Consider the following 55922-nt stretch of genomic DNA (forward strand, 5'->3'; position numbering starts at 1 on the left):
TATTCGAACAACTGCAGGATGTCTTCGCGGCGTTCGCGCAAGGGCGGCAGTTCGAGTGTCACCACGTTCAGGCGGTAATACAGGTCGCTGCGAAACTGGCTGGCCTTGCTCAGTTGATCAAGGTCGGACTTGGTGGCCGCGATGACCCGGCAATCAACGTCGATGCTCTGGTTGGAACCCAGGCGCTCCAGGGTGCGCTCCTGCAATACCCGCAGCAGTTTTATTTGCAGGTTGATCGGCATGCTCTCGACTTCGTCCAGAAACAGCGTGCCGCCATGGGCGTGTTCGATTTTACCGATGCGTCGTTTGCCTGCACCGGTGAAGGCGTTGGCTTCGTGGCCGAAAATCTCGCTTTCAAACAGGTTTTCCGGCAGGCCACCGCAGTTGAGGGCTACAAACTGCTGGGGATGGCGCCGGCTGAAGTCGTGCAGGCATCGGGCGACCAGCTCTTTGCCTGTGCCTGTCTCGCCTTCAATCAACACGTTCGCAGAGGTATCGGCGACGTTGGCGATCAATTCTCGCAAGTGCTGCATGGCCGGGGAACGCCCGATGATTCGTCCTTCGAGCGAGTCGCGTTCTGCCAACTGGCGACGCAGCGACCAGACTTCTCGGGCCAGGCTGCGTTGTTCCAGCGCACGGCGGGCCACATCCACCAGGCGCTCCGGGGAAAAGGGTTTTTCCATAAAGTCATAGGCGCCGTCACGCATGGCCCCCACCGCCATGGAAATATCGCCATGCCCGGTGATCAGCACCACCGGCAGGCTGCGGTCGCGGGCCTTGAGGCGCTTGAGCAACTCCAGGCCATCGATTCCGGGCAGGCGAATGTCACTGATGACGATGCCCGGGAAATTGTCGCCCACCAACGCCAGTGCCTGTTCGGCACTGCTTACGCCTTCGCTGCGAATGTCTTCAAGTGCCAGCGCCTGCTGGCATCCGAGCAGGACATGGGGGTCGTCTTCAACAATCAGGACGGTCAGGTCGTTATTCATAGGGGCTCGGTCTTGGCGGGTTGCACCAGCGGTAAAAGAAGGACAAATGCGACACCACCACTGGCCGGGAACTCGGCGCTGAGGCTTCCGCCAGCGGCGGCTGCCAGGCTGGCTGACAGGGTCAAGCCCAGGCCCAGGCCCTGTTCGCCGGGTTTGGTGGTGAAGAACGGTTCGAAGAGATGCTTGCGGGCTTCGGGGTCGATGCCGGGGCCGTTGTCGCGCACCAGCAGGCGGTATTTGCTTTCGCTGACCTCGCCCTCCAGCCAAAGCTGTGGCGGTGTTGACTGGCCCTGCATGGCGTCCAGCGCGTTGCCGATCAGGTTGACCAGGATTTGTTCCAGTCGGGTCTGATCAATCTTGAGCGCTACATCGCCGAGTGCTCGATGAAGTTGCACCCCGGACTCCTCCATGCGGCTGGCGAGCAATTGCAGGGCCGCATCGACGGCTTTGCCCAGGCTGGCCTGGCCCTGATCATCTCCACGGCGGGCAAACGAGCGCAGGTTGGCGGTGATGCGGCCCATGCGGTCGACCAGGTTGTTGATGGTACTGAGATTGTCGGCGGCGACCTTGAGGTCTCCGCGCTCAAGAAAACGCACGGTATTGCCCGACAGGGTGCGCAATGCGGCCAAGGGCTGATTCAGTTCATGGGCAATGCTGGTGGACATCTGCCCGATGGCGGCCAGTTTGCCCGCCTGTACCAGTTCATCCTGGGCACGGCGCAAGGTGTCTTCAGCCTGGCGTCGTTCACGGATCTGGCCTTTGAGTCGTTCGTTACTGGCCCGCAAGTGAGTAGTGCGCTCGGTGATCTTGCGCTCCAGCTGATTGTTGGCTTCTTGCAGGGCTTCGCGTGCCGCCAGCCGGGTGGCGATCACTTTGCGCCGTTCATTCCAGGCAATCAGCAGAAAGGCCAGCAAGGCAAATGCAACGGCGACCAGCGTCCCCTGATTCGCCGCTTCACGGCGCAGGTCCTGCAGTGGCGTGAGGAGGGTGATGTCCCAGGGTGTGTCATTGAGCTTGCGGGTTTGCGCCAGATAGCTGACTTCCTGCTGGTCGGTAACGATCTGGTTGTTATTGGCAAAGGTGACTTTTTCTACGCCGTCAGCCAGGTTTTCCCGTTCCAGCGGTACGAGTTCATTGAGCGGCCACCAGTAGTATTGAAGGCTGCGTGCCAGCCGCTCTTTGGTTTCGGCGCTGAGCGGGCGGATTGACTTCAGGCGTCTGGTGGGATCGCTGGACAGGATGATGATGCCGTTCTCGTCGCTCACATAGGCTTCGAGGCGAGCGCGCTGCCAGCGTTCTTCAAGGGCTTCGAGCCGGACCTTGATCACCGCTACGCCAATGATCTTGCCTTGTTCTTCGAGGCCGTGAGCCAGGTAATAGCCGGGTTCACCCGACGTGCTGCCGATCCCGTAGAAGCGCCCCGGTTGACCGCGCACGGCGTCCTGGAAGTAGGCGCGAAATGACAGGTCCTCACCCAGATAGCTGTCGGTATCCCGCCAGTTACTGGTGGCCATCACGCGGCCAGTGGTGTCGAGCACATAAATGGCCCGGCTGCGGCTGCGACGGTTAAGGCCTTCCAGGTACTGGTTGACGGTGACCCGGTTCTGCACGCTTGGGTCGGCCAGCAACCTGGAAACACTGGACTCCAGTTCCAGCAGGCTGGGCAGGTAAGTGTATTTGCCCAGTTCGCTTTCGACGGTACGGGCGTGGAGTTCGAGCTGGCGTTCGCCGGTTTCGCTCAGGGTGCGAATACCGAAGTGTTCACTGATGCGATAGCCCGCGTAGCCCAGGCCGATCGTCAACAGGATGATCAGCAGCGGTAGCAGGAAGTGGCGCAGTAGACGAGGTTTCACGGCAAGTGAGGGCGGAGCACCGCGATAGAGAGTGGGGTCGCATTTCATCACAGATGCCTTGGGTCAACCACACAAACCGGGATGAGCGCAGGTCTGGAGTGGGAGCGGGCTTGCTCGCGATGGCATCACCCTCATCGTTCAGATAAACCGCGCCGTTTGCATCGCGAGCAAGCCCGCTCCCACAGGGAGTCGCCTCTCCCTGCGGGCGGTGCGGATTTTTAGTGCTGCAGGATCTTGGCGAGGAAGTGCTGCGCACGCTCGGAGCGGGCTGATACGTCACCGAAGAACTCTTCTTTCTCGCAGTCTTCGACGATTTTGCCCTGGTCCATAAAGATCACACGGTCGGCCACCTTGCGTGCAAAACCCATTTCGTGGGTTACGCACATCATGGTCATGCCCTCGTTGGCCAGTTGCACCATCACGTCGAGTACTTCGTTAACCATTTCCGGGTCGAGCGCCGAGGTCGGTTCGTCAAACAGCATGACGATCGGGTCCATGGCCAGGGCGCGGGCAATCGCCACACGCTGTTGCTGACCACCGGACAACTGGCCAGGGTGCTTGTGGGCATGGGCCGACAGACCGACGCGCTCCAGCAGTTCAAGGCCTTTTTTAGTGGCTTCGGCCTTGCTGCGACCCAATACCTTGACCTGCGCAATCGTCAGGTTTTCAGTGATGGTCATGTGCGGGAACAGTTCGAAATGCTGGAACACCATGCCAACCCGCGAACGCAGTTTTGGCAGGTTGGTCTTCGGGTCGGCAATGGAAGTGCCGTCAACCGTAATGTCACCTTTCTGGAACGGTTCAAGGGCGTTGACGCACTTGATCAGGGTCGACTTGCCCGAGCCGGACGGGCCGCATACTACGACCACTTCGCCCTTTTTGACTTCAGTACTGCAATCGGTCAGTACCTGGAAGTCCCCGTACCACTTGTTGATGTTCTTGATCGAGATCATACGGCAAACCTTTTTTGCAGACGCTTGACCAGCAGCGAGGCGGAAAAGCTGATGATGAAATACACCAGACCGGCGAAGATCAGGAACTCATTGGAGCGGCCGATGATGTCGCCACTGGAGCGCGAGGCATTGAGGAAGTCAACCAGGCCTACGGTGTAAACCAGCGACGTGTCCTGGAACAGGATAATGCTCTGTTGCAGCAGCAAGGGGGTCATTTTGCGAAAGGCCTGGGGCAGGATGATCAGACGCATGGCCTGGCCGTAACTCATGCCCAGTGCTTTGGCTGCACCCATCTGGCCTTTGGGAATGGCCTGCACGCCAGCTCGCACGATTTCGCAGAAGTAGGCGGCTTCAAACATCACGAAGGCCACCAGGCACGACTCGAAAGCGCCGATCGGGGTGTCTTTGCCGGTGATCCAGCGCAGCACGAAAGGTACGGCCAGATAGAACCAGGTAATGACCAGCAGGAGCGGGATCGAGCGGAAGTAGTTCACGTAAGCGCCGGCCAGATTGGCCATCCACTTGCTTGACGACAAACGCATCAATGCCAGCACTGTGCCCAGGGCCACGCCACCCACGACGCCCATGACCATGAGCTTCAAGGTCATGACCATGCCGTTCCACAGGCCTGGCAGGGCAGGGACGATGCCGCTGAAATCGAAGAAGTCCATTATTTACCCCCCAGAGACATCAGGCCGGGCACTGCTACTTTTTTCTCGATCAGGCGCATCAGCAACATCAGGCTCATGTTCAAGGTGAAGTAGATCAGGGTGGCCAGGGTGAAGGCTTCAAACAGGTTGGCGGAAAATTCGGCGGTCTGTTTGGTTTGTGCCAGCAGTTCCATCAAGCCGATCAACGAGGCCACGGAGGAGTTCTTGAACACGTTCAGGAACTCGGAGGTGAGCGGTGGAATGATGATCCGGTAGGCTTGCGGCAGCAGCACGTTCCAGTAGATCTGCGACATGCTGAAGCCCATGGCGCGGGCGGCAGCTTCCTGGCCTCGTGGCAGTGCCTCGATACCGGTACGAACCTGTTCGCAAACCCGTGCAGCGGTAAACAGGCCCAGGCACACGACAACGCTCAGGTAAGCCGAGGTCGTCGGATTGAGGTCTTGCTTGTACCACTCCTGCAAATCAGGCGGCAGCAGGTCGGGTACCAGGAAGTACCAGATAAACAGCTGCACCAGCAGCGGCACGTTACGGAAGATTTCAACGTAAATCGTGGCGATGCCCGCGATGAAACGGTTCGGCAGTGTGCGCATGACACCCAGCAGCGAACCCAGGATCAAGGCGACAATCCAGGCGACAACAGCGATAGCGATGGTCCAGCCCAATCCGGAAATAAACCAGTCGAGATACGTCTCGCTGCCTACGCCGGTGGACTTGAAGAACACGCTCCAGTCCCAGTTGTAATTCATGCAGGGTCTCCCCTCAGATGGGTCTATAAACAAGCACTTGCTTCAGGGAATCCGTTCTCACCCGACAGGGTCGTCGGGCACACAAAACCCGCTCGATAACCAGCGGTTCGAGTGTTCTCTAATGCAATAAGAAGCTTAGTACAAAGGTGCTCGACAACTCCTCGAGCGTGATGACCCACGCTCGGGAGTATCAAAGGTCAGAAATCAGGATTTCTTTTCTTCTGCTGGCTTGTCGTCTGCTGCTTTGTCGGTCGGGTTGGCGATCAGTGCCTTGAGCTCATCGCTCATCGGGAACATCAGGTTCAGGCCTTTTGGTGGAATAGGCGATTGGAACCAGGTGTTGTAGGTGTCGTTGATTTTGCCCGACTTGTAGTAGGCAACGATGGCGTCATCCACTGCTTTTTTGAACTCAGGGTCGCCTTTACGAACCATGCAGCCGTAAATTTCGTACGACTGTGGAGTACCGGTAACAGCCCAGTCAGTTGGCTTCTTGGCTTTAGCCATTTCGCCGGCCAGCAGGGCGTCGTCCATCATGAAAGCAACAGCACGGCCCGACTCAAGCATGTTGAAAGCTTCGCCGTGGTCTTTTGCCGAGATCACGTTCATGCCCATCTGCTTGTCAGCGTTCATCGCCTTGAGGATGCGCTCGGAGGTGGTGCCAGCCGTGGTTACGACGTTCTTGCCTTTCAGGTCAGCGAAGTCCTTGTAAGGCGAGTCTTTTTTGGACAGCAGGCGGGTACCGATTTCGAAGATGCCGACCGAGAAGTCGACTTGTTGCTGGCGTTCCACGTTGTTGGTGGTGGAGCCGCACTCAACGTCAACGGTGCCGTTCTGCACCAGCGGGATACGGGTCTGGGAAGTAACCAGGTTGTATTTGATCTTGAGGTCCGGCATGTCGAGCTGTTTTTTCAGCCCTTCAACGATTGCCAGCTGTACATCGTGGGAGTAACCAACCGGTTTGCCGGAAGCGTCCGCGATGTAGGAGAACGGAATGGAGGAGTCACGATGCCCAAGGGTGATGGTGCCGGATTCTTTGATTTTCTTCAGTGTGCCGGTCAATTCGGCTGCAAAAACTGGAGTGCTAATCAGAGCTGCAGCAATTGCTGCGCCCAAAAGTTGCGGAACGATGCGCATCGGTGTTTCCTCGACATTGTTTTTTTTATTGAGCCCGTTTGTGGGCCCTTTTGTACTTCGAATGTCTCAACAGACTAAACGCTCTGTTAAAGCATTCGGTCCAGAGTGTAGAGCATGAGTCGTGCCAGACATTGAATATATGTCTAATACTTTGATTTATAAGGGGTTTATGTTGATTGATGGCGGACTTTAAAAGCGGTCGCGCCCGGAAAGCCGAATGATGCAGGGGTGCGTGTTCGGAAAACCGAATGAAAGATGGCGCAGGCAGTTCGCGATTCAGGTAGTCAGTGTTTTCTGGCAAGCCGTTCCGATTTCATCGCGAGCAAGCAGGATCGTCACGCCCTCACCCCACAAGCAATTGAGACCTGTGGGGCGGGGGAGCAGGTTTAAGCCGCTTCTACCTTGCGGTTTTTCAGATTGAGGGTGGCCATGTACTGGGACAGATGCGCCTGCTCCTCAGCGGTGGTAAACAGGCCCAGCTTGGTCCGGCGCCACAGAATGTCCTGTGCATCCAGTGCCCATTCCTGGCTGCACAGGTAATCGACTTCACGGCTGTAGAGGCCACTGCCGATATGCTCGCCCATGTCGCTCAGGCCTTGTACGCCGTCCAGCAAGCGCCACGAGCGGTTGCCATAGGTGATTGCCCAGCGCTTGGCAATCGCAGCATCCAGCCAGCTGTGTTTGCTGATCAGGGCGGCGCTCAGGGCTTTTGGCGTGGTCATGTCTTCGCCGCCCGGCAATGTCGCTGTGGCGGTCCAGCTCGGCTTGATCTGGGTGAAGTAGGGCGTCAATTGGGCCATGGCCGACTCGGCCAGCTTGCGGTAAGTGGTCAGTTTGCCGCCGAACACTGACAGCAGCGGGGCTTCGCCCGGTGCGCCGGACAATGCCAGGGTGTAATCCCGTGTCACTGCTGAAGGGTTGTCGGACTCGTCGTTACACAGCGGGCGCACGCCGGAGTAAGTGCGCAGGATGTCGCTGCGGGTTACTTGTTGCTTGAAGTGGGCATTGACTACATTCAGCAGGTAGTCGGTTTCTTCTTCCGTGATGCTTACTTTGGCCGGATCGCCTGTGTATTCACGGTCGGTGGTGCCGATGATAGTGAACTGATCCATGTAGGGAATGGTGAACACAATCCGCTGATCTTCGTTTTGCAGAATGAACGCATTGGGCGCGTCATACAGCTTGGGAACGATGAGGTGGCTGCCCTGGATCAGGCGGATGCCGTAAGGCGAATCCAGCTTCAAGTCGTCTTTGATGAATTTGGCTACCCAAGGGCCAGCGGCATTGACCAAGGCTTTGCTGCGAATCGAAAACAGGCTGCCGTCAGCACGTTCCAGGTTCAATTCCCACAGCCCTTTGTTACGGCGCGCGCCCACGCAGCGAGTCTGGGTATGGACATGTGCGCCTTTTTCCCGCGCGGCCATGGCGTTAAGTACTACCAGGCGAGCGTCATCGACCCAGCAGTCGGAGTACTCGAAGCCTTTGGTGATTTCTGCTTTCAACGGGCTGTCTGCACCAAACTTGAGGCTGGTGGAGCCCGCGAGTTTTTCGCGCTTGCCCAGATGGTCATACAGGAACAGCCCGGCACGGATCATCCACGCCGGGCGCAGGTGCGGGCGATGGGGCAAGACAAAACGCATGGGTTTGACGATATGCGGCGCTTTGGACAGCAGCACCTCACGCTCAGCCAGTGCTTCTCGTACCAGGCGGAACTCGTAATGTTCGAGGTAGCGCAAGCCGCCGTGGATCAGCTTGCTGCTGGCGGATGAAGTGTGGCTGGCCAGATCGTCTTTTTCGCAAAGGAACACAGACAAGCCGCGACCGGCTGCGTCTGCCGCAATCCCGACGCCATTGATCCCGCCGCCAATCACAGCAACGTCGTAAACCTCAGCGAGAGGGGTGGCAGGCAAGGTGGTCAGGGACATAAATGGGCCTCGCGTTCTTTACGCATATTTGAATGTGAACACTAATGTTCATTTTCGAAAATATTAGCGGATAAAGGCGAGCGTAGCCAGCACCCTTCGATTGAAAAAACTCATCGAAGGGGGGTTAAAAGAAGAATATCGAACATTTTGGATGGGCAGATGAACCTGCGGGCCGGTTACACCACTTCCAGGCGGATCTTGTTTTGAGCCAGGAGTTGCGCGAGTTCGGGCACGGGCGGCTGGTCGGTGACCAGGCAATCAATCAGGGTGATCGGGCCCAGTCGTACCATCGCATTGCGGCCGAACTTGCTGGAGTCGGCTGCCAGGATGGTTTGTCTGGCGTTGGCGATAATCGCCTGAGAGACGCGAACTTCCTGATAGTCGAAGTCCAGCAGGCTACCGTCGGAGTCGATGCCGCTGATACCGACCAGTGCAAAGTCGAACTTGAACTGGTTGATGAAATCGACACTGGCCTGGCCAACGATACCGCCATCGCGGCGTACATTGCCGCCAGCGATCAGGACTTCAAAGTCATCCTTGGCACTCAGGATTGAAGCCACGTGCAGGTTGTTGGTGATGATCTTCAGGTGGTTGTGATTGAGCAGCGCCCGTGCAATCGACTCGGTGGTGGTGCCGATATTGATGAAAATCGAGGCGTGATCAGGGATCTGGGCGGCAATGGCTTCGCCAATGCGGCGCTTTTCGTCGCGCATCTGGTCTGCGCGCATGGCGTAGGCAGTGTTTTCAACGCTGGAGTCATAGGCGGCTCCACCGTGGTAACGGCGTAGCAGATCGGCTTCTGCCAGTTGATTGATGTCGCGGCGAATGGTCTGCGGTGTAACGATGAACAGCTGAGCCATTTCCTCGATGCTGACATAACCGCGCTCGCGTACGAGTTCGAGGATCTGCTGCTGGCGTGGAGGCAGATTCATTGATTTTCCTTTGGGCGGCGAAGCAAATTCGCCCATGATGCCGCAGGAAAGCGCCGCCTGCTACTCGCAGGTGCCATCAAATATTGAAGCGACTGCGGGCGCCAATGGCGCCCGCAGCAGTTATTGCCCGGTAGGCTTAGTTGCTTTCTTCGTGGGGTTCCCAGTCGCGAGTGCGGCTGACGGCTTTTTTCCAGCCGGCATAGAGCTTCTCTTTGCTGGCTTCGTCCAGCGCAGGTTCGAATTCGCGCTCGATCACGGCCTTGCCGCGCAATTCATCCAGGCTGCCCCAGAAACCGCAGGCCAGACCCGCCAGGTAGGCCGCGCCCAATGCAGTGGTTTCGCGCATTTGCGGGCGTTCAACCTGGGTGCCGAGAATGTCGGCCTGGAATTGCATCAGGAAATTGTTGGCTACGGCGCCACCGTCCACACGCAGGGCTTTGAGGCGTTCGCCAGAGTCCTGCTGCATGGCATCCAGTACGTCGCGTGTCTGGTAGGCGATCGACTCAAGTGCTGCACGAATAATGTGATCAACGCGTACGCCGCGAGTCAGGCCGAACAATGCGCCACGGGCGTACGGGTCCCAGTAAGGGGCGCCCAGGCCAGTGAAGGCAGGCACCAGGTAGACGCCATTACTGTCCTTGACCTTGTTGGCGAAGTATTCGGTGTCGTGTGCGTCGTTGATGATCTTCAGTTCGTCACGCAGCCATTGAACGGTGGAACCACCATTGAAGACGGCGCCTTCCAATGCGTAGGCAACTTCGCCACGTGGGCCGCAGGCGATGGTAGTCAGCATGCCGTGGGTCGATTTGACGGCGTTTGCGCCGGTGTTCATCAGCAGGAAGCAGCCGGTGCCGTAAGTATTCTTGGCCTGCCCCGGCTCGACACACATCTGGCCAAACAGTGCGGCCTGTTGGTCGCCTGCAATGCCGCCAATGGCGATACCGCTTTTGGTGCGGCCGTAGATTTCTGAAGATGACTTCACTTCTGGCAGCATTTCGCGCGGGATATCCAGTACCTCCAGCATCTTGGCATCCCACTCCAGAGTGTGGATGTTGAAGAGCATGGTGCGAGAGGCATTGGTGTAGTCGGTGACGTGGGTTTTGCCGCCGGTAAATTTCCAGATCAGCCAGCTGTCGACGGTGCCGAACAACAGTTCGCCATTGCGTGCGCGCTCACGGCTGCCTTCGACGTTATCGAGGATCCACTTCAGTTTGGTACCCGAGAAGTACGGGTCGGTCACCAGGCCAGTGGTGTCGCTGATGTATTGCTCGTAGCCATCGCGCTTGAGCTGCTCGCAGATTTCGGTGCTGCGGCGGCACTGCCAGACGATGGCATTGTAGATTGGACGACCGCTGACCTTGTCCCACACAACGGTGGTTTCACGCTGGTTGGTGATGCCGATGGCGGCCACCTGATCGTGATGCAGGCCGGCTTGTGCAAGGGCCTCGACCATCACGGCGCTTTGGGTAGCGAAAATTTCCATCGGGTCGTGTTCAACCCAGCCCGGTTGCGGGTAGTGCTGTTGAAACTCACGTTGCGCCGTGCATACCACGTTGGCGTCACGATCGAAGATGATCGCTCGCGAACTGGTTGTGCCTTGGTCCAGCGCAATGATGTAGTTCTTATTCTGAATGTCGGTCATTTGAAAGTGCCTTGCAGAATGAGGGAGGTTGGGGGCGCGAGAAAGGTAACGGGCAGTAGGTCTCGTGCGCCCCGTTTCATAAGTCGATATCAGGAAGCTTGGGTTTTCACTTGCGCTGCAGCCTGGGTGTCGGCGGCTACAGGGGCAGCGTCAGGCAGGTGGCGGGCAATCAGGCCGCGATAAATGGCTGCGCCCAGGCAAGCGCCCACGATCGGTGCAAATATTGGAATCAGGAAGTAAGGGATGTCGCGTCCACCAGTGAACGAAATTTCACCCCAACCCGCCAAGAATGTCATCAGTTTAGGCCCGAAATCACGCGCGGGGTTCATCGCAAAGCCGGTTAGCGGCCCCATCGAGCTGCCGATGACAGCAATCAGCAAGCCGATCAGCAGGGGGGCCAGTGCGCCACGTGGCAGACCGTTCTTGTCGTCGGTAAGCGCCATGATCACGCCCATCAGGATAGCGGTAATCACCACTTCGACGAGGAAGGCTTGCAGCGTTGTAAGCGAGGGGTGCGGGTAGGTCGAGAAGACCGATGCCAACTCCAGGCTGGCCTGGCTGCCTCGAACCATTTGATGTGCTTGTTCGTAATCGAAGAAGAGATTGCTGTAGAGCGTGTAAACCAACGCTGCAGCGCAGAAGGCGCCTGCAACTTGGGCAAGGATGTAAAAGGGCAGCTTACGTTTTTCGAAATCGGTGAACAGGCACAGCGCGATGCTGACTGCCGGGTTCAGGTGTGCGCCTGAAACGCCTGCTGTCAGGTAAATCGCCATGCTGACGCCAATGCCCCAGATGATGCTGATTTCCCATAATCCAAAACTGGCACCCGCGACTTTGAGAGCCGCAACGCAGCCGGTACCGAAAAATATCAACAGTGCGGTACCGAGAAACTCGGCCAGGCATTGGCCTGAAAGTGTGGGGTGTTGCGATGCAGTCGTCATCTGAAGCCTCGTTATTGTTGTTTTTAGACGTTATCAATCAGGGTGGCGGCGCGCCTTGGTCTGATCGGGTAATTGCGTACCATTGATTTCAGCATGTAGGTAAAGTCGTACAAAAGTTGAATGCTAATATTCAGATTCGAAAAAATATAGACAAGAAACGCTGCTGTCAAAGGTCGAAAGTGAACGGGTATTCACATTCTGACTTTAGAGCGGGGTGGTGGTACTGGTTTTTCTGTAAGAAAACACTACGAATTGGTAGGTTGGCGTGTAACGTTTCAGCAAAATGCATGGCGCAAAGCCCCGTGCCAGCGCGTTTTATACGGGCCAATAGCCTAAAATCGGCCATCAGTTTTCTTTTCCTCATTCAAGACTGGAGCTGTCATGACGCCTGCACTGGACCTGCTGAAAAAAGTTCGCGCCGAACATCGTGTGCATAGCTATGAACATGATCCCAAAGCGGCATCCTACGGGTTGGAGGCCGCAGAAAAGCTTGGCCTGGAACCTGCTCAGGTGTTCAAGACGTTGTTGGCCAGCAGTGAGAAGGGGGAGTTATTGGTCGCTGTGGTACCGGTCGTCGGAAGCCTCGATTTAAAAGCCCTCGCACACGCTGCCGGAGTCAAAAAAGTCGAAATGGCGGACCCGGCGGCAGCTCAACGTTCAACAGGGTATTTGTTGGGAGGCATCAGTCCGCTGGGGCAGAAGAAGCGACTGCGCACCTTTATCGATAAAAGTGCTGAAGGTTTTGCGACTATTTTTGTCAGCGCCGGACGACGCGGGCTGGAAGTGGAACTGGCGCCTGGGGTGCTGGCAGAGCATACGCAGGCGCAGTTTGCAGAGGTCGGTCGGGTGTAAGCGCGAATTGTTGTGGTAAGGGATTACTGAGCGGTGCTGAAACGCCTTACACCTGATTCGGAGTGCGGGATTTGCGCAGCAACGCTGCCGCTGGTTTGAAACATCACCAGATGCTCGGCTGCTACGCGAATGCCCACTTGCGCCCCAGGCAAGTGATCGGCGTGGCTCGGGAAAATCGATTCCAGCTGGCTCCCTGTAGGCAGTTGCAGGCGGTACAGGGTGGAGGCACCGAGGAATGTCTTGCCAATAATCCGGGCTTTCAAATCGCTGTCCGGCGCGTAGACGATATCGTCCGGACGCAGCAACACATCAACTGCGCCGCCAGTCGGCCAGGTGTATGCGCGGTTGCCGCGTAAAACCCCCAGCTCGGTTTGCACCGACTCAGGGCTTAGTAACTGGCCCCGAATGAAGTAGCCCTGACCGATAAAACTCGCCACAAAAGGTGTCTGAGGTTCGTGGTACAGGTTGTAGGGCGTATCCCACTGTTCAAGACGGCCTTCTTTGAAGACACCGACATGGTCGCTGACAGCGAAGGCTTCTTCCTGGTCATGTGTCACCAAAATCGCACTGGTGCCCCGTGCTTTCAGGATATCTCGCACTTCATGGCTGAGTTTGCGTCGCAACTCGCCATCGAGGTTGGAAAACGGCTCATCCAGCAGGAGTAATTGAGGTTCGGGTGCCAATGCACGTGCAAGGGCGACACGTTGCTGCTGGCCGCCGGAAAGCTCGTGGGGGAAGCGTTTGCCAAGTTGCTTGAGATTGACCAGTTCAAGCAGCTCTTCGGTCACGCGCTCCTTGTTCGGATGTTTGCGAATCCCGAACGCAATGTTGTCGGCCACGCTCAGGTGCGGAAACAGGGCGTAGTCCTGAAACACCATGCCAATACGACGTTTCTCAGGGGCCAAGGTAAAGCCAGCACTTGAAATGACCTCCCCAGCCAGTCTGATCTCACCCTGATGCACCGGCTCAAAACCGGCAATAGCGCGCAGGGTGGTGGTTTTGCCACAGCCCGATGAGCCCAGCAAGCAGCCAATATCGCCAGCATTGAGGTGCAGGTTGAGGTTTTGAACGACGCTCTGGCCCTGATACCCACAGGCCAGATCGCTAAGGTTGAGCAATAACGGCTGGCTCATGCGGGTTGGTACGCCGGTTGGACAAGGAATTCGAGCAGCGCTTTTTGCGCATGCAGGCGGTTTTCAGCTTGATCCCATGCCACGGAGCGAGGGTCATCCAGCAAATCGAGGCTGATCTCTTCGCCACGGTGAGCGGGAAGGCAGTGCATGAACAGCACGTCGTCGGCAGCCAGGTCGAGCAGGGCGCGATTGACCTGGTATGGAGCAAACAGCTGCAGGCGCTTGGCGGTTTCTTCTTCCTGGCCCATGGAGGTCCACACGTCAGTGCTAACCAGATGGGCGCCAATCACGGCATCACGAGGATCGCGAACGATAGTCACGCGATCACCGGCTTGAGCCACGAACTGCGGGTTGGGCTCATAGCCTTCAGGGCAGGCAACACGCAGCTTGAAGTCAAACTGGATGGCCGCTTCTATATAGCTGTTGCACATGTTGTTGCCATCACCGATCCAGGCCACGGTTTTGCCTTTGATCGAACCGCGATGTTCCTGAAACGTTTGCATGTCGGCCAGCAACTGGCAAGGGTGCAGATCGTCTGACAGACCATTGATAACAGGTACGCGGGAATTGGCCGAAAACTCGGTCAGGGTACTGTGAGCGAAGGTGCGGATCATGACGGCGTCAAGCATGCGCGACATTACGATGGCGCAGTCACCAATTGGCTCGCCACGGCCCAGCTGGGTGTCGCGAGGGGACAGAAAAATAGCCTGGCCACCCAGCTGGATCATGCCTGCTTCAAATGACAGACGGGTACGGGTCGATGACTTCTCGAAAATCATGCCCAGCACGCGACCTTTCAGAGGTTCGAAGAGAACGCCGCGTTGACGCAGGTCCTTCAGCTCGATACCGCGACGAATCACGCTGACTAGCTCTTCGGGCGTGCAATCCATCAGGGAGAGAAAGTGCCTTGCGCTCATCATTAACTACCTTTTTTGCAACGACCGCAGATGCTCAAAGCCGGGGTTTTCGGAAAAACGGGCGAGACCTGCGGCGAAAGCCGCACGGGGCGACGAAATAGGGGAAGGCGCGATCTTATAAGGAAATGTCGCGTCTTGCCAATAAGGGTCACGTGTATAGAGGTTTGAGCGAGTCTTGCGCTGCACGAGCCACTCAGGTGGTATGCCTCACCTCAGCTGTCCATTTGTACACTGCCGTGGCGTTGCTTGGCAATTGCGCGGGGCATTTGGAGAGGCGTGAGGGGCCTGCTATTGTCTGTCGGGGAGACCGAGCGTCACGCTCGGCTTTCCGTTACAATGCGCCACCGTGCCGACATCTGAGTCGGAAAGTTCAGCCGAGGTGCTCCATGGATATCATCGAAACTATTAAAGACCAGATTGCGAACAACACCATTCTGCTCTACATGAAAGGCTCCCCGAATGCCCCGCAGTGCGGCTTTTCGGCCAAGGCTGCCCAGGCAGTCATGGGTTGTGGCGAGAAGTTCGCTTACGTGGACATCCTTCAGAACCCGGAAATCCGCGCCAATCTGCCGAAGTATGCTAACTGGCCAACTTTCCCGCAACTGTGGGTCGGTGGTGAGTTGGTGGGCGGTAGCGACATCATGGCTGAAATGGCCGCCGATGGTTCTTTGCAGGCTTTGATCAAAGAAGCTGTCGAGAAAGCTGCTGCAAACAAGACTGAAGCCTGATGTCAGTCGCGTAGTTACAGTTGTTATGTAACACGCATAAAAAAGCCCCGCCCCGTGATAAACAGGGCGGGGCTTTTTAATGGCTGTTAGTTACTCACCCATTTGAGATTGCAGGTAATTCTCAATCCCTACTTTATCGATCAGGCCCAGTTGAGTTTCCAACCAGTCGATATGTTCTTCTTCGGATTCCAGGATATCTTCCAGCATTTCGCGGCTGCCAAAGTCACCGACAACTTCACAGTGGGCGATAGCAGCTTTGAGGTCGGCGTGGCCGGTCTTCTCAATACGCAGGTCGCACTCGAGCATTTCCTTGGTGTGTTCGCCGATGTGCAGCTTGCCCAGATCTTGTACGTTCGGCAGGCCTTCCAGGAACAGGATGCGCTTGATCAGCTTGTCCGCGTGCTTCATCTCGTCGATGGACTCGTGGTACTCGTGAGCACCCAACTTTTCCAGGCCCCAATCCTGATACATACGTGCATGCAGGAAGTATTGGTTGATAGCGACCAGTTCGTTGCCGAGAATTTTGTTGAGATGCTGGATAACTGAAATGTCGCCTTTCATGGCTGGGGCCTGCCTTAATTAACTGTATATACGGCAGAGTTTGATCCGCACATTGCAGACTGTCAAACCTAAGTATTTGAATAATATATGAAAATTAATCGGAATAAGAATGTTTGTGTTCCGCGTCTCGGGGCTAACCACTTGAATTCTAGGCATAAAAAAACCGGACACTAAGTCCGGTTCTTTGAAATCTGTACATTACGCAGCTGAAAATTCAACCGGGAAACTCATTGCGGCCTGACTGGTTTGCAGCGAAGCCAGGGTTTCGCGAACCACTTGCTTGGCCAGGCATGCACATTTACCGCATTGGCTAGCGACACCTGTTGCTTCGCGCACTTCGCGGTAGCTGCAGCAACCCTCGTAGATTGCGTCGCGAATTTTTCCATCGGTGACGCCAGTGCAAAGGCAAACGTACATAAATAAGAACCATCGCTGGTTGGGATTCAATTCAAGGATCTTAATGTTAACGAGAATGATTGTCAAAGTACCTTGAGTCGCAATTGAGCCTTGTGGGTGCTGTGCTGACGAACGGTCTCGACGATTCTGCTTTCAGGGCCTGAAAAAGGGTTAAGGCCCGTCCAGACGGGCGGTGTATGATGACCGGTCATTTTCACGCAGGAGCGGGTCGGCTGAGTACCATTAACCGATGGTGGCACCGACCGGATCCTGTTTTTCACGCAGCACACCAGGAGATATCCAATGAGCGTACTCGTAGGCAAACAAGCCCCTGACTTCACCGTCGCAGCCGTACTTGGCAATGGCGAAATCGTTGACAGCTTCACACTGTCCACCGCCATCAAAGGTAAATATGGCCTGGTGTTCTTCTACCCGCTGGACTTCACTTTCGTTTGCCCGTCCGAGCTGATCGCTCTGGACCATCGCATCCCTGAGTTCCAGGCGCGTAACGTTGAAGTGGTTGCCGTGTCGATCGACTCCCATTTCACCCACAACGCATGGCGCAACACTCCAGTGAACAATGGCGGCATCGGCCAGGTGAAATACACCATGGCTGCCGACATCAATCACGCAATCTGCAAGGCCTATGACGTTGAAAACGAAGGCGGCGTGGCACTGCGCGGCGCGTTCCTGATCGACGACAAGGGTGTTGTACGCTCCCAGATCGTCAACGACCTGCCACTGGGCCGTAACATGGACGAGCTGCTGCGTCTGGTTGACGCTCTGCAATTCCACGAAGAGCACGGCGAAGTTTGCCCTGCCAACTGGAAAAAAGGCGACAAAGGCATGACCGCTTCGACCGCAGGTGTTGCAGCGTACCTGACCGAGAATGCTGACCAGCTGTAAGCGTCAGTTTCAGGCATAAAAAAACCGGACCCAGTGTCCGGTTTTTTTTAGGGTGCGATGAAAGCCTGAACGACAGGATCAGTCGTTGAAGTCTTTCCAGCCGCCCATTTGCTTCCAGCGGTTAACGATGCCACAGAACAGCTCAGCGGTTTTCTCGGTGTCATAACGAGCCGAGTGCGCTTCACGCCCATCAAAATCGATATCAGCCGTCTGGCAGGCTTTGGCCAATACTGTCTGACCATACGCCAGGCCAGCGAGGGTAGCGGTGTCAAAGCTTGAGAACGGGTGAAACGGGTTGCGTTTCATGTCCAGGCGAGCGACAGCGGCGTTGAGGAAACCCAGGTCAAAGCTGCTGTTATGGCCCACCAGGATGGCACGCTTGCAACCGTTGGCTTTCAAGGCCTTGCGCACGCCACGAAAGATGTCGGTCAGGGCCGTCTCTTCGCTGACAGCCATGCGCAGTGGATGGTCGAGCTTGATGCCTGTGAATTCCAGCGCTGCAGCTTCGATGTTGGCGCCTTCAAACGGCTCAACACGGTGGAAGTAGGTGTGCTCCGGGAACACAAAGCCTCTTTCGTCCATGCCGATCGTGACAGCTGCGATTTCCAGCAAGGCATCAGTAGCGCTATTAAAGCCACCGGTTTCAACATCGATTACGACCGGTAGATAGCCGCGAAAACGCTCGGCCATCGGGTGGCGCGATCCGCCGCCATGGCCGCCTTCGTGTTCGTCATCATAATGGTCGTCACTCACAGCTGTTCCTCCAGCAGGCGCCAGCGCAGTGTTTCACCGGCGCGCAGCGGAATTACGGTCAACTCGCCGAAAGGCAGGCTGTTTGGGGCGGTCCACTCCTGGCGAACCAGGGTGATGTGTTCGGTGCTGGCGGGCAATCCGTAGAAGCGCGGGCCGTTCAGGCTGGCAAAGGCTTCCAGCTTGTCCAGGGCATTGCGCTGCTCGAAAGCTTCGGCGTACATCTCGATGGCCGCATAAGCGGTGTAGCAACCGGCACAACCGCACGCCGCTTCTTTGGCGTGCTGGGCGTGGGGTGCAGAGTCTGTACCCAGGAAGAATTTCTCGCTGCCACTGGTGGCCGCATCCAGCAGGGCTTCCTGATGAGTGTTGCGCTTGAGAATCGGCAGGCAATAGAAGTGCGGGCGGATTCCGCCAACCAGCATGTGATTGCGGTTGTACAGCAGGTGATGAGCCGTAATGGTTGCGCCGACGTTGGCCGAGGCCTCGTTGACGAACTGCACCGCGTCAGCGGTGGTGATGTGCTCAAACACGACTTTGAGTGTCGGGAAGCGATCTACAACGCGGCGCATATGCTCGTCGATGAAGATTTTTTCGCGATCAAAGACGTCCACACCGGCGCGGGTGACTTCACCGTGGATCAGCAAGGGCATGCCAACTTCAGCCATGACCTCGAGGACCGGGAAGATCGCGTCGATGCTGGTAACACCTGAGTCGGAGTTGGTCGTTGCCCCAGCCGGATACAGCTTGGCTGCATGGACGAATCCGCTGGCCTTGGCCGTACGAATGTCTTCTGGCTGTGTTCGATCAGTGAGGTAAAGCACCATCAGCGGCTCGAAACGGCTACCGGCCGGGCGAGCAGCCAGAATGCGCTGGCGATAGGCATCGGCTTCGGCAGCATTACGCACCGGAGGTACCAGGTTGGGCATGATGATGGCGCGGCCAAAAGTGCGCGCTACATCCGCAACCGTGTGAGGCAACACAGCACCATCGCGAAGATGTATATGCCAGTCGTCGGGACGCAGCAGGGTCAGGCGGTCAGACATTGGGAATTCCAGGCGGGTCAAACTGATGTGAATGCTACCGGAAAAGACTCTATCAGGCACTCGCTATCAAGTTTTGTGATTGCTGACCGATATCTCATCAATCTGTGGACTGTTTTTTTGCAGTGCAAGCCTGTGGAGCCTCCCGTGCGCCAGCATTATTTCATCCTGCTCAGTATGTTTGCCAGCCTGCCTGCCATGGCTCTGACCTTTCAGACTCGGCTGGAGAATATCGAGTGGAAAGTGGAAGGCGACAAATTCGAGTGTCGGCTGATCCAGCCCATTACTGATTTCGGCTCCGGGGCCTTTGTGCGTCGAGCCGGGGAGCAGGCCGTTTTTCGCCTCAATGCCTACAACTCGATGCTGGGGGAGGGGTCTGCGAAGCTATTGGCCGCCGCCGCACCCTGGCAGCCGGGCCGCGGCGACATTGACCTGGGCTCGGTGCGAATCGGCCGTGGGCAGGTATTGTTCAACAGTTCCCAGGCCCAGGCCGCCAGCTTGTTTCGTGGGCTGATTGAAGGGCGTAGCCCGTTGGTCAGGCACTACTCGCGCGATGGCAATGTTTCGGAGGTTCGCCTGTTGCCGGCCAGATTTCGCCAGGCTTACGGGGATTACGAGGCGTGTACCACCAAGTTGTTGGCGAAGAACTTTGAGCAGGTCAGGCAAAGCCAGGTCGGCTTTCCTGGCGGGGGTACCGAGCTGGATGCGAAGGCTCGGATCAACTTGCAAGTCATGGTGGAGTACTTGAAGGCAGATCCTACGGTCAACCGCGTCATCCTGGACGGTTATTCCGACAATCAGGGCAATCGCTTGACCAACCGCGAACTGTCACGGCGACGGGCATTGGCGGTGATGGACTTCTTCAAGGAGAAGGGGCTCCAGGAGTCTCAGATCACAGTCCGTTTTCATGGCGAACAATACCCCTTGGCACCCAACACGACCCGGGCAAATCGTGAGAAAAATCGTCGGGTCAGCGTGCGCTTGGAGCGTGTTCCTGAGCCAGAAAAATCTGTGCCTTCTGTAGGTGTCAGCAATTCTGCGGCGATTTCCTGAAGTGACCGTCTGGTCGCTCCTTTGACATTATCTGTCGCTTTGTCGTCTTAAGCTGTCGCGCCTCTGTAAATTCATGGATATGGGCGGTAGACTGTTCGGCTTTTCGAACAACCCGTGGAGTGATGGCATGGCGGACGTAAACAAGGTCGTTCTGGCTTATTCGGGCGGCCTGGACACTTCGGTGATCCTGAAGTGGCTGCAGGATACTTATAACTGTGAAGTCGTAACCTTTACCGCTGACTTGGGTCAGGGCGAAGAGGTCGAACCTGCACGTGCCAAGGCGCAAGCCATGGGCGTCAAGGAAATCTACATTGATGACCTGCGTGAAGAGTTTGTTCGAGACTTCGTTTTCCCGATGTTCCGTGCCAACACCGTTTACGAAGGCGAGTACCTGCTGGGTACTTCCATTGCTCGTCCGCTGATCGCCAAACGCCTGATTGAAATCGCCAACGAAACAGGCGCAGACGCCATTTCCCACGGCGCAACGGGTAAAGGTAATGATCAGGTTCGTTTCGAACTGGGTGCCTATGCCTTGAAGCCAGGGGTGAAAGTGATTGCTCCTTGGCGTGAATGGGACTTGCTCTCCCGTGAAAAGCTGATGGATTACGCTGAAAAGCACAATATCCCGATCGAGCGTCACGGCAAGAAGAAGTCTCCGTACTCGATGGATGCCAACTTGCTGCACATCTCTTACGAGGGCGGTGTGCTGGAAGACACGTGGACTGAGCACGAAGAAGACATGTGGCGTTGGACCAAGTCTCCAGAAGACGCGCCGAACACGCCGACTTATCTGGAATTGACTTACCGCAACGGCGATATCGTCGCTCTGGACGGCGTCGAAATGACCCCGGCCACTGTGCTGGCAACACTCAACCGTATTGGCGGCGAGAACGGTATCGGTCGTCTCGATATCGTTGAAAACCGTTATGTCGGAATGAAGTCCCGTGGTTGCTACGAGACTCCGGGCGGCACCATCATGTTGCGTGCTCACCGTGCCATTGAGTCGATCACTCTGGACCGTGAAGTTGCTCACCTCAAAGACGAGTTGATGCCCAAGTACGCGAGCCTGATCTACACCGGCTACTGGTGGAGCCCAGAGCGCATCATGCTGCAGCAGATGATCGATGCTTCGCAGGCTCACGTTAACGGTGTTGTTCGTCTCAAATTGTACAAAGGCAATGTGATCGTTACGGGTCGCAAGTCAGACGAGTCGTTGTTTGATGCCAATATTGCAACGTTTGAAGAAGATGGCGGTGCTTATAACCAGGCCGATGCTGCCGGCTTCATCAAGTTGAATGCATTGCGTATGCGGATTGCCGCAAACAAAGGCCGCAAGTTGTTCTAATGCGTGCCGCATAAAAAAGCCCCGGCCATGTGGTCGGGGCTTTTTTATGTCTTGAATTCAATGTATTACAGCGCTCTAAAAGTCAGTTGAATAGTTCCAGTACTGCCAGTGTTGGGGTGGTAAGTGATAAGTATTTTAGAGCCGTAGGGAGACGTATTTTTATAACAGTCGATATCCTGTTTTGACGTCTCTGGCGTGATATCTGGTGGAGTACTTATCAGCAACAAAAGCACGTCGCTCGTGCGGTTGTTAATCTTGAACTTTCGCACGGACGTCGAGTGGCTATGCAGTATTTCGTGCGCAGCGCTTTTGTATAAGCGTGGGTTTGGTGGGTTGTTCAGTTCAGGCGTTTCTTTCGTGTCAGAGTCATAAATTCGGTGGCCTTGAGGCAGGAATGTGAAGTTTTGAGGAGGGAACGAACTGAATGTTATACCGGGTTGGTATGGGGTCGTGGCAAGTGATGTGCCTGTGCGGTTATGAGGGTAAGTGCGAGGCGAATAGGAAGTCATAGTTAAAGGCAACGCTGCCTTGGATAAATCAGCCGGGGTGTAGAGTGTTTTGTTGTTGAAGTTCAGGGTCAGAAAAAATAACGTAATCAGCAGTACGGGGAAGATAATTAAAAACCAAACATACTCTTTCTGATGTGCACTATCGATATACGGCAATGATACCGCTGCCGATGCTTCGGTCAGCATCGAAAAAACAGCAATTATGGTCAAAGGGTTATTGATTTTTAAAGTGTTCTTTATCATGGGATAACCTTTCTGGAGGGTAGTTGAAGTAAGGCGCTGGCGCACAGCGCTGCGGGTGCTCCTGTAACGGAGGGAGCTGATGTTTTGCTTTAAGGGCCTGCTTCTATAAATTTAGACACTGGATATTGAAGCTGCAAACCCAGTCCGGGTTTTGGGTGTGACGTCTATTAGGTGGATCTTTCGGTTTTTTAGTTTGCTTCAATTGTTTGTAGGAATGCTGTCGTTATCTACGGTGAATTCCATAGGTGTTATTATTTATCTGGCGTAATTGCATGTAAGTTTTTTATCTTGGGTTTGAATAATTTGTAAGATATAGCGCCAAATGATTTTTGTTGGCCTTTTTTCAAACAGTTTTTTTGTTGTGTGTCTTTTTGGAGGGCAGGCAGGGCTTAGTATTCTTTTGATATGGATTCATATTTGGGTGGTTTCTGAATGATCTGTAGTCCTATTCTGTAAGTACAGATTTCTGATATTTTCTCCTGAAAACAATAGTAGATTCCACCGGGTGAGTGTTTAGTGGGTTGGATTATTGTGTTTTATGGTTTTTTTGCGTGAAGGAGGATGTGTTGTTGTGATTGGTTTGGATGATGGTTGAATGTGGGTCGGGCTTTACCAACGCTGAGTTTAAATTTTGGATTTAACTGAAGAATGTTGGCTGTGCAAAGGTGCTGCTAATATTAAATGTGTATGTGCCTTTAATGAGTCAGTGGGTGTTACTGGTGGTGTGTGTGCATCTGCGTTTGCTTGGATTGTATTGAGTGAATGTTTAAAGTTTGAAGGCTATTTCTGTAGGTTAAATCTTCAATAATTGTAGGAAATGTCTTTGGATGCGGATGCGTGAGGGGGCGCTATGCCCAGTTTGTTATGACTAGGCTATGGTGCTGGTTCTAAAAATTCGAACAGCGATAAATTGGAATTGCCCATGAATAAAGTGCTGATCGTGGATGATCATCCTGTAATTCGTCTTGCTGTGCGTATGCTCATGGAACGACATGGCTATGAAGTCATCGCAGAGACGGACAATGGTGTGGATGCTTTGCAACTTGCGCGTGAACACGCGCCAGACATTGTGATTCTGGATATAGGAATACCTAAACTTGACGGGCTTGAAGTTATTGCGCGGCTGTCCACACCAGCAGTGCTTATCAAGGTGCTGGTACTGACCTCGCAAGCTCCCGGTCATTTTTCCATGCGCTGCATGCAGGCAGGTGCAGCGGGTTATGTTTGCAAGCAACAGGACTTGACCGAGCTGTTGAGTGCAATCAAGGCTGTGCTGTCGGGTTATAGCTATTTCCCTAATCAGGCGCTGCACTCAGTGCGTTCAAGCCTGGGCAATGCGAGTGAGGCTGATATGGTCAATCGCCTTTCGGGTCGGGAGATGATGGTGCTGCAGCAGCTGGCACGGGGGAAAAGCAACAAGGAAATAGCCGATGGCATGTTCCTTAGCAACAAAACGGTGAGTACCTATAAAACCCGACTTCTCTTGAAGCTTAATGCCCGCTCGCTGGTAGATTTGATCGAACTGGCCCAGCGCAATGGCTTGGTGTGAGGGGGAGGGAATAGGGACGTGACACCCAAAGCCCTCCCAAGAAAAGCCTCCGCTAAGGAGGCTTTTGATATTGCGTGATGGAAATTAAAGATCGTATCCATAATCTTCGAGCTCTTTTCTGAGCCGTTTTTCTTCCAGAAGCGCGTCAATGGTACGGCGTTTGGCCAAGTTGGTTTTTGCCACCTCGACGACAGGCTCCACTGCATCGTCTGGATCGACGACTGCAAAATCTTCTTCTACTTCCAGTTCTTCTTTGCCAGTGCTCATTCAGTTCACTCCAGGCCAAGACAGTCAATGGCGCCCCTTATAGCGATAATCGCCGCTCGGGTAAAAAAGATTTTCTCAATCGATCAGCCCATAAAATATCTATTACTCAATCATCAGAGGTTTTTTGCTTGAATTCGCACAGATCCTCTATGCGGCAGCTTCCACACCGAGGCTTGCGTGCCTGACACACATAGCGCCCATGCAAAATGAGCCAGTGGTGGGCGTCCAGCAAATACGGTTTGGGCACGTGCTTCATCAAGTTCTTTTCGACCTCGACCACGTTTTTACCCGGCGCAATCCCGGTTCTGTTGCTGACCCTGAAAATATGGGTGTCTACGGCCATGGTCAGCTGCCTGAAGGCGGTGTTGAGCACTACATTTGCCGTTTTTCTACCCACCCCAGGAAGCGCTTCAAGCTCTTCTCGCGTCTGCGGAACCTGGCTGCCATGGCGTTCAATCAATAAACGGCAGGTCTCAATCACGTTTTTGGCCTTGCTGTTATACAGGCCAATGGTCTTTATGTACTGCGACAGTCCTTCTACTCCGAGAGCGTAGATGGCTTCTGGTGTGTTGGCGACTGGAAACAGTTTGGCCATCGCCTTGTTCACGCTCACATCAGTGGCCTGGGCGGACAGAATCACCGCAATCAGGAGTTCGAAAGGAGATGAATAGGCCAGCTCGGTTTTTGGCTCAGGATTGTCTTCGTGAAATCGGCGGAATATTTCAAGGCGCTTTGCGGCGTTCATGGGTAAAACACTTCCTGGATAGCTGTCCGTTAAACGAAGAGGCGCTTGCTTGTGGTGGGGAAATCTATCAGGCCTTGGCCGGCTCCAGCGCATTGAGTGTTAACTCTGCCTGAGTGACAGCCTCGGATAAAAGGTTCAACTGCGCGGTGGATTGCTCTTGGGTTATGGCCTTTTTAAGTTCGGCGCGGCGCATGGCCAGCTGGATTTTTGCGCGTTTGAGTTCTGCGGTATTTGCAGCGGGCGCAGTCACTGACACCTCGGCAGCAGGCTCCAGTTGTGCCAGTGCGTGTTCGGCAGATTCAAACTGTTGCTGCAGGGTGACAAGCTGGGATTGCTGTTGTGCCGTTGGAGGGTGCCCGAACGCCTTGAGCGACTTGTTCAGTTGGGCGCGTGCCATGGCGAGTGTGACCTTGGCTTTTTTAAGCGCTGCGTCATTGAGGCTGGACAGTTCTGCCCCCGGGCTATCCGGGCGTGTGCCACTGGCAGTCACTGCCGGTGGGCGCTGGGCCCGCGCGAGGCGCTCAGCCTGTCTGTGTTGCTCTTCGCGGCGCAGACGCTCGTCACGCACTTCATAGCGTCCGCGAGCATGGTCACGCTTTTGGTTGCGGACGTTGAGTTGCACTGAGTCGTGAGTGAGGCCACCGACAATCGGGATTACATTTGCAGGCAGGGGGCGCATTTCTATGCAGTCTACCGGGCAAGGGGCTACACAGAGGTCACAGCCGGTGCATTCGTCGACAATGACGGTGTGCATGAGTTTGGCCGCGCCCAGTATGGCGTCAATCGGGCAGGCCTGAATGCACTTGGTGCAACCGATACATTCTGCTTCGCGAATGTAGGCCACTTGCGGTGGGGCCTCACCGCGATCGGTATCCAGTTGCAGCACCGGAATGCTGAGCAAGTGGGCCAGTGCGGCAATGGCTTCGGTTCCACCAGGGGGGCACTTGTTGATTGCCTCGCCTTGGGCAATGCCTTGCGCATAAGGTTTGCAGCCGGGATGGCCGCACTTGCCGCATTGAGTTTGCGGTAATAAAGCATCAATACGTTGAATCAGGCTCATGGTGTGATCAGTCCAGCTACAGCGGGTCGCATCTGGGCGACACTCAACATGCGCAGAAAAAATAAGGGCGTGCGATCAAGGTCGGTCGGCTCAAGCGAATGCGGCTGATTATCCGACATGACGGAGAGGGCGGCTACTGATGATCAGCGTCTGGTGGCCTGCTGGCCACCAGACGCTGCGAGGGGGGGCGGTGTTACTTGATGCGTTGACCTGGTTTTGCGCCGCTATCCGGGCTCAGCAGGTAAATTTCTTCCCCGCCAGGGCCGGCAGCCATCACCATGCCTTCGGACATGCCGAAGCGCATTTTGCGTGGCTTGAGGTTGGCAATCATCATGGTCAGACGACCTTCGAGCTCGGCCGGATTCGGGTACGCACTTTTGATCCCCGAGAACACGTTGCGTTGCTCGTCACCAATATCCAGCGTCAGGCGCAGCAGTTTGTCGGCGCCTTCAACGGCTTCAGCCTTGAGGATCAGCGCCACGCGCAAGTCCACTGCGGCGAAGGTATCAAACTCGATCTCTGCGGCCAGTGGTTCCTTGACCAGTTCGCCGTTGCCCTGCGGGGCAGCGCTGCCGGTGTCGGTCTGGCTTGCAATCAAGTCTTCTTTCGAGGCATCTGTCATGGCTTGAACCTTGACCGGATCGATGCGGGTCATCAGCGGCTTGAAGGCGTTAAGCTGATGATTGGCCAGCAACACGTTGTGATCGTTCCAGATCAAAGGCTCAACGTTCAGGAACGCCTCGGCATCGGCTGCGAGCACGGGCAATACCGGCTTGAGGAAGATGATCAGTTGGCGGAACAGGTTGATGCCCAGGGCACACACAGCCTGAACTTCATCTTGCTTGCCTTCGACCTTGGCCATTGCCCACGGTGCCTTGTCGGCAATCCAGGCGTTGGCGCGGTCAGCCAGCGCCATGATTTCACGCATGGCGCGCGCAAAGTCGCGGGCTTCATATGCTTCGGCAATGCTGGGTGCGGCGGCCAGGAACGCTTCGGTCAGTTCGGGGGCAGCATTGCCCTCGACCATTACCCCGGCGTTGCCCTTGTGAATGAAGCCTGCGCAACGGCTGGCAATGTTGACCACTTTGCCGACCAGGTCGGAGTTGACCTTCTGAACGAAGTCTTCCAGGTTCAGGTCCAGGTCATCGACGCCGCGGCCCAGTTTGGAGGCGTAGTAGTAACGCAGGTATTCCGGTGCCAGGTGGTCCAGATAGGTGCGGGCCTTGATAAAGGTGCCGCGGGATTTGGACATTTTCTGGCCGTTGACGGTCAGGTAACCGTGAACGTTGATGGCGGTTGGCTTGCGATAGCCTGCGCCTTCGAGCATTGCTGGCCAGAACAGGGCGTGGAAATTGACAATGTCCTTGCCGATGAAGTGGTACAGCTCGGCGGTGGAATCCTTGGCCCAGTACGCATCGAAATCCAGTTCAGGACGGCGTGCGCAGAGGTTCTTGAAGCTGGCCATGTAGCCGATTGGCGCATCGAGCCATACGTAGAAGTATTTGCCTGGGGCGTCCGGGATCTCGAAACCGAAGTACGGCGCATCGCGGGAGATATCCCACTGTTGCAGGCCGGCATCCAGCCATTCGGCGATCTTGTTGGCTACTGCATCTTGCAGGGCGCCGCTACGGGTCCAGCTTTTGAGCATGGCATCGAAGTCGGGCAGCTTGAAGAAAAAGTGTTCGGAGTCCTTGAGCACCGGAGTGGCGCCAGAGATTGCCGATTTCGGGTTTTTCAGATCGGTGGGTGCATAGGTTGCGCCGCACTTTTCGCAGTTGTCGCCGTACTGATCATCCGTGCCGCATTTAGGGCATGTGCCCTTGATGAAGCGATCGGCCAGGAACATTTTCTTTTCCGGGTCGAAGTACTGGGTGATCGAACGGGTAGCGATATGCCCGGCTTCGCGCAGCTTGATGTAGATCGCACTCGACAGCTCACGGTTTTCTTCGGCGTGGGTCGAATGGAAATTATCGAAGTCGACGAGGAATTCGGCAAAGTCGGCGCTGTGTTCAGCCTGGACGTTGGCGATCAGTTGCTCGGGGGTGATGCCTTCTTTCTCGGCGCGCAACATGATGGCCGAGCCGTGGGCGTCGTCTGCGCAGACATAAGTGCATTGATTGCCGCGAAGTTTCTGGAAGCGCACCCACATATCGGTCTGGATGTACTCAAGCATATGGCCAAGGTGAATTGAACCATTGGCATAGGGCAGGGCGCTGGTGACGAGGATCTTGCGTGGCTCGGACATGGGGCTCGGCTACTTGATGAGACGGTGGTCGGCCACTATAAAGCGCCGAGCGATATATTTCACCCCGTGGCGGTGTATCTGATCGTTTACGCTGATTTTGACTGTTTCGAAAGCCTGCTTCCGTTGGTCTATTACAGGTACGATAGCGACCTGTTTTACTCAGTCTTTACGGGAGTTGCCCATGAGCGCAGTCAATCGCGCAGCGGTGGAGGCCGTCCTTCGCCAATACACCGACCCTTATTTGAATCAGGACCCGGTCAGTGCCGGATGCATTCGTACCATCGAGATTCAGGGCGAGCGCGTCAGTGTTCAGCTTGAGCTGGGCTATGCCGCTGGCCTGTTCAAGAGCGGTTGGGCGCAAGTGTTGCAAACGGCTATCGAGAATATGGATGGCGTTACCTCGGCCAAGGTCGAGATCAACTGTGTGATTTCGGCGCACAAGGCGCAGGCGCAAATCCCGGGTCTGGCCAATGTGAAGAACATTGTGGCAGTGGCTTCCGGTAAAGGCGGTGTGGGCAAATCCACGACCGCTGCCAATCTGGCTCTGGCGTTTGCGCGAGAAGGTGCGCGGGTTGGGATTCTGGATGCGGATATCTATGGTCCGAGCCAGGGGGTCATGTTCGGCATTGCCGAAGGTACTCGGCCAAAGATCCGTGATCAGAAGTGGTTTGTGCCCATTGAGGCTCACGGTGTTGAAGTGATGTCGATGGCCTTTTTGACTGACGACAACACGCCGATGGTCTGGCGCGGCCCGATGGTGTCGGGTGCGCTGTTGCAGCTGGTGACGCAAACGGCCTGGAATGACCTCGATTACCTGGTCATTGATATGCCGCCGGGTACAGGCGATATCCAGCTGACGCTGGCGCAAAAAGTCCCTGTGACTGGTTCGGTGATCGTGACTACTCCGCAGGACCTGGCTTTGCTGGATGCACGCAAGGGTGTCGAGATGTTCCGCAAGGTGAACATTCCGGTGCTGGGCGTGGTGGAGAACATGGCGGTCCACATTTGCTCGAACTGTGGTCATGCAGAGCATCTGTTTGGCGAGGGCGGTGGCGAGAAGCTGGCGACGCAATACGGCGTTGAGGTATTGGCCTCGTTGCCGCTGGCGATGGAAATTCGCGAGCAGGCCGATAACGGCAAGCCAACAGCGGTTGCAGACCCCAATAGCCCGATTGCGTTGATCTATCAGGAATTGGCTCGCCAGGTAGGGGCGCGGATTGTTCTGCATGAAGCGGCTTCGCAAGCCATGCCGACCATTACTACCACTGACGACTGAATTGCGACGCAATACCTGTAGTCGCTGACGAGGTACGAGGCTGCGATAAAGCCCGCAGGGCCTTCAAAAATGGGGGCCGCTACGCAGCCCATCGCCGCCTCGTGCCTCGTCAGCGGCTACAAAATCGTGCCCGGGTTTATTGCAGGCATAAAAAAACCCCGCTTTTAAGGGCGGGGTTTTTTACTGGATCAGTACAAGTTAGATAACTTGAACTTCCTCAGCTTGCATGCCTTTCTGACCGCGGGTAGCGATGAAAGAAACCTGTTGGCCTTCTTTCAGGCTTTTGAAGCCGTCGGATTGGATTGCTTTGAAGTGAACAAACAGGTCGTCACCGGATTGTGGAGTGATGAAGCCGAAGCCTTTTTCATCGTTGAACCACTTAACGGTACCAGTTTGGCGATTAGACATGGTGTAACTCCTTGAACAAAGATAACTGCGACGCAGGAAAAGCCCTGGCCGAGACTGAGTGCAAAGAGCAGGAAAAATTCTTGGAGATGGTTGGATCGAAATTCAACATATCGTGTAGAGATTCTCAGTGACACAAGCAGCACAGTGGCGCCACCTTAACGCTTTTTTCCGAACGTGCAAAGGGTCTTTGCGAAGGTTTCTCTAAAAACGTGACTGACGGTTGCCCTCACAGCCTGTATTCACGGCATCTACAGCTATTTTCGATATTTTTGCCCCAGACTTTTGAACCGGGCCCTAGGGGGCGGTAAGATGCCCGACAGAATTTTCTACCTCGCTATTCAGGACACCCGCCATGAGCATCAAACCAGACAAGTGGATTCGCCGCATGGCGCAAGAGCACGGCATGATCGAACCTTTCGTCGAGCGTCAGGTGCGTGAAGAAGGCGAGAACCGTCTGATTTCCTACGGCGTATCGAGCTACGGCTACGACGTTCGTTGTGCAAACGAATTCAAAGTGTTCACCAATATCAACTCGGCGACCGTTGATCCGAAGAACTTCGACGCGGGCAGCTTTGTTGATGTCACCAGCGACGTCTGCATCATTCCGCCCAACTCCTTCGCTCTTGCACGCACGGTTGAATACTTCCGTATCCCGCGCAACGTGCTGACCATCTGCCTGGGTAAAAGCACCTACGCTCGTTGCGGCATCATCGTTAACGTGACGCCGCTTGAGCCTGAGTGGGAAGGCCACGTAACGCTGGAGTTTTCGAACACCACGACATTGCCTGCCAAGATCTACGCCAACGAAGGCGTGGCACAAATGCTGTTCTTCGAGTCCGATGAAGAGTGCGAAGTGTCGTACAAGGACCGTGGCGGCAAATATCAGGGCCAGCGCGGCGTGACCTTGCCACGCACCTGACGAACAGAGGGAATTCTTGAGCGATAAAGCACTCTATTGAGTGTATTTCCGGTTACGCATCCAGCGAGCCGGATCATCGCTCAGGAGTGCCTCATGAAGATTGATCCGAGTATCCGCGCCCAATTGGCAAACCTTGAGCCTAATCAGGTAGGAGTGCTGGCGTGGTCTCTGCTTGCCTTCCCCCAGTTGCATGCAGGTGGCATCCCCGGCCAGCCTGATCCCGATTCCCCGCAGCCGATCGAACCCGAACCGGGCGTGCCAACGCTGCCTGACGAGCCACCGCCTGCCCCGATTGCGTGAATATTGACTTGCCCTGAACCGGTCGGCTCAAGGCGAAAGCAGATAGCCGCTGCGGTAAGTGTCGCGGCCCGCCACGTGGGCTATCACCATACCTGCAGTGGCCATTCGCCGAAGTGAACGGGCGTAGAGCAACCCCGGGTGGGTGCAGTAGACCGGTGTGAGCCGGTCGCTGATCGGGTCAATGATTTCGGCAATCAACTGTCCAGCGCTCAAGTAGTCGCCTGGCTTGGCACTGAATACCAGCAAGCCGCCCACAGGTGTCGCCACGGGCTCCACACCGCCCAAGGGGGTTGCGGGGTAGAGCAGGGGCGGCAAAGGCCCGGGTTCGCCGTCAATCGCGCCAAAATCGATCATGTAGTCAATCAGTGCCTGACAGTCGTGCTCTGCATGCGCGTGGCTGACGTCACCCAGGCCGCGCAACTCCAGGGTCACGGAGATGCTGCCCTGCGGAATCGCGAAGCAGTGCTCGAAACGCTTCTGTAGCTGCCACCACAGCAGGGTGAAGCACTCGTCGAACGAGAGTCCGCCGGAGTCTGTCGCCAGCAAGCTGGCTTGAGCGCCGAGATAACGGGCCAGCGGTTCGAACTGCAACCAGGCCTCTGGCGTGGTGTAAAGGTGGGGCACCGCCTCATAGTCGCAGTGCAGATCCAGCACCACATCGGCATCGCAGGCCAGGGTCTGCAGAATCAGGCGTTGCGAGTGCAACTGCGTTGTTGGCACCTGAGCCGCCAGCGACGTGCGCAAGTGACAACGAATCAACTGCAGGTTATGTGCAGGGTCATTGGTTAACTGACCTTCAAGCTCGTCACCGATTTGCTCACTGAGATCGAGGAAGTTGCGGTTGAAGTTCTGCCCGCTTTGCAGCTCGTAACGGCCCAGCGGGATATCCATCAGCACTTGGTCCAGACCGGCCGGATTGGCCATCGGTACCAGCACGATTTCACTGCGCAATCGTCCTGCTGCTTCCAGTTCAGCCAGGCGCTGCTTGAGGTGCCAGGCAACCAGCATGCCGGGCAGTTCATCAGCATGCAGCGAGGCCTGGATATAGATCTTGCCCCGAGGGTGGGCGGGGCCGTAATGAAAACTGTGGATATGCCGTTCAGTGCCCGGAACAGGTGCCAGCAATGGATGAATTTGATGTCGCTGCATGGTGACGTCCTTGTAGACCGGGTGAGAAGGCCAGGCAGTAGCGTTGTGCCCCGTCAATTCAATCCAAGCACATTCCCGCTGGCCTACAGATTATTTTTGCGCCTGTGCCATCAAGCATAAGCCCTCTCCAGTGGTGTGCAGGAGAGGGCCGCTTCGCAGCAATTACTTGCCCGGGACCAGGGTAAGGCGGGTTTTACCGTAGGTTTTGTCGAAGTTCTGCGGTTGCATGGGGAAGCCGAGGTACTGGCCCTTTAGCCACGGGTCTATGCCATCCGTGTAGTGCGCACTGGCCGGGTTACTGGATTGGCCCGTACTGTTTTGCCCCATCATCGGTTCGATTTGCCCGAAGTCGACGATCATGCGCATGGCAGGGATCAGCGTAACGTCGAAGTTTGATCCGGCGACGCTGTAGGCCGCGGTGTTGAGCGTGGTGTGATCGCCCCCTGCCATGACCGGCCCGCGAACCGTCTGGCCATTGGCGTTGCGCCACAGATATTGATGCAGCTTGCCCCACTGCCATGCCCTGCGGTCGCTGCCCATCAGGCTGTCACCGGCGTTAATGGCGCCCACCAGGGTGCGGGCCAGAATGGCCGGCTTGTCTTCTTTTTGCGGGGTCCGAATATCGTCCCAGAAGGGGCTGTCTTCGCGGCCCAGCAAGTGGTCTGCCACCGCCGAGTAGGACAGGTTGCTGTTGGCAATGAATGCCTTCCAGCTGGCGCTGCTCTCTGGCCCCAATTCATCAAGGAAGAGCTGGCGGGTACTTTCCTGCAAAAACAGTTCATACAGCGCCGCATCGGCCGAAGTCGGGCTGAGTTTGCCGTCAAAGGCCATCAGTCGGCCGAGGGCTTCGCGGGCCTTGGCCTGATCGGTCGCGGGCAACCCTGCGATCGCCTGCTTGAGTGGCAGCGCCATCCCGGGGGCGGTCAGCATGGTCTTCAGCTTGGCCGCGAACAGCGTGGTTTGGTCGTATTGCATCGCGATCATGCTGCGAGCGTCCTGTTTGCCGCTGCCTGCCAGTTGCGCAAGGCGCTCACTGCGTTCAGGTGACAGCCACGAGTTGGACAGTTGCATACCGTAGCCATAGGCGGCAGTTCGCTGGTTGGCCGTACCCAGCCAGCCCTGGGCCGGGTCCTGGTCGTAGGGGTGCAGCATCGGGTCGGCGTAACCCTCCCAGTCGTAGCGGCCGTCCCAGCCCGGTGACGGGAACAGGCCAAGGCCCTCGCGTCGGTTCGGATAGAGACCGGTCACCTGCCAGCCAATGTGACTGGCGTCGGCGTACAACAAATTCAGGGCCACAGCGCGTATTTCGCGGCTGGCATCCGAGGCTTTTTCGCTGTTCTGTGCGCGGGACAGGTCAAAGAACGCATCCAGGGTTTTGTCACCCTTCAGGTCCGGGGTTTGCAGGGCAAGGCCAAGGCTGCTGTTCAGCGCATTGGGTGTGCCTACCGCGCTGTTGAGCAGTGGCCCATGGCGGGTTTCGTAAATGACCTCGCGTACCGGGCGCTGACCTTTGACGAAAAACGTTTCGTTGCGCACCGTCGCCGGCAGCCATTTGCCGTCAGCAAGGTAGTACAGGCTGCTGCCTTGGCGCTTGAGCTTCTCCAGGAACACGTCCTGGTTATCGCCCATCGCCATGCTCATGCCCCATGCCACTTTGCCATTGAAACCGGCAAACAGCGTCGGCAAACCCGCGATGGTTGCGCCCGCAGCCTGATATTTCGGGGCGCGAATCTGTACGTAGCTCCACGCCGAAGGGACGCCGATGGGCTGGTGAATATCGTTGGCCAGCAGGCTTTTGCCGCTGCGGCTGCGTTGCGGGCCAATCGCCCAGCCACTCGACGCCGTGACGCCGGGCAGGCTCAGCTGGGTGATCTGCTCCAGAGCCTGGGTCAAGGGGCTCAAACCTTGCAGTTGGCTACCCAGGGCAAGGCCTTTGAGCTTGTCTGCTTCGCTGGTGGGCAGGGCTTCGTTGGGGTAGGTCGGCATCAGCCACGGGAGTTTGTCCGTGCCGACTTTTTGTGCCAGCGCCAGGGAGTTGAGTTCTTCTTGCAGATTGGTCGACATCCCGAAGTTCAGCAGGCTGAAAATCAGCGCCGAGTCTTCAGGTTTCCAGTACTCGACTTTGTAGCTGGCGTGCGCCAGATCGGCCGGGAGCTTGTCGCGATAGCGGAACAGATAGGCGTTGACCCCGCGGGCATACACCTCGAAAAACTGCTTAAGGCGCGGGGATGCACTCTTATAGAGTTCGTCAGCGTTCTTTTTAAGATTGATGGTGCGCATCAGCCGGTCGGTTTCCAGGGCGTCGGCACCGTTCAGCTCGGCCAGTCGACCCTGTGCCAGCAAGCGCAGGTGCACCATCTGGCTGATACGGTCACCGGCGTGCACATAACCCAGGGTGAACAGGGCGTCATGAAAGCTGCTGCTTTCGATCAGCGGCATGCCCTGGCTGTTGCGACGAACCGACACATTCTGCGCCAGCCCTTTGAGCGGCTGCATGCCAGAGGTAGGCACCAGGCTTTGAGTGGTCTGATTGTTAATCTGGCAACCGGTCAAGCCCAGCAGGCTGACCACTGCCGCGGCAACGCCGAACCGGGGTAGAAAATGAGTAAGGGCTGGCGAGGCCATGGCAAAGCTCCTGCGGGGGGTATGTGTCATCGAAAGCCGCTACGTTAGTGAGGCCGATGACACCGTGCAAGCGCTATCTGTAGCCGCTGGCACAGGCGGCGATAAGGCCCGCAGGGCCTTCAAATTCATAGAGCCGCTGCGCGGTCCATTGCAGCCTGCGCCAGCGGCTATACAAAGCCTGATCGGGTTACTTGGGCGGGTTGATTTTATCTACCAGCGCGTAGGCCCGTTCAGTGGCCGGGCGTGCCTTGATGCGCTGGAACCACACCTTCAGGGCCGGGAAATCGTCCAGGTTCTGGCCTTGCCACTCATGGGGCACGATCCACGGGTAAATCGCCATGTCGGCAATGCTGTACTCGGCCCCGGCCACAAAGTCCCGACCCTCCAGCTGTTTATTCAAGACACCGTACAGGCGGGCCGTTTCATCGGTGTAGCGCTTCATCGCGTACGGGATTTTTTCCGGTGCGAAACGATTGAAGTGATGATTTTGCCCGGCCATGGGGCCCAGGCCGCCCATTTGCCAGAAAAGCCATTGCAAGGCCATCTGCCGACCGCGCAGATCCTTGGGCAAAAATTGACCGGTTTTTTCCGCGAGGTACAACAAGATAGCGCCGGACTCGAATAGCGACAGCGGTTCGCCGCCGTCGGCCGGAGCCTGGTCGACAATGGCTGGGATGCGATTGTTTGGGGCGATCTTCAGGAAGTCCGGAGCGAACTGTTCATTTTTACCGATGTTGATCGGGTGAACCTTGTAGGGCAGGCCAGCTTCTTCAAGAAACAACGAGACTTTGTGGCCGTTGGGCGTGGTCCAGTAATAAAGATCGATCATGAAGGGCTCCAGAAGGAAATAATCACGCAGCAAGCAATGGCCGTCAGAGGTGGCCGTTGGCTGTGGGTTGTCAGTTTTACTCCCAAAAGAGCGTCGGATGAAAGTCGGTGATGGATTCTTGGTCTGAATTTTCATCACGCAAAAACACAAACGCCGCACATGCCCAAGGCAGGTGCGGCGTTTGCAGAGCGCCCCGAGGTATCAGGCGCCGTGGCACTTCTTGAATTTTTTGCTGCTGCCGCACGGGCAAGGGTCGTTGCGGCCAACGTCTTTCAGTTCGTTGCGCACTGGCTCTTGAGGTGCATGGCCGCAATGCGGGCCATGTACATGACCATTGTCGTGGTCATGGGTGTGGCCATGATCATGATCGTGGTTGCAGTCGGGGCCATGAACGTGGGGTTGTTGGGTCATTGCTCAATCACTCTGGAATAAAATCACCGGGGATTATCTCGCCTTTACGCGTCACGTGCACGTCGTAACCGTAGAACAGGCCGGTTTCAAGTGTGCCCTCAAACCGGTAGGGGATGGGCCGGTCGGGTATTTCGAGCAATTTGACCAAGGGACGCACCTGTGGCCAGAGGTTGGTGCGAACAGGGATCGTGAATTCTGCCTGGCTGTTGGGTTCCACGCTGAACCAGTGTTCACGTTCACCTTCAGTGAGTTTTATCGTACCCAGGTACACGGTATAGCTCAGGCCCCGCACGGTGAGTGTGGAGTCATTGGGGTTATTGATCATGAAATGCAGCTTGAAGCGTTGTTCCAGTAATTTGGCCTGAACCAGTTCAACCCTGACCAGGCGTACGTCCGGGTCCTTGTCTGCGGAGTCAAACCAGGAGACGCATCCCGACAGCATCAGGACCATCGCCAGGGCAGTTGCTTTTATTATTCGAGCCCGAGCATCCATTCCTTACCCCTCAACGTGCCAGGATCCGGTCAGCCTATTGACTGAAAAAGCCGGCACAGCATTTTTTGAATTTAAGACCGCTGGTACATGGGCATGCATCGTTGCGCCCAACCTTCAGCGGTACCGTGGGGTCGATGAAATACCAGCGGCCACAGCTTTGTACAAATGACGAGCGCTCGCGGTGGCTGTGCTCACCGTTGGCGTCATGCCAGCGTGCAGTAAAGGTCACAAATGCATGTTCAGGCTGACCGCCGAACACTTCGCTGCCTTCGACCGTCAGGCCCAGCCAGGTACTTTGCGCGCTCCAGTCGGCAATGGACAGCCGATCGAGCCCTGCCTGCTGCACGGGCAAGGTGGTCGCGACCAGATAGTCGATCAGGCCCAGCACATAGGCGCTGTAACGCGAGCGCATCAGTGTTTCGGCGCTTGGGGCCGGATGACCGTCGTGATAGTGCCCGCAGCAGGCGTCCAGAAGGTTGCCGCTGCCACAGGGGCAAATGGATGTACTCATCGGGTTACCACCAATACTTGCCAAAATTTTCCGGGTTGGCCCAAAACCTGGCGTTGAGCCAGTCGGGTACTTGTTTGTACTCGCGCAGATCGTAAGTGAAAAGAGTCAGTACCTGCTCGTCACGCTGAAAGCGCTCATTGCTTTGCAGGGCGAGTGCAAAAAAATCGGTTTCTTTCCAGTCGCAGGCCGTCAGGTCCGCCAGCACGGCGATGCGGCTGGCATTGAGGTTGCGAATCCCTCCCAACAGCTCCAGACCTGTGCGTTTGGGCAGGTGCTCCAGGCAATCGATCACCAGGGCGAGGTCAAAGCGCTGTGCGCCAAGGTCCTGGGGCAGTGGGCCGGGCGCTGCGTGAGCGACCAGTGCCTGCGGGTGCGCAGCCTGAAAAGCGGCCAGTGCCGGAAAGCTGCTGGCGCCGACCACGAGCAAGCGTTGCGGCGCATAACGATCAAGCAGTGCTGCCAGCGCTTGCTGGGGCGTGCGTGTAGAAATACCGAGCGTCATCGAAAGTCCTCACTTAGAGCGTCCAAGACTAGCCTGCGCGAGCCTTGCGGCCTAGGGGGGCTGTCACGATGCTGGCGCATACCCCAACCGAGGTCTTTACTTTGCGGTGCATCGGCCAGACGCCGACCCTCAGGAGTGATCCCCTTATGAGCCTCATCAGAACAGCGTTACCTTTGGTTGTTCTCACCAGTGTTTTAACGGGCTGTGCCGGGTTGCAAAAAACCGATTGGCCCACCTGTGCCGCCGTCGGGGGTGTGGGCGGGGCGGCGTTGGGCGCGATAAACAGTTCAGCCTGGGCCGGGGGCGGTGCCCTGTTCGGCGCGGGCATGGCAGCCGCTTACTGCTGGGTTCACGGCGATGGTGATGCGGATGGCGATGGTGTACTGGATAGTCGCGACAAGTGCCCTGACACCCCCAAGGGCGTGAAAGTCGATGACGTGGGCTGTCCGATTGTGGCCGTGGTTGTGGTGCAAGAAGTGGTTGTGGTCAAGGAAGAAGCGATTGTGGTGCGTGATGTGAATTTCGAATTCAACTCCGCCAAACTGACCGCGTCCGACAAGGACAAGCTCAATGTGATTGCTGCCCGCTTGAAAAAAGACGCTGCCAATGCGCAGCTCAAGGTCACCGGCTACACCGACAGCGTGGGTAATGAGGCCTACAACCTCAAACTGTCCAAGCAGCGTGCGCAGTCAGTGGTCGAGTACTTGATCGAAAGCGGCGTGCCGCGCAGTCAGTTTGTCTCTGTGGCAGGTGCCGGCGAGGCGAACCCGGTTGCCAGTAACCAGACCCCTGAAGGTCGGGCCCAAAACAGACGTACCGAGATCCTGATCGTTCGCTGAGCAGGCACCGGGTACTGAGGTTCGCCGCAGGTTTGATCACCAGGGTCAATTCTGCGGCGAAACTTTTTGTAAAGGTATCTGGCGCCGTGCTCCTGCAAGCCGGTACTGTGCGTCCAAAGAAAATCTGAAGGCGGATGTATGAAGATGCTTTGGGGGCTGGGTAAGGCATTGACGCTGGTGTTTTGGGGCGTGGTACTGATCAACCTGTACGATCCCTTGATCTACCCGTTCGATGTGTTGATTAACGCTGCTGGCAGTCTGTTGCTGCTGACCCACGCGCTTGAAATGCTGCTGTTCAAAGCCCGTCTGCAAGACCGGCCCCATCCCTGGCGTGATCGCCTGCTGATTATTGTGCTTGGAATTTTCCACGCCTACACCCTTGCTGAGCGAGAGCCCCGTCATGCGTAAGTTATGTTTGCTGGCTGCCCTGTGCAGCCCTTTTGCCCACGCTGACGTGGTACTGGTTGAAGCCAACTCGCTGATGCGCCTGCCCGCCAACGCCAGCGTGTTGCACCTGGAAAAACTCGACGTTGCAGATTACGGCACGTTATTGATTCCGGCCGGTGTCACTCAGGTCAACATCGACCAACTGCATTTGGGCCGCGAGGCGCGTATCACCCTCGTGCCGGCTGAACGCGGCATAGAGCTGCGGGTGGTCCGTGCCGAACTGGGCGAAGGCAGCCAGATCAATGCCCGCGGTGCCGCGGGCACCTTCGAAAAACCGGCACGGCCAGCACGGGACCTGAGCCTGCGCATCGAGTCACTGCAAGCGCCGCAACTGTCCATCGACGCCCGTGGTGGTACGGGGGCGCCGGGTTTTGTCGGGCTGGATGGCGGCAACGGTGAAAATCCGGGTTGTACCTGGGGTTCCGCGGGCTCAGGTGCCAATGGCGCCAACGGTGGCGATGGCCAGCCGGGTGCAGCAGGGGGGCAGGTGCGGGTCGAACTGCCTCGTGACTACCCAGGCGAGCAGATCAGCGTGCGGGTAGACGGTGGTGCGGGTGGCAAGCCCGGGGAAGCCGGACGCCCGGGCTCAGGCGGTAAATCCAAGGGTTGCATCGTGTACCGCACGGACGGCGGCAAATCGGGCCGTCCCGGTCTGGCCGGGCAGCCGGGTGAAGTGGGTACAGCGGGCGCGGTGACTCTTCAGCGGCTGTAATCCAGGCAAATTGTGGGAGCAAGCCTGCTCCCACACACATCGAAGTTAACCGTCAGACTCAGAAACCCGGTCGTGCCGCCGCAATGGCCACCAGTGCCAGGCCCACAAGCAGGTTGCACCCCACCAGTCGCCGGATCCGGCCCATCACCGCTGCGCCTTCTGCCCAAGCCTGGGTCTCTACGGCCTTGCGCAATTCAGGCAATTGCAGCGACTGGATCCGGATAAACAGCGCCACCATCACGATGTACAGCCCCATCATGATCTGTACGTAGCGCGGAGCCGTTTCAAAACCGTTGAAGCGCATCTGCAGCAGGCCGACACCGCTGATCGGCAAAATCACCACCGCGACCCATACCCAGACAAAAAAACGTTGAAACACTTCAACCCACAGTTTTAACCGCGCAGGGCCTTCCAGGGCTGCGATTGCCGCCGGGCGCAGGATCATCCAGGCGAAAAACATGCCGCCCACCCAGATCAGGGCGGCCAATACATGCAGGCTGTAGGCGAGGGCAAAGGCGGTCATTGGGGTACTCCGTTCGGCGCGGGATGAATTAGCGGGGTATGATAGCGGCCATTCGAACCACTGAAAATTTATCCAGCGTTTCTTGCGCCCGAAGAATCATGATTAGTACCGAACTCAAAACCCAGATCCAGGGCGCTTATTCGCGTTTTCTCGAATCCAAAAGCCTTAAGCCCCGTTACGGCCAGCGTTTGATGATCGCTGAAGTGGCCAAGGTGCTGGGTGATATCGACACCGACGAAGAGAACCACCGCAGTGGCGATCCGGCTGTGGTCGCTGTAGAAGCGGGCACCGGCACCGGTAAAACCGTGGCCTATTGCCTGGCGGCCATTCCAGTGGCCAAGGCGGCAGGCAAGCGACTGGTAGTCGCCACCGCCACCGTCGCGCTGCAAGAGCAGATCGTCTACAAGGACCTGCCGGACCTGATGCGCAACAGCGGGCTGAATTTTACCTTCGCGCTGGCCAAGGGGCGTGGGCGCTACATGTGCCTGTCCAAACTCGACATGCTGCTGCAAGAGGGCCACGCGCAAACCGCGACGGCGCAGCTGTTCGAAGAAGAAGGCTTCAAGATCGAAGTCGATGAGGCCAGCCAGAAGCTGTTCACCAGCATGATTGAAAAACTGGCCGGCAATAAATGGGACGGCGACCGCGACAGCTGGCCCCAGGCGCTGGAAGATCAGGACTGGGCACGCCTGACCACCGATCACAGTCAATGCACCAACCGTCATTGCCCCAACTTCGGACAGTGCGCCTTTTACAAGGCCCGCGAAGGCATGAGCAAGGTGGACGTCATTGTCACCAACCACGACATGGTCCTGGCTGACCTCGCCCTGGGCGGCGGCGCTGTATTGCCTGACCCCCGAGACACGGTCTACGTGTTCGACGAAGGTCATCACCTGCCAGACAAGGCTATTGGCCATTTCGCCCATTACACCCGTTTGCGTTCAACGGCCGACTGGCTGGAGCAAACCGCCAAAAACCTCACCAAACTGCTTGCCCAGCACCCATTGCCGGGCGACCTGGGCCGTTTGCTGGAGCAAGTGCCGGAGCTGGCCAAAGAGATCAAGGCCCAGCAGCAGTTCATGTTCGCGGCGTGTGAGCAAATTGCGGACTTTAAAGTGGGTGAAGAGCCAGAGGGCCGCGAGCGGCCCCGCCACCGCTTTATCGGCGGGTTGATTCCCGATCACATGCGTGAAATGGGTATCGAACTGAAAAAAGGCTTCTCGCGCCTGACGGATCTGTTCACCCGTCTGACCGAAATCCTCAAGGACGGCATGGACGGTGAGGTCAATATCGGCATCACCAGCAACCAGGCTGAAGAGTGGTATCCACTGTTTGGCAGCTTGCTGTCCCGTGCTCAGGGCAACTGGGAATTGTGGACTGCCTTTACCGTCGAAGACCCTGAAGACAACCCGCCAATGGCGCGCTGGCTGACCCTGGCTGAAAGCGGTTCGCTGTTTGATATCGAGGTCAATGCCAGCCCCATCCTTGCCGCTGAAATGCTGCGTCGCAACCTGTGGAATGTGGCTTATGGCGTCCTGGTGACATCGGCCACCCTGACGGCACTGGGCACGTTCGATCGTTTCCGCATGCGCGCAGGCCTGCCGAAAGCCGCCGTTACCGCCGTGGTGCCAAGCCCCTTCCATCACGCGGATGCGGGCGTATTGCGGGTGCCGGACCTTAAAGCCGATCCGCGTGACGCGACGGCCCACACGGCGGCGATCATTCGTGAGCTGCCGGCACTGGTCGAAGGTTCGCGGGGCACCCTGGTGCTGTTTTCATCGCGCAAGCAAATGCAGGACGTGTTCGACGGCCTGGAGCGGGACTGGCGCAAGCAAGTGTTTATCCAGGGCAACCTGTCCAAGCAGGAAACCCTCAATAAACACAAGGCCCGGGTCGACGCCGGAGATTCCAGCGTACTGTTTGGCCTGGCCAGCTTTGCCGAGGGTGTGGACTTGCCCGGCGCCTATTGCGAGCACGTGGTCATCGCCAAAATCCCGTTCTCCGTGCCCGATGATCCCGTCGAGGCGGCGCTGGCGGAGTGGATCGAAGCCCGTGGCGGTAATCCCTTCATGGAGATCTCGGTGCCCGACGCTTCGCTGAAGCTGGTGCAGGCTTGCGGGCGGCTGCTGCGAACCGAACAGGATCGCGGCACGATCACTTTGCTGGACCGGCGACTGGTCACCCAGCGCTACGGCAAAGCCATCCTTAATGCATTGCCGCCCTTTAGGCGCGAAATTTCTTAAGTGCGAGTCGGCGTTATTGCCGACTTTGCTGTCTATGCTTTGACCTTCACCACCTCACAGGCCCGTTTTCGGCCGTTTGGGAGAGCTAGATCCATATGATTCGCCGTTCGCTGTCTGCTGTTTTTGCGTTGCTGGTTACGACCCCGCTGTTGGCGGCGCCTGCCGGTCAACAAACCCTGTTCAATTTCGTTCGCCCGGCCGATGTGGTGCAAGTGGCGACTACGGATGCGAGCTTGCCGCAATACAATGCGGAGCAAACGGCGGAAGGCGAAGTGCTGCGCCGCGTGATCTTTAACCCGGCCGCCGCGCCGAGCCTGCGTTTGACCCCGCAAACCGGAGTATGGGACTGGTCCCAGTCGGGGATGATGACCCTGCGCATCCAGAACGCGATGAACTGGGCGCTGACCCTGGACGTGACCGTGCAGAGCAGTAACGGCCAAACCCTGACCAGTCGTGTCGAACTGCCAGCAGGCCCGGCGCAGACCCTGCTGTTGCCGTTGAAGGCCAATTCGCCTCGCAGCCAGGGCATGCGAGCCGGCCCGCCAATGCCGATGACAGTCGATGGCCAGCGCATCTTGCTGGCCGCCAGCACGGGTGACATCGATCTGAGCCAAGTGGTTTCGGTGAGCCTGTCGATCCCGCAACCGGCTGCTGCGCAAAGCATTCTGCTGGAGCGCTTCGGGGTGCAGGACGGTGAGGGCGTGATCAAAGCTGTTTATGGCTCGATCGTCGATGGCTACGGCCAGTCGACCCGTGCCAAATGGCCGGAGCGTGTGGCTAACGACGAGCAGCTCAAGGCGGCGGCAGCCAAGGAACAGCAACAACTCAAGGGCTGGCTGGCCGGACGTGCCGACCAGGATAAATATGGTGGCTGGCTCAAGGGCCCAGGGTTTGAGGCGACCGGTTTTTTCCGCACAGAGAAACGTAACGGACGCTGGAACCTGATCACCCCCGAAGGTCATCCCTTTTACTCCCTGGGCCTGAACGCCGTGACGGCCAACGACAGCCAGACCTACGTCGCAGGCCGTGAGTGGATGTTCACCGACTTGCCCAAGGACGGCGCTGCGCTGGCCAGCTATTACGGTACCGCGGACAACAACAGCGGCAATGCGTCCACTCAGGGCAGGGGCTTCAACGCCGGTCGCTGGTACAACTTCTACGGTGCCAACCTGCAACGGATCTACGGCGAACCTTGCCCACCGGTAAAAGCCGAGCTAAAAACCGAGCCGGGTAGTGCCCCCGCCATACCTTGTGCGCCTGAGGCCTTCGATGCCAAGCGCTGGCAAACCCATACCCTGGATCGACTGCAAGCCTGGGGTTTCAACACCATCGGCAACTGGAGCGACCCGCAGTTGGGCCTCAATGATCGCGTGCCGTATACCTTGCCGCTGTCGATTGTGGGTGACTACACCAGCATCAGTACCGGCACCGACTGGTGGGGCGGCATGCCCGACCCGTTCGACCCGCGCTTTGCAATGGCCACCGAGCGCGCCGTGGCCATTGCTGCCCGTGACCATCGCGACGACCCGTGGTTGATCGGCTATTTCGCCGACAACGAACTGGCGTGGGCAGGCCCGGGTGATGATCCGAAATCCCGTTATGCGTTAGCCCTCGGCACGCTGCGCATGACCACCGACGCACCGGCCAAGCGCGCATTCCTCAAGCAATTGCGGGACAAGTACCGCAACCAGCAGGGCCTGTCCAAGGCCTGGGGTGTGGATATTCCGGCGTGGGAACTCATGGAAGACCCGGGCTTCGAGGCGCCTTTGCCTAACGCCGAACACCCGGAAATCGAAGCCGACTACCAATATTTCCAGAAAGTCTTCGCCGACACCTACTTCAAGACCATTGCTGACTCGCTGAAATGGCATGCCCCCAATCACTTGCTGCTGGGCGGGCGGTTCGCCGTCAGCACCCCAGAGGCCGTGGCATCCTGCGCCAAGTACTGCGATGTGCTGAGTTTCAACCTCTACACCCTGCAACCGCAGGACGGTTACGACTTTGCCAAGCTGCGCGAACTGGACAAACCGGTGATGATCACCGAGTTCAACTTTGGCTCCCGTGACCGCGGCCCGTTCTGGGGCGGCGTCACCGAAGTGGCCAACGAAGAGGCTCGCGGTCCGGCCTACAGCAAGTTCCTCAAACAGGCCGTGGCCGAGCCATCGATTGTCGGTGTGCACTGGTTCCAGTACCTGGACCAGCCGGTAACCGGTCGCCTGCTGGATGGCGAGAACGGTCACTTCGGCATGATCGGTATCACCGATTTGCCGTTTACCGGATTTGTCGACAGCGTACGCAAGTCCAACCTGCAAGCCCTCGACCAGTTGGGCCAGGAAGCGGCCAAAGCCCGGGCCGAGGAAGAAAAAGCCGCCAAGGCCCCCGTGCATGCAACTGACGACGGGAGCGGCGGACGCTCTGGCACAGGGCATGCGGGCGGTCATTCCGGCAAAGGTCACTGAGAGGTCAAACCCGATGGGCGGCGAAGTATTTCGTCGCCCTGAAGGGTTTCTGCCTGTTCAATTCCCACTTTAAAACTAAGGTCCTTCACTCAACTGAATGGAGTCTTGGTCATGGAAGCTAAAGGGAAGTGTGCAAGTGGATTTGAGGCCGTTCAGCAAGCCTTCGAGGCGATCTTTGACGATCCGCAGGAACGTGGGGCAGGACTCTGTGTGCAGGTCGGTGGCGAGACGGTTGTCGATCTGTGGGCGGGTGTGGCGGACTTGGAGGGTCACAAGCCCTGGCGTCACGACACGCTGGTCAACACCTATTGCTGCATCAAGCCTTTCACCGCCATCGCGGCGCTGATGCTGGTCGAGGAGGGCAAGCTGGAGCTGGATCAGACGGTTGCCCACTATTGGCCGGAATTTTCCCAGGGCGGTAAAGGGCGCATCACATTGCGCCAGGTGCTGTGCCATACCTCCGGCATCCCCGCGCTGCGTTTGCCTAACCGCACGCCCATCATGTACGACTGGGATGCCATGGCCGAGGTCGTGGCAGCGGAGCCGCTGTGGTGGGAACCCGGGACCGATGTAGGCTACGGCGCCACCACGTATGGCTGGATCGTTGGCGAATTGATACGCCGGGCCGACGGGCGAGACCCCTGCAGGTTTATTCGTGAACGGATTTCTGAGCCCAATGCTTTAGAAGTGCATATGGGCGTTGATTCGGAGCACTTTCATCGCATTGCTGCTTTTGAACGCGCTGAAGGGAGAACGGGCGATAACTACGCGCAAGACCTGCGCACCGTGATGGTCAGCGAGCCCGAGCATGTCGCGACCCTTGCCTTTACTAACCCCTCCAATGCGTCGAGGCAAACGTCGGACCCCCGCTGGTGGGCTTATCGCCATCCCGGTGTGAATGGCCACGGCACCGCTCATGGCCTGGCCGGGTTTTACAGTGCGTTGATGGGGGGGCGGCTGGTGGGGCCTGAACTGCTTGAAGAATTCACCCGCGAGCACAGTAACGATATAGACCGCACCCTGCTGCGGCCCATGCGCTATGGCCTGGGCTGCATGATGGAACAACCGGCCGATCCGGGAGCGTCACATCGCATGGGGCCAAAGGCTTTCGGCCATGTGGGGCTGGGTGGGCCGATATCCTTTGCCGACCCTGAGCGGGATGTAAGCTTTGGTTTCGTGACCACCACCATGGGCAGTCATGTGCTGATGGACCCGCGCGTGCAAAAACTGGCGCCTTTGGTCTACGCGGCACTTTAGGCCGGGTTGACGATGTGTAGCCTCTGCCTTGTGCAGCGGCTACAAGCGTTCTATTTCACAAAAAATCCACTTTGGCGCTGATACTTTCAGCGCCGATTCAATAACGCCCAAAAATTGTGCGTCCAGAGCGCGTTGCTCTGTTTCAAAATCCTACCGGTGCTGGAACAATGCACGCCTTGTAGAGCCATGCAGATCCAGGAGGTGCGGGTGCAGATTCAGGGTTTTCACGACCTTAAGTTCGAAGCAGTACGCGAGGCGTTTGCTGATCTTTTCAATGATCCGCAAGAGCGCGGTGCGGCACTGTGCATCCAGATCGGTGGCGAAACGGTACTTGACGTGTGGGCCGGTACGGCTGACAAGGACGCAGAGCAACCGTGGCACACAGACACCATTGCCAATCTGTTTTCGTGCACCAAAACCTTTACGGCTGTCACCGCGCTGCAGCTGGTGGAAGAGGGCAAGCTGGAACTCGATGTGCCCGTTGCCCGTTACTGGCCTGAGTTTGCGGCAGCGGGTAAAGAATCCATCACGTTGCGCCAGCTACTGAGCCATCGGGCCGGTTTGCCGGCGTTGCGTGAATTGATGCCGCCAACGGCATTGTATGAATGGCAGACCATGGTCGATGCGCTGGCCGCTGAAGCGCCCTGGTGGACGCCAGGCGAAGGCCACGGCTATGCCGCGATCACCTATGGCTGGCTGGTGGGCGAGTTGATTCGCCGTGCCGACGGCCGCAGTGCGGGCCAGTCGATCATGGCGCGAACGGCCAGGCCGCTTGGGCTGGACTTTCATGTCGGGCTGGCGGATGAAGAGTTTTACCGGGTGGCCCATATCGCCCGCAGCAAGGGGACGATGGGGGATGCGGCGGCGCAGCGTCTGTTGAAGGCGATGATGAACGAGCCCACCTCCATGAGCACACGGGCATTCACCAATCCGCCGTCGATCATGACCAGTACCAATAAGCCCGAATGGCGCCGGATGGAACAGCCAGCGGCCAATGGGCACGGTAACGCCCGCAGCCTGGCCGGGTTCTACAGCGGTCTGCTCGATGGCAGCCTGCTTGAAGCCGAAATGTTCGAGCAACTGACCCGCGAGCACAGCCTGGGCGAGGATAAAACCTTGCGTACCCAGACCCGTCTTGGATTGGGTTGCATGCTGGATCAGCCGAGCGTGCCTAACGCGACCTTCGGTTTAGGGCCCAAAGCCTTTGGCCATCCAGGTGCTGGCGGGTCGATTGGCTTTGCCGACCCGGATTGTGAAGTGGCCTTTGGTTTTGTGACCAACACACTGGGGCCTTATGTTTTGATGGACCCAAGGGCTCAAAAGCTGGTCAAAGTCCTGGCGACGTGTATCTAGTCGGGTATTTGTAGGCCGTAGGTCGGAACCCTGTAGCTTTTATGAGTGCAACGTTTTTTTATGTAGGCTTATTGCCTCTTTATTCCTAATTCATTGTGTGGATATTCAATGTCATCTAATAAGACCCTAGCTCTGGCTCTCTGCCTGGCCATTACCGGTTGCGCACAAACTCCACAGAATGACGCCGAAGGTGGCCATAAGTGGTGGCAGTTGGGCTCATCCGACCAGGCGTCGACGCCTGCCGATAAAGGCACCAGTGCTGCGGCCAAACCGGCTGACGCCAAAGCAACGCCACCCGTAGCCAAAACTGCAGCTCCCGCTGCCAAGGCTCCGACGCCAGCACCGGCTGCCAAAACACCCGCTCCAGCTGCCGCTGCCGTTGCCAAAGACAGTGGCTCCAGCTGGTGGCCATTCGGTTCTGACTCCGCCAAGAAAGACGCCCCGGTTGAAAAGGAAAAAGTGGCAGCCGTTGTCGCACCTGCTGGCGCGTCAACCTCTACCAAAAATTGGTGGTGGCCGTTCGGTGGCGATGACAAAGCGTCCAAAACTGCCCCGGTTGGCGTGATCCCGATGCCAGACCCGAAAATCACTCAAGCCTGGCTGGATGAATACGAGCCGCGCCTGCGTGTCGCGATCAAGGACACCAACCTGCAACTGGAACGCCGTGAAAACCTGCTGATCATCGTGGCTTCGGCTGACAGCTCGTTCAAGGCGACCCGTCCTGACTTGCTGATGCCGTCGATGCTGGGCCCGTTCACTCGCGTGGCCAAAGTCGTTGAAGGCGATCCAAAAACTGCCGTGTTGGTGTTGGGACATGCGGACTCTGCAGGCGCTATGGCCGCCAATACCCGTTTGAGCCTGGATCGCGCCAAGTCAGTGGCCGCCATCTTCCGCATGAGCGGTTTGCAAGGTAACCGCCTGACTTTGCGTGGCATGGGTTCTGTGATGCCGCGCGCAGCCAACGACAGCAATGAAGGTCGTGCGTTGAACCGTCGGGTTGAAATCCTGATGACGCCGCAAGCCACGATGGTCGCGCTGGTCAGCAAATACAGCCAGCCAGCCTTGTCGCCCGCTGAACTGGTTGCTGTGCAGCCTGCAGTTCCACCTTCTGTAGCCAAGAAGAGCGCAGCGGCACCGGCCAAGAAAGGTGTTGTAGCCAAGAAGGCGGCACCGGCCAAAAAAGCAGTGAAGCCAGCGCCAGCCAAGAAGCCGGTCGTGGCTAAAGCCAAAGCGGCTGCGGACAAGAAAGTTGCCGCCAACGATCAGACCAAGAACTGATTGATTCAGGGAAGGATTGCGGCATGACTCAAGCATTGGCAGATATGCGACGTGATTACACCCGTGACGGGCTGGCCGAGGCTCAAGCCCCGGCCGAGCCCTTCGCGCTGTTTCATCAGTGGTTCAACGACGCGGTCAAAACCGAACAGCCACCGGTCGAGGCGAATGCCATGACCCTGGCCACCGTCGATGCCGAGGGGCGTCCGCATTGCCGTGTGCTTTTGCTCAAAGGTCTGGATGAACAGGGGTTTACCTTTTTCACCAATTACACCAGCGCCAAAGGCCAGCAACTCGCTGAGCGCCCGTTCGCGGCCATGACTTTTTTCTGGCCAACCCTGGAGCGTCAGGTGCGCATCGAGGGGCAAGTGGTCAAGGTCACGCCCCAAGAGTCCGATGCCTATTATCAGGTTCGACCTCTGGGCAGCCGGATCGGAGCCTGGGCCTCGCCGCAAAGCCAGGTGATTGCGGATCGTGACGAGTTGGTCGGTTTGCTCAAGGCCACCGAGGCGCGGTTCAGCGACGCCCAGCCCCATTGCCCCGAGCACTGGGGCGGCTACCGGTTGTTGCCCCAGCGCATTGAGTTCTGGCAGGGGCGGCCAAGCCGTCTGCATGATCGCCTTAACTATCGGCGTGAAGGGACTGAGTGGACTCGAGAGCGCCTGGCGCCTTAAAGACGTTACTTGCGAGGGTGGCGCGCAATGCAAGATGATTATTTCGCGCTACTCTTTGCTGAAGTTTTGAAACGGCTAAACGGTTCTGTTTTTACTGTACAGACGCTGAATAAAGCCTTTTTACCCGCGCTGTACCGTGACAGGTCCCCGGCTGCGGAGTTTAATGAATCCCTGATCTTTTGGAGTTGATCCTATGCGTAAGTCTGTTCTGTTGGTTGCCGCTTTTTCTACCATGACTGTCTTGTTGGGCGGCTGCACCTCCAACCTGACCGGCGATACCTACTCCCGTGACGAAGCTCGACGTGTACAGACCGTTCGTATGGGCACCATCGTTGCCTTGCGTCCGGTGCAGATCGAAGGCACCAAGACTCCGATCGGCGCTGCAACCGGCGCTATCGTGGGCGGTGTGGGCGGCAGCGCCATCGGCGGTGGCCGTGGCAGCATCGTGACAGCTGTTATCGGCGCAGTAGCCGGTGGCCTGCTGGGTTCTGCGGCCGAATCGGGCCTGACCAAGACCCAGGGCGTAGAAATCACCGTACGTGAAGACGACGGCAGCACCCGTGCCTATGTGCAGCAGGTTGAGCCGAACCAGGTGTTCCGTACCGGTGAGCGCGTGCGCATCATGACCGTTGATGGCACCAGCCGCGTTACCCAGTAAATCGGGCGGCAGCGCTAAAACAAAACCCCGGCCAGTGCGAACTGGCCGGGGTTTTTTCATGTCCGCTGATTCAGCTCAGGACGAGTGCCTGAAGGCCTGGTCGGCCCCCGACAGCGTTATGGCGATGTGATCGAGCAAGCGTTCTGCCGTGTACTTGGGCATGGCGTCGAACGCCAGCACCACTGCCAGGCCCATCATCAGCGCTGGCCGTGGAACCTTGCTGAGGTTGTATTGCTTGACGCTAAACAAAAACACACACGCGGCAACCGAACCTATCAGTGCGCCTGCGATAGCCTCCGGCAATGGGTGAATGGTGTGGGCAACGTAATGGATGGCAAACCACCAGGTCGCCACTAAGCCGGCCCCCAGTACTGGCCAGCGCAAACGTTGATCGAGCTGTTGGCACAGCAGATTCAGCATCACGGTGAAAACCAGGCAAGCGTTCATCGCGTGTCCGCTGAAGACGGCAATGCCCAGGTCATGCAGGCCAATGCCCCAGCCCTTGAACAGGATCTTGCTCGCGCCCACGATGAGGTAGGCACACACCAGCACGCCCAACCATAGACACGCGATTTTTTTCGACGCGCCAACCCATAACCAGGCAGCAATGACCAACGCTGCCGGGAACATCACGGTGATGCCCGCGTATTGCACAATCTGAAATTTATCGACCACGTTTCCCTCTTTTGGCGGTTCAGTCGCGACAAAGGCAACGCAGATGATCTGCGTTGCCTTTGTCCGGGCCAGCCCGCTCCCGCATTAAAGCAGGGTCACGCTAATGATTGTTTGCGGCTGAAGAACAGTGTGACGGCATAGCCGATCAGCGCCGCCAGGATGGAGCCGGTCAGGATGCCCATGCGGTCCATGCCCACATACTCGCTACTGCCTGCTACGAACGCCAGTGACCCCACGAACAGGCTCATGGTGAAGCCGATGCCGCACAGGATGGCGACGCCCAGCACCTGGCCCCAGTTGGCCCCAGCGGGCAGTGATGCCATACCGGTCTTGATGGCGATCCAGGTCAGGCCGAACACACCGACGGTCTTACCGATCAGCAAGCCCGCCGCAATGCCCATCGGCACGTGACTGACGAAACTGTGCAGGCTGACACCCGCCAGCGATACACCGGCATTGGCGAAGGCAAACAACGGCAGGATCGCGTAAGCCACCCACGGATGCAGTGCATGCTCAATGGTCATCAATGGTGACGGTTCTGAGTTCTTGGTCCGCAGCGGGATACAGAACGCCAGCGTTACACCCGCCAGCGTGGCATGCACACCACTTTTGAGCACGCACACCCAGAGGATCAGGCCGATGATCATATAAGGCGCAACTTTGATCACGCCCATGCGGTTCATCGCAATCAGGGCAATCAGGCATGCCGCTGCCAGCAGCAGCGACAGGCCGGACAGTTCGCTGGAGTAGAACACCGCGATCACGATGATCGCCCCCAGATCGTCGATGATCGCCAGGGTCATCAGGAATAGCTTGAGAGACACCGGTACGCGTTTGCCAAGCAAGGCCAGCACGCCGAGGGCGAAGGCGATGTCAGTGGCCATGGGGATCGCCCAGCCGCCCAGCGCGTCGGGGTAGTCTTTGTTGATGTACCAGTAAATCAGCGCAGGCACGACCATCCCGCCGATGGCCGCGGCCCCCGGCAGCACCACTTGCGAGGGCTTGGACAGCTGGCCTTCGAGCAGTTCGCGCTTGACCTCGAGGCCGATCAGCAGAAAGAACAAGGCCATCAGGCCATCGTTGATCCACAGCAGCGAAGGCTTGGCAATTTGCAGGGCGCCGATTTGTACCGCTACCGGCACGTCCAGAAAGGCCGTGTAGTAATGGGAAAGCGGTGAGTTATTGATGATCAAAGCCAGAGCGGCCGCGGCAATCAACAGCAGACCGCTGGCAGCTTCCAACTGAAAGAAACGAGTGAAAGTACTACGCAGAGGCAAGGTCGCTCTCCATCGATTAAGTAAAAGGTGCGACACCCTAACCTGTGGGGTTAGGGGTTAAAACAAAAACTATATTCTTTTTTGTTATAAGCAGGGGTTTGCTCTCGCATCGCCAAAGAGCCTAGCAGTTGTGTGTCAAATTGAGACGGTTCTGTGCCTGTGGCGACTGTAGGAAATGCCTTAGGATTGGTCGCTGCACACCGCACGCACATGCTGTGCTTTCCCTTTTGCTATCACGAGCCACCCTCCATGAACCAAGACCGCCAGTGGGCACGCGAAGCCATTCGTACGATTGAAGCAGACTTTCAGCGCTGTGCTGACACCCATCTGATTCCTGTGTCGCTGCCGGGTTTTGCGGGTATCGAGTTGTACTTCAAGGACGAGTCAAGTCACCCGACGGGCAGCCTCAAGCACCGTTTGGCGAGGTCACTGTTTTTATATGCCTTGTGTAATGGCTGGCTAAAGGCCGGCTCACCGGTGATCGAAGCGTCCAGCGGTTCGACGGCAGTGTCTGAAGCCTATTTCGCCCGATTGCTGGGTTTGCCCTTTATTGCCGTGATGCCTGCCAGCACCTCGCCTGCCAAGATCGAGCAAATAGCCTTTTATGGTGGCCAAAGCCATTTGGTGGAAGACCCTACCCGGATACATGCCGAGTCCGAGCGGCTGGCCCGGGAAACCGGTGGCCATTTCATGGACCAGTTCACCTATGCCGAGCGGGCTACGGACTGGCGAGCGAACAACAACATCGCCGAGTCGATCTTCCAGCAACTGCGTTATGAACGTCACCCGGAGCCGAGTTGGTTGATCTCCAGCCCGGGCACGGGCGGTACGACCGCAACCCTGGGGCGCTATGTCCGATATCGCCAGCACAATACCCGCGTGCTGTGTGCCGACGCCGAACGTTCTGTGTTCTTCGACTTTTACCTGAGCGGTGATGCCAGTTTGCGACTGGACTGCGGCTCGCGCATTGAGGGTATCGGCAGGCCCAGGGTCGAGGCCTCATTTTTGCCGAAGGTGATCGACGCGATGGTCAAGGTTCCGGATGCCTTGTCCCTGGCTGCAATGCACTACTTGGCGCAGCGCATGGGGCGACGGGTCGGAGGATCGAGCGGGACGAATCTGATTGGCGCATTGATCGCGGCGCAGCAGATGGTTGCCAACGGTGAAAGCGGCTCGATTGTGGCGATTTTGTGTGATGGCGGTGAGCGGTATGCCACGACCTACTACGATGCGCAGTGGCTCAAAGCTCAGGGTTATGAACTGGACGCGTTGATCGGTGCAGTCAAAGCCTGCGTGGAGCAGGGCGCTGCGTTGCCTGAAGGGGTGTTGCGGGCAGGGCTCTGATGCGGGGTTTGTAGGAGCGAGCAAGCTCGCTCCTACTGCGTCAAAAACCTACGCTTCGATACCCAGAATGTCGCGAGCGACAGCCTCGGCAATCCGGATGCCGTCGACACCGGCCGACAGAATGCCACCTGCATAGCCTGCGCCTTCGCCTGCCGGGAAGAGGCCCTTGACGTTGAGGCTTTGCATCGACGCATCACGGGTCATGCGCAGAGGCGACGAGGTACGGGTTTCGATCCCGGTCAGAATCGCATCATGCATCGAGAAACCCTTGATCTGTTTCTCGAACGCCGGCAAGGCTTCACGGATGGCTTCAATGGCGTAGTCCGGCAAGGCCAGGGCCAGATCACCCAGGGACACACCCGGTTTGTAGGACGGCTCGACGCTGCCCAGGGCCGATGAAGGTTTGCCTGCAATAAAGTCACCCACCAGTTGCGCCGGTGCTTCGTAATTGCTGCCACCCAACACGTAGGCGTGGGCTTCCAGGCGTTCCTGCAGCTCGATACCGGCCAATGGCCCACCTGGATAGTCCTCAGGTGTGATGCCGACCACGATGCCCGAGTTGGCGTTGCGTTCGTTACGTGAGTACTGGCTCATACCGTTGGTCACAACACGACCCGGCTCGCTGGTAGCCGCAACCACGGTGCCGCCTGGGCACATGCAGAAGCTGTAGACCGAACGGCCGTTTTTGGCGTGGTGAACCAGTTTGTAGTCGGCGGCGCCCAGTTTCGGGTGGCCCGCGTACTTGCCCAGACGTGCGCTGTCGATCAACGACTGCGGGTGTTCGATCCGGAAACCTACCGAGAACGGTTTGGCTTCCATGTACACGCCACGACCGTGGAGCATGCGGAACGTCTCACGGGCGCTGTGGCCCAGGGCCAGGATCACGTGGCGCGAGTTCAGCTGTTCGCCGTCGGCCAGTACCACACCGGTCAACTGGCCGTCGTCGATCAGGACGTCAGTCACACGCTGTTGAAAACGGACTTCACCGCCCAGCGCGATGATCTGCTGGCGCATGTTTTCGACGACACCGGTCAGACGGAACGTACCGATATGCGGCTTGCTGACGTAGAGGATCTCGTCCGGGGCACCGGCTTTGACAAACTCGTGCAGCACTTTACGGCCGTGGTGCTTGGGATCCTTGATCTGGCTGTAAAGCTTGCCGTCCGAGAACGTGCCCGCGCCGCCTTCACCAAACTGTACGTTGGACTCGGGGTTGAGTACGTTTTTACGCCACAGGCCCCAGGTGTCCTTGGTGCGCTGGCGAACTTCGGTGCCGCGCTCAAGAATGATCGGCTTGAAGCCCATCTGTGCCAGCAGCAAGCCGGCGAAAATACCGCACGGACCAAAACCCACCACAATCGGGCGCTGGCTCAAGTCTTGTGGGGCCTGGCCGACGACTTTGTAGCTGACGTCTGGCGCTGGATTGACGTTACGGTCGTCCGCGAACTTGGCCAACAGCGGCGCTTCATCGCGCACACTCAGGTCGATGGTGTAGATAAAGCACAATTCGGACGATTTTTTACGCGCATCGTAGCTGCGCTTGAACAAGGTGAAATCGAGCAGGTCATCACTTTCGATGCCCAGGCGCTGCAGGATGGCAGGGCGCAGGTCTTCTTCGGGATGGTCGATCGGCAGCTTGAGTTCGGTAATTCGTAACATGACAGTGTCCAGTATCGGGGGGCCAGGTAAACCCTGGCAGAACCGCCAATTGTAAGCTGCTTCGGGGCACTATGCGGCAACAGTTGTCGGTTAGTCGTTGCGTGCGCCACCAAAATAGCCACAGCCGCGCTGGACCTGACCGTTGATCCGCAGCTCTGCACCCAGATGCTGCACGCTGCCGTCGACACTGTCGGTGCAACGTTGAGGGGCAACCCACAGCTCTATGCGTTGATTGTTGGCTTCAGTGGACAGCGAAAAACGACCGTCACCGATCTGTTCTTCAACATAAGGCAGTGCCAGGTCCGGCTGGCCTTCGCGTTTAAGCACCATGCCCTTGCCGCCGGCCTGTACTTCCCATGCCGGGCCATTGCCGTTGGCGTGTACGGTCAGTTGCTTGAAGTTAAGGTCCTGGCAGGCGTTGCTGTTGCGTTCCAGGCGATAGAGCTGTTGCACCTGGACTTCACCGTCCGCACCGGGGGTTTTGCTGGCGACAAAACTGCCGCGAATATCGGCGAACAACTTGCCCGGTTTATTGGGCATGTAAGAAGCGTCCTGCACCAGGGTGGTGTTGTCGCTGTCGCGCACTTCATAGCGCTGCTGGCCGACGCACGGTTGGAACACCAACTGATCACCGGATGAAACCAGCTCACCTTGCAGGCGGGTCAGGCCGGCGGTGGTGTCAGCTGGCTTGCTGTTGAGCAGTTGGCAGCCCGCAAACAGGGGCAGCAGGGCAAACAAAACCACGGGACGAACAGCACGCATCGTTGGGACTCCTGACTAGAGCCGCCACGTTACTCAGGCTGGCGGTGCATCACAAGAGGTTCACCTTCTGTAGTCGCTGCCGCAGGCTGCGATCAGGCCTGCGTTGATTTCGAGAAAACGGGTTGCGGAGCAACCCTTCGCAGCCTGCGGCAGCGACTACAGAACTCGGCTCAACCCACTATATAGGTCTGTCCAGTTTGCAGGCCTTCGACACTTTTGGCGTAGGCCAGAGCCACGTCTGCGCCTGCCACCGG

Annotated in this window: 56 protein-coding genes (2 of these 56 only partly in view); 21 read left to right on the forward strand and 35 right to left on the reverse strand. The window is 57.3% G+C overall.

The features are described from left to right. From AACY07_RS04560 to AACY07_RS04605, 10 genes are all read right to left on the reverse strand, one after another. Positions 1–989: the 5' portion of a sigma-54-dependent transcriptional regulator gene (locus tag AACY07_RS04560; protein WP_133075899.1), read on the reverse strand. It extends 337 nt beyond the left edge of the window; 989 of the gene's 1326 nt are visible here — the first part of the coding sequence; its start codon is at positions 987–989; its stop codon lies off the left edge, out of view. Continuing rightward, positions 986–2890, reverse strand: coding sequence for a sensor histidine kinase (locus AACY07_RS04565; RefSeq protein WP_339473635.1), 1905 nt, complete (start codon positions 2888–2890; stop codon positions 986–988). The genes AACY07_RS04560 and AACY07_RS04565 overlap by 4 nt, the downstream gene beginning before the upstream one ends. Positions 2891–3060: 170 nt before the next feature. Continuing rightward, positions 3061–3795, reverse strand: a complete 735-nt coding sequence (locus tag AACY07_RS04570; RefSeq protein ID WP_019823566.1) for an amino acid ABC transporter ATP-binding protein — start codon at positions 3793–3795, stop codon at positions 3061–3063. Beyond that, a complete protein-coding gene (locus AACY07_RS04575; protein ID WP_016779682.1) occupies positions 3792–4466 on the reverse strand; it encodes an amino acid ABC transporter permease in 675 nt (224 codons plus the stop codon). The genes AACY07_RS04570 and AACY07_RS04575 overlap by 4 nt, the downstream gene beginning before the upstream one ends. Beyond that, entirely contained in the window at positions 4466–5212 is a 747-nt protein-coding gene (locus tag AACY07_RS04580) for an amino acid ABC transporter permease (protein WP_339473638.1), read from the reverse strand. Before AACY07_RS04580 ends, AACY07_RS04575 begins: the two co-directional genes overlap by 1 nt. 204 nt (positions 5213–5416) lie before the next feature. Beyond that, entirely contained in the window at positions 5417–6346 is a 930-nt protein-coding gene (locus tag AACY07_RS04585; RefSeq protein ID WP_133075896.1) for a glutamate/aspartate ABC transporter substrate-binding protein, read from the reverse strand. Between the two features lie 386 nt (positions 6347–6732). Beyond that, entirely contained in the window at positions 6733–8271 is a 1539-nt protein-coding gene (glpD, locus tag AACY07_RS04590) for a glycerol-3-phosphate dehydrogenase (RefSeq protein WP_326425447.1), read from the reverse strand. 176 nt (positions 8272–8447) lie between these two features. Next, a complete protein-coding gene (locus tag AACY07_RS04595) occupies positions 8448–9203 on the reverse strand; it encodes a DeoR family transcriptional regulator (protein WP_133075894.1) in 756 nt (251 codons plus the stop codon). Positions 9204–9339: 136 nt separating this feature from the next. Continuing rightward, positions 9340–10845 (reverse strand): glycerol kinase GlpK, encoded by a 1506-nt coding sequence (gene glpK, locus AACY07_RS04600; RefSeq protein WP_339473643.1) that lies wholly within the window; start codon positions 10843–10845, stop codon positions 9340–9342. An 89-nt stretch (positions 10846–10934) separates the two neighbouring features. Beyond that, on the reverse strand, positions 10935–11786 hold the full coding sequence (locus tag AACY07_RS04605) for an MIP/aquaporin family protein (protein WP_133075892.1): 852 nt from the start codon (positions 11784–11786) through the stop codon (positions 10935–10937). Positions 11787–12167: 381 nt separating this feature from the next. Here AACY07_RS04605 and ybaK point away from each other — a divergent pair, with 381 nt between their 5' ends. After that, positions 12168–12638 (forward strand): Cys-tRNA(Pro) deacylase, encoded by a 471-nt coding sequence (gene ybaK / locus AACY07_RS04610; protein WP_133075891.1) that lies wholly within the window; start codon positions 12168–12170, stop codon positions 12636–12638. A gap of 23 nt (positions 12639–12661) precedes the next feature. Here ybaK and AACY07_RS04615 read toward each other — a convergent pair whose 3' ends face one another. Both AACY07_RS04615 and argF read right to left on the reverse strand, forming a co-directional pair. Beyond that, positions 12662–13771 carry an ABC transporter ATP-binding protein gene (locus AACY07_RS04615; RefSeq protein WP_339473646.1) on the reverse strand — a complete coding sequence of 370 codons (1110 nt, stop codon included), beginning with the start codon at positions 13769–13771 and terminating at the stop codon, positions 12662–12664. Next, a complete protein-coding gene (argF, locus tag AACY07_RS04620; RefSeq protein WP_133075889.1) occupies positions 13768–14688 on the reverse strand; it encodes an ornithine carbamoyltransferase in 921 nt (306 codons plus the stop codon). The genes AACY07_RS04615 and argF overlap by 4 nt, the downstream gene beginning before the upstream one ends. A gap of 386 nt (positions 14689–15074) precedes the next feature. Between argF and grxD the strand changes: the two genes are divergently transcribed. Further along, the gene (gene grxD / locus AACY07_RS04625) at positions 15075–15416 is read left to right on the forward strand and encodes a Grx4 family monothiol glutaredoxin (RefSeq protein WP_016779691.1); all 342 of its coding nucleotides are present in this window, start codon (positions 15075–15077) and stop codon (positions 15414–15416) included. Between the two features lie 90 nt (positions 15417–15506). Here grxD and bfr read toward each other — a convergent pair whose 3' ends face one another. Beyond that, on the reverse strand, positions 15507–15977 hold the full coding sequence (bfr, locus tag AACY07_RS04630; protein WP_016779692.1) for a bacterioferritin: 471 nt from the start codon (positions 15975–15977) through the stop codon (positions 15507–15509). A 198-nt stretch (positions 15978–16175) separates the two neighbouring features. Then, positions 16176–16394: a bacterioferritin-associated ferredoxin gene (locus tag AACY07_RS04635; RefSeq protein WP_133075888.1), complete on the reverse strand. Its 219-nt coding sequence runs from the start codon at positions 16392–16394 to the stop codon at positions 16176–16178. A gap of 282 nt (positions 16395–16676) precedes the next feature. On the opposite strand from AACY07_RS04635, the gene AACY07_RS04640 reads away from it, so the two are divergent. Beyond that, entirely contained in the window at positions 16677–17279 is a 603-nt protein-coding gene (locus AACY07_RS04640; RefSeq protein ID WP_133075887.1) for a peroxiredoxin, read from the forward strand. A 78-nt stretch (positions 17280–17357) separates the two neighbouring features. On the opposite strand, the gene rnt is transcribed toward AACY07_RS04640, so the two are convergent. Further along, a complete protein-coding gene (rnt, locus tag AACY07_RS04645; RefSeq protein ID WP_019823542.1) occupies positions 17358–18032 on the reverse strand; it encodes a ribonuclease T in 675 nt (224 codons plus the stop codon). Beyond that, the gene (gene pyrC / locus AACY07_RS04650) at positions 18029–19075 is read right to left on the reverse strand and encodes a dihydroorotase (protein WP_133075886.1); all 1047 of its coding nucleotides are present in this window, start codon (positions 19073–19075) and stop codon (positions 18029–18031) included. The genes rnt and pyrC overlap by 4 nt, the downstream gene beginning before the upstream one ends. Before the next feature lie 144 nt (positions 19076–19219). On the opposite strand from pyrC, the gene AACY07_RS04655 reads away from it, so the two are divergent. After that, entirely contained in the window at positions 19220–20125 is a 906-nt protein-coding gene (locus AACY07_RS04655) for a flagellar protein MotY (RefSeq protein ID WP_339473650.1), read from the forward strand. A 127-nt stretch (positions 20126–20252) separates the two neighbouring features. Then, complete coding sequence (locus tag AACY07_RS04660) at positions 20253–21470, forward strand: argininosuccinate synthase (RefSeq protein WP_133075884.1); 1218 nt, start codon at positions 20253–20255, stop codon at positions 21468–21470. A gap of 65 nt (positions 21471–21535) precedes the next feature. Here AACY07_RS04660 and AACY07_RS04665 read toward each other — a convergent pair whose 3' ends face one another. Continuing rightward, positions 21536–22222: a hypothetical protein gene (locus AACY07_RS04665; protein ID WP_339473652.1), complete on the reverse strand. Its 687-nt coding sequence runs from the start codon at positions 22220–22222 to the stop codon at positions 21536–21538. Between the two features lie 922 nt (positions 22223–23144). On the opposite strand from AACY07_RS04665, the gene AACY07_RS04670 reads away from it, so the two are divergent. Further along, positions 23145–23771, forward strand: a complete 627-nt coding sequence (locus AACY07_RS04670; RefSeq protein WP_219260806.1) for a response regulator transcription factor — start codon at positions 23145–23147, stop codon at positions 23769–23771. 84 nt (positions 23772–23855) lie between these two features. Here the strand turns inward: AACY07_RS04670 and AACY07_RS04675 are convergent, their stop codons facing one another. From AACY07_RS04675 to metG, 4 genes are all read right to left on the reverse strand, one after another. Further along, positions 23856–24038 (reverse strand): PA3496 family putative envelope integrity protein, encoded by a 183-nt coding sequence (locus AACY07_RS04675; protein WP_133075882.1) that lies wholly within the window; start codon positions 24036–24038, stop codon positions 23856–23858. A gap of 106 nt (positions 24039–24144) precedes the next feature. Next, positions 24145–24783, reverse strand: coding sequence for an endonuclease III (gene nth, locus AACY07_RS04680; protein WP_133075881.1), 639 nt, complete (start codon positions 24781–24783; stop codon positions 24145–24147). A 67-nt stretch (positions 24784–24850) separates the two neighbouring features. Continuing rightward, a complete protein-coding gene (gene rsxB, locus AACY07_RS04685; protein WP_339473655.1) occupies positions 24851–25843 on the reverse strand; it encodes an electron transport complex subunit RsxB in 993 nt (330 codons plus the stop codon). A gap of 193 nt (positions 25844–26036) precedes the next feature. Beyond that, positions 26037–28088 (reverse strand): methionine--tRNA ligase, encoded by a 2052-nt coding sequence (metG, locus tag AACY07_RS04690; RefSeq protein ID WP_133075879.1) that lies wholly within the window; start codon positions 28086–28088, stop codon positions 26037–26039. Between the two features lie 181 nt (positions 28089–28269). Between metG and apbC the strand changes: the two genes are divergently transcribed. Next, complete coding sequence (gene apbC, locus AACY07_RS04695) at positions 28270–29364, forward strand: iron-sulfur cluster carrier protein ApbC (protein ID WP_339473657.1); 1095 nt, start codon at positions 28270–28272, stop codon at positions 29362–29364. A 198-nt stretch (positions 29365–29562) separates the two neighbouring features. Here the strand turns inward: apbC and AACY07_RS04700 are convergent, their stop codons facing one another. Further along, entirely contained in the window at positions 29563–29772 is a 210-nt protein-coding gene (locus AACY07_RS04700; protein ID WP_002554837.1) for a cold-shock protein, read from the reverse strand. Positions 29773–30124: 352 nt separating this feature from the next. On the opposite strand from AACY07_RS04700, the gene dcd reads away from it, so the two are divergent. Together dcd and AACY07_RS04710 are read left to right on the forward strand one after the other, a co-directional pair. Beyond that, positions 30125–30691 carry a dCTP deaminase gene (gene dcd, locus AACY07_RS04705; protein WP_016779707.1) on the forward strand — a complete coding sequence of 189 codons (567 nt, stop codon included), beginning with the start codon at positions 30125–30127 and terminating at the stop codon, positions 30689–30691. Between the two features lie 93 nt (positions 30692–30784). Continuing rightward, positions 30785–30991 (forward strand): hypothetical protein, encoded by a 207-nt coding sequence (locus AACY07_RS04710; RefSeq protein ID WP_133075877.1) that lies wholly within the window; start codon positions 30785–30787, stop codon positions 30989–30991. 27 nt (positions 30992–31018) lie between these two features. Here the strand turns inward: AACY07_RS04710 and AACY07_RS04715 are convergent, their stop codons facing one another. The 7 genes from AACY07_RS04715 to AACY07_RS04745 form a co-directional block, all read right to left on the reverse strand. After that, positions 31019–32140: a succinylglutamate desuccinylase/aspartoacylase family protein gene (locus AACY07_RS04715; RefSeq protein ID WP_339473660.1), complete on the reverse strand. Its 1122-nt coding sequence runs from the start codon at positions 32138–32140 to the stop codon at positions 31019–31021. Between the two features lie 162 nt (positions 32141–32302). Further along, positions 32303–34765, reverse strand: a complete 2463-nt coding sequence (locus AACY07_RS04720; protein WP_339473662.1) for a penicillin acylase family protein — start codon at positions 34763–34765, stop codon at positions 32303–32305. Between the two features lie 187 nt (positions 34766–34952). Further along, positions 34953–35594: a glutathione binding-like protein gene (locus AACY07_RS04725; RefSeq protein ID WP_133075874.1), complete on the reverse strand. Its 642-nt coding sequence runs from the start codon at positions 35592–35594 to the stop codon at positions 34953–34955. Between the two features lie 201 nt (positions 35595–35795). Beyond that, entirely contained in the window at positions 35796–36005 is a 210-nt protein-coding gene (locus AACY07_RS04730) for an SEC-C metal-binding domain-containing protein (RefSeq protein WP_019823514.1), read from the reverse strand. A gap of 7 nt (positions 36006–36012) precedes the next feature. Then, positions 36013–36498 carry an LEA type 2 family protein gene (locus AACY07_RS04735; protein WP_339473665.1) on the reverse strand — a complete coding sequence of 162 codons (486 nt, stop codon included), beginning with the start codon at positions 36496–36498 and terminating at the stop codon, positions 36013–36015. A 34-nt stretch (positions 36499–36532) separates the two neighbouring features. Then, entirely contained in the window at positions 36533–37009 is a 477-nt protein-coding gene (locus tag AACY07_RS04740; protein ID WP_326398391.1) for a YchJ family protein, read from the reverse strand. A gap of 4 nt (positions 37010–37013) precedes the next feature. Beyond that, on the reverse strand, positions 37014–37511 hold the full coding sequence (locus AACY07_RS04745) for a DUF6231 family protein (RefSeq protein ID WP_326425464.1): 498 nt from the start codon (positions 37509–37511) through the stop codon (positions 37014–37016). A gap of 146 nt (positions 37512–37657) precedes the next feature. On the opposite strand from AACY07_RS04745, the gene AACY07_RS04750 reads away from it, so the two are divergent. The 3 genes from AACY07_RS04750 (at position 37658) to AACY07_RS04760 (ending at position 39509) form a co-directional block, all read left to right on the forward strand. Then, positions 37658–38350: an OmpA family protein gene (locus tag AACY07_RS04750; protein WP_339473668.1), complete on the forward strand. Its 693-nt coding sequence runs from the start codon at positions 37658–37660 to the stop codon at positions 38348–38350. Between the two features lie 138 nt (positions 38351–38488). Beyond that, the gene (locus tag AACY07_RS04755; protein ID WP_133075869.1) at positions 38489–38758 is read left to right on the forward strand and encodes a DUF1145 domain-containing protein; all 270 of its coding nucleotides are present in this window, start codon (positions 38489–38491) and stop codon (positions 38756–38758) included. Next, complete coding sequence (locus tag AACY07_RS04760) at positions 38751–39509, forward strand: collagen-like protein (protein ID WP_339473670.1); 759 nt, start codon at positions 38751–38753, stop codon at positions 39507–39509. The genes AACY07_RS04755 and AACY07_RS04760 overlap by 8 nt, the downstream gene beginning before the upstream one ends. 58 nt (positions 39510–39567) lie before the next feature. Here the strand turns inward: AACY07_RS04760 and AACY07_RS04765 are convergent, their stop codons facing one another. Beyond that, the gene (locus AACY07_RS04765) at positions 39568–40032 is read right to left on the reverse strand and encodes a CopD family protein (protein WP_133075867.1); all 465 of its coding nucleotides are present in this window, start codon (positions 40030–40032) and stop codon (positions 39568–39570) included. Positions 40033–40130: 98 nt separating this feature from the next. On the opposite strand from AACY07_RS04765, the gene dinG reads away from it, so the two are divergent. From dinG to AACY07_RS04805, 8 genes are all read left to right on the forward strand, one after another. After that, complete coding sequence (dinG, locus tag AACY07_RS04770) at positions 40131–42275, forward strand: ATP-dependent DNA helicase DinG (protein ID WP_339473672.1); 2145 nt, start codon at positions 40131–40133, stop codon at positions 42273–42275. Between the two features lie 95 nt (positions 42276–42370). Beyond that, positions 42371–44734, forward strand: coding sequence for a beta-galactosidase (locus AACY07_RS04775; RefSeq protein ID WP_339473674.1), 2364 nt, complete (start codon positions 42371–42373; stop codon positions 44732–44734). Between the two features lie 111 nt (positions 44735–44845). After that, the gene (locus tag AACY07_RS04780; protein WP_326398386.1) at positions 44846–45991 is read left to right on the forward strand and encodes a serine hydrolase domain-containing protein; all 1146 of its coding nucleotides are present in this window, start codon (positions 44846–44848) and stop codon (positions 45989–45991) included. 207 nt (positions 45992–46198) lie between these two features. Continuing rightward, positions 46199–47344, forward strand: a complete 1146-nt coding sequence (locus tag AACY07_RS04785; protein WP_339473923.1) for a serine hydrolase domain-containing protein — start codon at positions 46199–46201, stop codon at positions 47342–47344. Between the two features lie 108 nt (positions 47345–47452). Next, on the forward strand, positions 47453–48622 hold the full coding sequence (locus AACY07_RS04790) for an OmpA family protein (RefSeq protein ID WP_339473676.1): 1170 nt from the start codon (positions 47453–47455) through the stop codon (positions 48620–48622). Positions 48623–48645: 23 nt separating this feature from the next. Further along, positions 48646–49293 carry a pyridoxamine 5'-phosphate oxidase gene (pdxH, locus tag AACY07_RS04795; protein ID WP_339473678.1) on the forward strand — a complete coding sequence of 216 codons (648 nt, stop codon included), beginning with the start codon at positions 48646–48648 and terminating at the stop codon, positions 49291–49293. A gap of 27 nt (positions 49294–49320) precedes the next feature. Next, positions 49321–49482, forward strand: a complete 162-nt coding sequence (locus tag AACY07_RS04800; RefSeq protein ID WP_339473680.1) for a hypothetical protein — start codon at positions 49321–49323, stop codon at positions 49480–49482. A gap of 4 nt (positions 49483–49486) precedes the next feature. Then, positions 49487–49951 (forward strand): outer membrane lipoprotein, encoded by a 465-nt coding sequence (locus AACY07_RS04805; RefSeq protein ID WP_133075861.1) that lies wholly within the window; start codon positions 49487–49489, stop codon positions 49949–49951. A 75-nt stretch (positions 49952–50026) separates the two neighbouring features. Here the strand turns inward: AACY07_RS04805 and AACY07_RS04810 are convergent, their stop codons facing one another. Next, positions 50027–50626, reverse strand: coding sequence for a hypothetical protein (locus tag AACY07_RS04810; protein ID WP_339473682.1), 600 nt, complete (start codon positions 50624–50626; stop codon positions 50027–50029). A gap of 95 nt (positions 50627–50721) precedes the next feature. Next, positions 50722–51903, reverse strand: a complete 1182-nt coding sequence (nhaA, locus tag AACY07_RS04815) for a Na+/H+ antiporter NhaA (protein WP_339473684.1) — start codon at positions 51901–51903, stop codon at positions 50722–50724. A gap of 249 nt (positions 51904–52152) precedes the next feature. Here nhaA and AACY07_RS04820 point away from each other — a divergent pair, with 249 nt between their 5' ends. Further along, positions 52153–53247 carry a PLP-dependent cysteine synthase family protein gene (locus AACY07_RS04820; protein WP_326425473.1) on the forward strand — a complete coding sequence of 365 codons (1095 nt, stop codon included), beginning with the start codon at positions 52153–52155 and terminating at the stop codon, positions 53245–53247. Between the two features lie 48 nt (positions 53248–53295). On the opposite strand, the gene AACY07_RS04825 is transcribed toward AACY07_RS04820, so the two are convergent. The 3 genes from AACY07_RS04825 to AACY07_RS04835 form a co-directional block, all read right to left on the reverse strand. Beyond that, positions 53296–54906, reverse strand: a complete 1611-nt coding sequence (locus AACY07_RS04825) for an NAD(P)/FAD-dependent oxidoreductase (protein ID WP_339473686.1) — start codon at positions 54904–54906, stop codon at positions 53296–53298. Positions 54907–54996: 90 nt separating this feature from the next. Next, positions 54997–55668, reverse strand: a complete 672-nt coding sequence (locus AACY07_RS04830) for a COG3650 family protein (RefSeq protein WP_339473688.1) — start codon at positions 55666–55668, stop codon at positions 54997–54999. 170 nt (positions 55669–55838) lie between these two features. Beyond that, positions 55839–55922, reverse strand: partial view of a short chain dehydrogenase gene (locus tag AACY07_RS04835; RefSeq protein WP_133075855.1) — the 3' end only. 516 nt of this gene lie beyond the right edge of the window; 84 of the gene's 600 nt are visible here — the last part of the coding sequence; the start codon falls outside the window, past its right edge; it ends in the stop codon at positions 55839–55841.

Source organism: Pseudomonas sp. RL_5y_Pfl2_69, assembly GCF_963970465.1.
GTDB lineage: Bacteria > Pseudomonadota > Gammaproteobacteria > Pseudomonadales > Pseudomonadaceae > Aquipseudomonas.

Coding starts and splice junctions, on each gene's coding strand:
- metG (WP_133075879.1), bottom strand. CDS start 28,088: ATGTCCGAGCCACGCAAGATCCTCGTCACCAGCGCCCTGCCCTATGCC.
- apbC (WP_339473657.1), top strand. CDS start 28,270: ATGAGCGCAGTCAATCGCGCAGCGGTGGAGGCCGTCCTTCGCCAATAC.
- dcd (WP_016779707.1), top strand. CDS start 30,125: ATGAGCATCAAACCAGACAAGTGGATTCGCCGCATGGCGCAAGAGCAC.
- rsxB (WP_339473655.1), bottom strand. CDS start 25,843: ATGAGCCTGATTCAACGTATTGATGCTTTATTACCGCAAACTCAATGC.
- AACY07_RS04640 (WP_133075887.1), top strand. CDS start 16,677: ATGAGCGTACTCGTAGGCAAACAAGCCCCTGACTTCACCGTCGCAGCC.
- AACY07_RS04790 (WP_339473676.1), top strand. CDS start 47,453: ATGTCATCTAATAAGACCCTAGCTCTGGCTCTCTGCCTGGCCATTACC.
- AACY07_RS04615 (WP_339473646.1), bottom strand. CDS start 13,771: ATGAGCCAGCCGTTATTGCTCAACCTTAGCGATCTGGCCTGTGGGTAT.
- AACY07_RS04715 (WP_339473660.1), bottom strand. CDS start 32,140: ATGCAGCGACATCAAATTCATCCATTGCTGGCACCTGTTCCGGGCACT.
- pyrC (WP_133075886.1), bottom strand. CDS start 19,075: ATGTCTGACCGCCTGACCCTGCTGCGTCCCGACGACTGGCATATACAT.
- AACY07_RS04565 (WP_339473635.1), bottom strand. CDS start 2,890: ATGAAATGCGACCCCACTCTCTATCGCGGTGCTCCGCCCTCACTTGCC.
- AACY07_RS04805 (WP_133075861.1), top strand. CDS start 49,487: ATGCGTAAGTCTGTTCTGTTGGTTGCCGCTTTTTCTACCATGACTGTC.
- AACY07_RS04660 (WP_133075884.1), top strand. CDS start 20,253: ATGGCGGACGTAAACAAGGTCGTTCTGGCTTATTCGGGCGGCCTGGAC.
- pdxH (WP_339473678.1), top strand. CDS start 48,646: ATGACTCAAGCATTGGCAGATATGCGACGTGATTACACCCGTGACGGG.
- AACY07_RS04580 (WP_339473638.1), bottom strand. CDS start 5,212: ATGAATTACAACTGGGACTGGAGCGTGTTCTTCAAGTCCACCGGCGTA.
- AACY07_RS04710 (WP_133075877.1), top strand. CDS start 30,785: ATGAAGATTGATCCGAGTATCCGCGCCCAATTGGCAAACCTTGAGCCT.
- argF (WP_133075889.1), bottom strand. CDS start 14,688: ATGAGCGCAAGGCACTTTCTCTCCCTGATGGATTGCACGCCCGAAGAG.
- AACY07_RS04585 (WP_133075896.1), bottom strand. CDS start 6,346: ATGCGCATCGTTCCGCAACTTTTGGGCGCAGCAATTGCTGCAGCTCTG.
- AACY07_RS04825 (WP_339473686.1), bottom strand. CDS start 54,906: ATGTTACGAATTACCGAACTCAAGCTGCCGATCGACCATCCCGAAGAA.
- AACY07_RS04830 (WP_339473688.1), bottom strand. CDS start 55,668: ATGCGTGCTGTTCGTCCCGTGGTTTTGTTTGCCCTGCTGCCCCTGTTT.
- glpK (WP_339473643.1), bottom strand. CDS start 10,845: ATGACCGACATTCAGAATAAGAACTACATCATTGCGCTGGACCAAGGC.
- AACY07_RS04740 (WP_326398391.1), bottom strand. CDS start 37,009: ATGAGTACATCCATTTGCCCCTGTGGCAGCGGCAACCTTCTGGACGCC.
- AACY07_RS04595 (WP_133075894.1), bottom strand. CDS start 9,203: ATGAATCTGCCTCCACGCCAGCAGCAGATCCTCGAACTCGTACGCGAG.
- AACY07_RS04800 (WP_339473680.1), top strand. CDS start 49,321: ATGCAAGATGATTATTTCGCGCTACTCTTTGCTGAAGTTTTGAAACGG.
- AACY07_RS04775 (WP_339473674.1), top strand. CDS start 42,371: ATGATTCGCCGTTCGCTGTCTGCTGTTTTTGCGTTGCTGGTTACGACC.
- AACY07_RS04765 (WP_133075867.1), bottom strand. CDS start 40,032: ATGACCGCCTTTGCCCTCGCCTACAGCCTGCATGTATTGGCCGCCCTG.
- AACY07_RS04635 (WP_133075888.1), bottom strand. CDS start 16,394: ATGTACGTTTGCCTTTGCACTGGCGTCACCGATGGAAAAATTCGCGAC.
- AACY07_RS04725 (WP_133075874.1), bottom strand. CDS start 35,594: ATGATCGATCTTTATTACTGGACCACGCCCAACGGCCACAAAGTCTCG.
- AACY07_RS04755 (WP_133075869.1), top strand. CDS start 38,489: ATGAAGATGCTTTGGGGGCTGGGTAAGGCATTGACGCTGGTGTTTTGG.
- AACY07_RS04730 (WP_019823514.1), bottom strand. CDS start 36,005: ATGACCCAACAACCCCACGTTCATGGCCCCGACTGCAACCACGATCAT.
- AACY07_RS04575 (WP_016779682.1), bottom strand. CDS start 4,466: ATGGACTTCTTCGATTTCAGCGGCATCGTCCCTGCCCTGCCAGGCCTG.
- AACY07_RS04720 (WP_339473662.1), bottom strand. CDS start 34,765: ATGGCCTCGCCAGCCCTTACTCATTTTCTACCCCGGTTCGGCGTTGCC.
- dinG (WP_339473672.1), top strand. CDS start 40,131: ATGATTAGTACCGAACTCAAAACCCAGATCCAGGGCGCTTATTCGCGT.
- AACY07_RS04780 (WP_326398386.1), top strand. CDS start 44,846: ATGGAAGCTAAAGGGAAGTGTGCAAGTGGATTTGAGGCCGTTCAGCAA.
- AACY07_RS04700 (WP_002554837.1), bottom strand. CDS start 29,772: ATGTCTAATCGCCAAACTGGTACCGTTAAGTGGTTCAACGATGAAAAA.
- AACY07_RS04675 (WP_133075882.1), bottom strand. CDS start 24,038: ATGAGCACTGGCAAAGAAGAACTGGAAGTAGAAGAAGATTTTGCAGTC.
- AACY07_RS04670 (WP_219260806.1), top strand. CDS start 23,145: ATGAATAAAGTGCTGATCGTGGATGATCATCCTGTAATTCGTCTTGCT.
- AACY07_RS04605 (WP_133075892.1), bottom strand. CDS start 11,786: ATGACGACTGCATCGCAACACCCCACACTTTCAGGCCAATGCCTGGCC.
- nth (WP_133075881.1), bottom strand. CDS start 24,783: ATGAACGCCGCAAAGCGCCTTGAAATATTCCGCCGATTTCACGAAGAC.
- glpD (WP_326425447.1), bottom strand. CDS start 8,271: ATGTCCCTGACCACCTTGCCTGCCACCCCTCTCGCTGAGGTTTACGAC.
- grxD (WP_016779691.1), top strand. CDS start 15,075: ATGGATATCATCGAAACTATTAAAGACCAGATTGCGAACAACACCATT.
- AACY07_RS04735 (WP_339473665.1), bottom strand. CDS start 36,498: ATGGATGCTCGGGCTCGAATAATAAAAGCAACTGCCCTGGCGATGGTC.
- AACY07_RS04760 (WP_339473670.1), top strand. CDS start 38,751: ATGCGTAAGTTATGTTTGCTGGCTGCCCTGTGCAGCCCTTTTGCCCAC.
- ybaK (WP_133075891.1), top strand. CDS start 12,168: ATGACGCCTGCACTGGACCTGCTGAAAAAAGTTCGCGCCGAACATCGT.
- AACY07_RS04570 (WP_019823566.1), bottom strand. CDS start 3,795: ATGATCTCGATCAAGAACATCAACAAGTGGTACGGGGACTTCCAGGTA.
- AACY07_RS04665 (WP_339473652.1), bottom strand. CDS start 22,222: ATGATAAAGAACACTTTAAAAATCAATAACCCTTTGACCATAATTGCT.
- AACY07_RS04820 (WP_326425473.1), top strand. CDS start 52,153: ATGAACCAAGACCGCCAGTGGGCACGCGAAGCCATTCGTACGATTGAA.
- AACY07_RS04745 (WP_326425464.1), bottom strand. CDS start 37,511: ATGACGCTCGGTATTTCTACACGCACGCCCCAGCAAGCGCTGGCAGCA.
- AACY07_RS04750 (WP_339473668.1), top strand. CDS start 37,658: ATGAGCCTCATCAGAACAGCGTTACCTTTGGTTGTTCTCACCAGTGTT.
- bfr (WP_016779692.1), bottom strand. CDS start 15,977: ATGAAAGGCGACATTTCAGTTATCCAGCATCTCAACAAAATTCTCGGC.